The 56866-nt window shown below is 57.9% G+C and carries 55 protein-coding genes (1 of these 55 running past the window's edge); 29 read left to right on the top strand and 26 right to left on the bottom strand.

Annotated elements, in window-relative coordinates; genetic code table 11:
- The 16 genes from VJ956_RS09730 to glmS all read left to right on the top strand — a co-directional run.
- Positions 1-1165, top strand: the final stretch of a protein-coding gene (locus VJ956_RS09730) for an efflux RND transporter permease subunit (RefSeq protein ID WP_324084240.1). The gene continues 1985 nt to the left of window position 1, outside the view; only the last 1165 of its 3150 coding nucleotides appear in the window; its start codon lies beyond the left edge, outside the window; the stop codon is at positions 1163-1165.
- A 263-nt stretch (positions 1166-1428) separates the two neighbouring features.
- On the top strand, positions 1429-3360 hold the full coding sequence (gene mnmG, locus VJ956_RS09725) for a tRNA uridine-5-carboxymethylaminomethyl(34) synthesis enzyme MnmG (RefSeq protein WP_414674424.1): 1932 nt from the start codon (positions 1429-1431) through the stop codon (positions 3358-3360).
- 8 nt (positions 3361-3368) lie between these two features.
- The gene (rsmG, locus tag VJ956_RS09720) at positions 3369-4004 is read left to right on the top strand and encodes a 16S rRNA (guanine(527)-N(7))-methyltransferase RsmG (RefSeq protein ID WP_324084238.1); all 636 of its coding nucleotides are present in this window, start codon (positions 3369-3371) and stop codon (positions 4002-4004) included.
- Between the two features lie 28 nt (positions 4005-4032).
- Positions 4033-4827, top strand: coding sequence for an AAA family ATPase (locus tag VJ956_RS09715; protein ID WP_324084236.1), 795 nt, complete (start codon positions 4033-4035; stop codon positions 4825-4827).
- A 68-nt stretch (positions 4828-4895) separates the two neighbouring features.
- The gene (locus tag VJ956_RS09710; RefSeq protein WP_324084360.1) at positions 4896-5765 is read left to right on the top strand and encodes a ParB/RepB/Spo0J family partition protein; all 870 of its coding nucleotides are present in this window, start codon (positions 4896-4898) and stop codon (positions 5763-5765) included.
- Positions 5766-5917: 152 nt separating this feature from the next.
- On the top strand, positions 5918-6310 hold the full coding sequence (locus VJ956_RS09705; RefSeq protein WP_324084235.1) for an ATP synthase subunit I: 393 nt from the start codon (positions 5918-5920) through the stop codon (positions 6308-6310).
- Positions 6311-6325: 15 nt separating this feature from the next.
- A complete protein-coding gene (atpB, locus tag VJ956_RS09700) occupies positions 6326-7180 on the top strand; it encodes a F0F1 ATP synthase subunit A (protein WP_324084233.1) in 855 nt (284 codons plus the stop codon).
- Positions 7181-7234: 54 nt separating this feature from the next.
- The gene (gene atpE / locus VJ956_RS09695; protein WP_027830230.1) at positions 7235-7462 is read left to right on the top strand and encodes a F0F1 ATP synthase subunit C; all 228 of its coding nucleotides are present in this window, start codon (positions 7235-7237) and stop codon (positions 7460-7462) included.
- Positions 7463-7553: 91 nt separating this feature from the next.
- The gene (locus VJ956_RS09690) at positions 7554-8024 is read left to right on the top strand and encodes a F0F1 ATP synthase subunit B (RefSeq protein WP_324084229.1); all 471 of its coding nucleotides are present in this window, start codon (positions 7554-7556) and stop codon (positions 8022-8024) included.
- Between the two features lie 12 nt (positions 8025-8036).
- A complete protein-coding gene (locus tag VJ956_RS09685) occupies positions 8037-8573 on the top strand; it encodes a F0F1 ATP synthase subunit delta (RefSeq protein WP_324084228.1) in 537 nt (178 codons plus the stop codon).
- 28 nt (positions 8574-8601) lie between these two features.
- Positions 8602-10146, top strand: a complete 1545-nt coding sequence (gene atpA / locus VJ956_RS09680) for a F0F1 ATP synthase subunit alpha (protein WP_324084226.1) — start codon at positions 8602-8604, stop codon at positions 10144-10146.
- A 66-nt stretch (positions 10147-10212) separates the two neighbouring features.
- Entirely contained in the window at positions 10213-11073 is an 861-nt protein-coding gene (gene atpG, locus VJ956_RS09675) for a F0F1 ATP synthase subunit gamma (RefSeq protein ID WP_324084224.1), read from the top strand.
- A gap of 55 nt (positions 11074-11128) precedes the next feature.
- Positions 11129-12529 (top strand): F0F1 ATP synthase subunit beta, encoded by a 1401-nt coding sequence (atpD, locus tag VJ956_RS09670; RefSeq protein ID WP_324084222.1) that lies wholly within the window; start codon positions 11129-11131, stop codon positions 12527-12529.
- A 35-nt stretch (positions 12530-12564) separates the two neighbouring features.
- Positions 12565-12987: a F0F1 ATP synthase subunit epsilon gene (locus VJ956_RS09665; protein ID WP_324084220.1), complete on the top strand. Its 423-nt coding sequence runs from the start codon at positions 12565-12567 to the stop codon at positions 12985-12987.
- A 143-nt stretch (positions 12988-13130) separates the two neighbouring features.
- On the top strand, positions 13131-14498 hold the full coding sequence (gene glmU / locus VJ956_RS09660) for a bifunctional UDP-N-acetylglucosamine diphosphorylase/glucosamine-1-phosphate N-acetyltransferase GlmU (RefSeq protein WP_324084218.1): 1368 nt from the start codon (positions 13131-13133) through the stop codon (positions 14496-14498).
- 45 nt (positions 14499-14543) lie between these two features.
- A complete protein-coding gene (glmS, locus tag VJ956_RS09655; RefSeq protein ID WP_324084217.1) occupies positions 14544-16382 on the top strand; it encodes a glutamine--fructose-6-phosphate transaminase (isomerizing) in 1839 nt (612 codons plus the stop codon).
- An 88-nt stretch (positions 16383-16470) separates the two neighbouring features.
- Here glmS and VJ956_RS09650 read toward each other — a convergent pair whose 3' ends face one another.
- Positions 16471-16644 (bottom strand): hypothetical protein, encoded by a 174-nt coding sequence (locus VJ956_RS09650; RefSeq protein ID WP_324084214.1) that lies wholly within the window; start codon positions 16642-16644, stop codon positions 16471-16473.
- A gap of 126 nt (positions 16645-16770) precedes the next feature.
- Between VJ956_RS09650 and gcvA the strand changes: the two genes are divergently transcribed.
- The 3 genes from gcvA (at position 16771) to VJ956_RS09635 (ending at position 20481) form a co-directional block, all read left to right on the top strand.
- On the top strand, positions 16771-17685 hold the full coding sequence (gene gcvA / locus VJ956_RS09645; protein ID WP_324084212.1) for a transcriptional regulator GcvA: 915 nt from the start codon (positions 16771-16773) through the stop codon (positions 17683-17685).
- 157 nt (positions 17686-17842) lie between these two features.
- Positions 17843-19771 carry a monovalent cation:proton antiporter-2 (CPA2) family protein gene (locus VJ956_RS09640; protein WP_324084210.1) on the top strand — a complete coding sequence of 643 codons (1929 nt, stop codon included), beginning with the start codon at positions 17843-17845 and terminating at the stop codon, positions 19769-19771.
- Between the two features lie 71 nt (positions 19772-19842).
- Positions 19843-20481: an SDR family oxidoreductase gene (locus VJ956_RS09635; protein WP_324084208.1), complete on the top strand. Its 639-nt coding sequence runs from the start codon at positions 19843-19845 to the stop codon at positions 20479-20481.
- A 21-nt stretch (positions 20482-20502) separates the two neighbouring features.
- Here VJ956_RS09635 and VJ956_RS09630 read toward each other — a convergent pair whose 3' ends face one another.
- The 6 genes from VJ956_RS09630 to folE form a co-directional block, all read right to left on the bottom strand.
- Complete coding sequence (locus tag VJ956_RS09630) at positions 20503-20952, bottom strand: DUF411 domain-containing protein (RefSeq protein ID WP_324084206.1); 450 nt, start codon at positions 20950-20952, stop codon at positions 20503-20505.
- Positions 20953-21074: 122 nt separating this feature from the next.
- On the bottom strand, positions 21075-23657 hold the full coding sequence (locus VJ956_RS09625; protein WP_324084203.1) for a heavy metal translocating P-type ATPase: 2583 nt from the start codon (positions 23655-23657) through the stop codon (positions 21075-21077).
- Between the two features lie 13 nt (positions 23658-23670).
- A complete protein-coding gene (locus VJ956_RS09620; protein WP_324084201.1) occupies positions 23671-24096 on the bottom strand; it encodes a MerR family transcriptional regulator in 426 nt (141 codons plus the stop codon).
- 310 nt (positions 24097-24406) lie between these two features.
- A complete protein-coding gene (locus VJ956_RS09615) occupies positions 24407-24727 on the bottom strand; it encodes a hypothetical protein (protein WP_324084199.1) in 321 nt (106 codons plus the stop codon).
- Positions 24728-24805: 78 nt separating this feature from the next.
- Positions 24806-25198 carry a dihydroneopterin triphosphate 2'-epimerase gene (folX, locus tag VJ956_RS09610; protein ID WP_324084197.1) on the bottom strand — a complete coding sequence of 131 codons (393 nt, stop codon included), beginning with the start codon at positions 25196-25198 and terminating at the stop codon, positions 24806-24808.
- Between the two features lie 18 nt (positions 25199-25216).
- Positions 25217-25783, bottom strand: a complete 567-nt coding sequence (folE, locus tag VJ956_RS09605; protein ID WP_324084194.1) for a GTP cyclohydrolase I FolE — start codon at positions 25781-25783, stop codon at positions 25217-25219.
- A gap of 217 nt (positions 25784-26000) precedes the next feature.
- Here folE and VJ956_RS09600 point away from each other — a divergent pair, with 217 nt between their 5' ends.
- Positions 26001-26912 carry an alpha/beta fold hydrolase gene (locus tag VJ956_RS09600; RefSeq protein ID WP_324084193.1) on the top strand — a complete coding sequence of 304 codons (912 nt, stop codon included), beginning with the start codon at positions 26001-26003 and terminating at the stop codon, positions 26910-26912.
- On the opposite strand, the gene VJ956_RS09595 is transcribed toward VJ956_RS09600, so the two are convergent.
- The 12 genes from VJ956_RS09595 to pilG form a co-directional block, all read right to left on the bottom strand.
- A complete protein-coding gene (locus tag VJ956_RS09595) occupies positions 26906-27976 on the bottom strand; it encodes a GGDEF domain-containing protein (RefSeq protein ID WP_324084191.1) in 1071 nt (356 codons plus the stop codon). The genes VJ956_RS09600 and VJ956_RS09595 overlap by 7 nt on opposite strands.
- 126 nt (positions 27977-28102) lie before the next feature.
- On the bottom strand, positions 28103-28915 hold the full coding sequence (locus VJ956_RS09590) for a metal ABC transporter permease (RefSeq protein ID WP_324084189.1): 813 nt from the start codon (positions 28913-28915) through the stop codon (positions 28103-28105).
- On the bottom strand, positions 28902-29684 hold the full coding sequence (gene znuC, locus VJ956_RS09585) for a zinc ABC transporter ATP-binding protein ZnuC (protein WP_324084186.1): 783 nt from the start codon (positions 29682-29684) through the stop codon (positions 28902-28904). The genes VJ956_RS09590 and znuC overlap by 14 nt, the downstream gene beginning before the upstream one ends.
- Positions 29677-30165 (bottom strand): Fur family transcriptional regulator, encoded by a 489-nt coding sequence (locus tag VJ956_RS09580; RefSeq protein ID WP_324084184.1) that lies wholly within the window; start codon positions 30163-30165, stop codon positions 29677-29679. The genes znuC and VJ956_RS09580 overlap by 8 nt, the downstream gene beginning before the upstream one ends.
- Before the next feature lie 70 nt (positions 30166-30235).
- The gene (locus VJ956_RS09575; RefSeq protein WP_324084182.1) at positions 30236-30700 is read right to left on the bottom strand and encodes a chemotaxis protein CheW; all 465 of its coding nucleotides are present in this window, start codon (positions 30698-30700) and stop codon (positions 30236-30238) included.
- A gap of 11 nt (positions 30701-30711) precedes the next feature.
- Positions 30712-31764, bottom strand: a complete 1053-nt coding sequence (locus VJ956_RS09570; protein WP_324084180.1) for a chemotaxis protein CheB — start codon at positions 31762-31764, stop codon at positions 30712-30714.
- Positions 31764-39221, bottom strand: coding sequence for an Hpt domain-containing protein (locus VJ956_RS09565; protein ID WP_324084178.1), 7458 nt, complete (start codon positions 39219-39221; stop codon positions 31764-31766). Before VJ956_RS09565 ends, VJ956_RS09570 begins: the two co-directional genes overlap by 1 nt.
- A gap of 11 nt (positions 39222-39232) precedes the next feature.
- Positions 39233-40132, bottom strand: a complete 900-nt coding sequence (locus VJ956_RS09560; protein WP_324084176.1) for a CheR family methyltransferase — start codon at positions 40130-40132, stop codon at positions 39233-39235.
- A gap of 27 nt (positions 40133-40159) precedes the next feature.
- Positions 40160-42235, bottom strand: coding sequence for a methyl-accepting chemotaxis protein (locus VJ956_RS09555; protein ID WP_324084174.1), 2076 nt, complete (start codon positions 42233-42235; stop codon positions 40160-40162).
- A 94-nt stretch (positions 42236-42329) separates the two neighbouring features.
- Positions 42330-42875 (bottom strand): chemotaxis protein CheW, encoded by a 546-nt coding sequence (locus VJ956_RS09550; protein ID WP_324084172.1) that lies wholly within the window; start codon positions 42873-42875, stop codon positions 42330-42332.
- Between the two features lie 20 nt (positions 42876-42895).
- A complete protein-coding gene (gene pilH, locus VJ956_RS09545; protein WP_324084170.1) occupies positions 42896-43258 on the bottom strand; it encodes a twitching motility response regulator PilH in 363 nt (120 codons plus the stop codon).
- Between the two features lie 32 nt (positions 43259-43290).
- Entirely contained in the window at positions 43291-43683 is a 393-nt protein-coding gene (pilG, locus tag VJ956_RS09540) for a twitching motility response regulator PilG (protein ID WP_324084167.1), read from the bottom strand.
- Positions 43684-43929: 246 nt separating this feature from the next.
- Between pilG and gshB the strand changes: the two genes are divergently transcribed.
- Genes gshB through VJ956_RS09505 form a run of 7 tightly spaced genes read left to right on the top strand, consistent with a single transcriptional unit; the run spans position 43930 to position 49632 of the window.
- Positions 43930-44895 carry a glutathione synthase gene (gshB, locus tag VJ956_RS09535; protein WP_324084166.1) on the top strand — a complete coding sequence of 322 codons (966 nt, stop codon included), beginning with the start codon at positions 43930-43932 and terminating at the stop codon, positions 44893-44895.
- Positions 44895-45761 carry a TonB family protein gene (locus tag VJ956_RS09530; protein WP_324084164.1) on the top strand — a complete coding sequence of 289 codons (867 nt, stop codon included), beginning with the start codon at positions 44895-44897 and terminating at the stop codon, positions 45759-45761. Before gshB ends, VJ956_RS09530 begins: the two co-directional genes overlap by 1 nt.
- Entirely contained in the window at positions 45758-46324 is a 567-nt protein-coding gene (locus VJ956_RS09525) for a YqgE/AlgH family protein (RefSeq protein ID WP_324084161.1), read from the top strand. The genes VJ956_RS09530 and VJ956_RS09525 overlap by 4 nt, the downstream gene beginning before the upstream one ends.
- A 13-nt stretch (positions 46325-46337) precedes the next feature.
- A complete protein-coding gene (gene ruvX, locus VJ956_RS09520; RefSeq protein ID WP_324084159.1) occupies positions 46338-46790 on the top strand; it encodes a Holliday junction resolvase RuvX in 453 nt (150 codons plus the stop codon).
- Complete coding sequence (pyrR, locus tag VJ956_RS09515; protein WP_324084156.1) at positions 46787-47296, top strand: bifunctional pyr operon transcriptional regulator/uracil phosphoribosyltransferase PyrR; 510 nt, start codon at positions 46787-46789, stop codon at positions 47294-47296. Before ruvX ends, pyrR begins: the two co-directional genes overlap by 4 nt.
- A gap of 30 nt (positions 47297-47326) precedes the next feature.
- Entirely contained in the window at positions 47327-48340 is a 1014-nt protein-coding gene (locus tag VJ956_RS09510; RefSeq protein WP_324084154.1) for an aspartate carbamoyltransferase catalytic subunit, read from the top strand.
- Positions 48337-49632, top strand: coding sequence for a dihydroorotase (locus tag VJ956_RS09505; RefSeq protein WP_414674418.1), 1296 nt, complete (start codon positions 48337-48339; stop codon positions 49630-49632). Before VJ956_RS09510 ends, VJ956_RS09505 begins: the two co-directional genes overlap by 4 nt.
- Before the next feature lie 14 nt (positions 49633-49646).
- Here VJ956_RS09505 and VJ956_RS09500 read toward each other — a convergent pair whose 3' ends face one another.
- On the bottom strand, positions 49647-49919 hold the full coding sequence (locus tag VJ956_RS09500) for an HU family DNA-binding protein (RefSeq protein ID WP_324084152.1): 273 nt from the start codon (positions 49917-49919) through the stop codon (positions 49647-49649).
- Between the two features lie 264 nt (positions 49920-50183).
- On the opposite strand from VJ956_RS09500, the gene VJ956_RS09495 reads away from it, so the two are divergent.
- Positions 50184-50585 carry a PA2779 family protein gene (locus VJ956_RS09495; protein WP_414674417.1) on the top strand — a complete coding sequence of 134 codons (402 nt, stop codon included), beginning with the start codon at positions 50184-50186 and terminating at the stop codon, positions 50583-50585.
- Positions 50586-50604: 19 nt separating this feature from the next.
- Positions 50605-51576 (top strand): PA2778 family cysteine peptidase, encoded by a 972-nt coding sequence (locus VJ956_RS09490; protein WP_324084353.1) that lies wholly within the window; start codon positions 50605-50607, stop codon positions 51574-51576.
- Between the two features lie 74 nt (positions 51577-51650).
- On the opposite strand, the gene VJ956_RS09485 is transcribed toward VJ956_RS09490, so the two are convergent.
- The 6 genes from VJ956_RS09485 to mutM all read right to left on the bottom strand — a co-directional run bounded on the left by VJ956_RS09485 (position 51651) and on the right by mutM (position 56740).
- Positions 51651-53183 carry a phosphoenolpyruvate carboxykinase gene (locus tag VJ956_RS09485; protein ID WP_324084351.1) on the bottom strand — a complete coding sequence of 511 codons (1533 nt, stop codon included), beginning with the start codon at positions 53181-53183 and terminating at the stop codon, positions 51651-51653.
- Positions 53184-53318: 135 nt separating this feature from the next.
- A complete protein-coding gene (hslO, locus tag VJ956_RS09480; protein WP_324084149.1) occupies positions 53319-54173 on the bottom strand; it encodes an Hsp33 family molecular chaperone HslO in 855 nt (284 codons plus the stop codon).
- 42 nt (positions 54174-54215) lie between these two features.
- Complete coding sequence (gene hslR, locus VJ956_RS09475; RefSeq protein ID WP_324084147.1) at positions 54216-54623, bottom strand: ribosome-associated heat shock protein Hsp15; 408 nt, start codon at positions 54621-54623, stop codon at positions 54216-54218.
- 41 nt (positions 54624-54664) lie between these two features.
- Positions 54665-55354 (bottom strand): GMP/IMP nucleotidase, encoded by a 690-nt coding sequence (gene yrfG, locus VJ956_RS09470; RefSeq protein WP_324084145.1) that lies wholly within the window; start codon positions 55352-55354, stop codon positions 54665-54667.
- A gap of 77 nt (positions 55355-55431) precedes the next feature.
- Positions 55432-55767: a hypothetical protein gene (locus tag VJ956_RS09465; RefSeq protein WP_324084143.1), complete on the bottom strand. Its 336-nt coding sequence runs from the start codon at positions 55765-55767 to the stop codon at positions 55432-55434.
- Positions 55768-55915: 148 nt separating this feature from the next.
- Positions 55916-56740: a bifunctional DNA-formamidopyrimidine glycosylase/DNA-(apurinic or apyrimidinic site) lyase gene (gene mutM, locus VJ956_RS09460; protein ID WP_324084142.1), complete on the bottom strand. Its 825-nt coding sequence runs from the start codon at positions 56738-56740 to the stop codon at positions 55916-55918.
- Positions 56741-56866: the final 126 nt, after the last annotated feature.

Here is a 56866-nt window from a genome sequence, read left to right as displayed (position 1 = left end):
GCCCATCGAATTCGTGATTGGCGGGCCCGATTACCAGTCGGTCCAGGCCTGGAGTGAGGAAATTGTCGAACGGGCGAAAGCCAATCCGAATCTCCTGAGTCTGCAGACCGATTTCGAACTCACCCGACCGGAGCTGAACGTCAGTATTGACCGCGAACGCGCCGCGGATCTTGATATTACCGTACAGGATGTAGGCCTGACCCTGCAGACCATGCTGGCATCCCGTGAGGTAACCACCTATCTTGACCGGGGCCGGGAGTATGACGTGATCCTGCAGGCTGCCGAGCGGGACCGGTCAAGCCCCGGTGATCTGGGCCGGATATTCCTGCGGCCAAGGCAGGGCGGCCAGCTGATTCCGCTGGAAGCACTGGTATCGGTAAAGGAAGTGGGCGCGAACCCTGATTTGCGACGCATTGACCGGCTCCCGGCGGTGGTGATCAGCGGGTCACTGGCTGATGGTTATGACCTGGCATCGGCGCTGGATTATCTGAGCACACTGGCGCTGGATAATCTGCCACCGGAAGCCCGGATGAGTTATAAAGGACTGAGTCGTGAATTCCAGGATTCCTCAAACGCTATCTACCTGACCTTTGCCCTGGCTTTTGTCATTGTTTTCCTGGTGCTGGCCGCGCAGTTCGAGAGCTGGATACACCCGCTGATCATCATGCTGTCGGTTCCGCTGGCAGTCACAGGAGCCCTGTTCGCACTGCTGTTTTCAGGCATCACCCTGAATATATACAGTCAGATCGGCATCATAATGCTGCTGGGGCTGATGGCGAAAAACGGCATTCTGATTGTGGAATTCGCCAATCAGCTCCGGGACAAGGGTTACGAGGTTAAAGAGGCCATTCTGGAGGGCGCCGTGCTGCGGTTCCGGCCAGTGCTGATGACCACCATATCCACCGTGTTCGGGGCAGTGCCGCTGGTGCTGGCAACGGGGGCCGGCGCCGAAAGCCGGGCTTCCATAGGCATCGTGATTCTGGGCGGCCTGATCTTTGCCACCACGCTGACCCTGTTTATTATTCCGGTGCTCTATAACCTGCTGGCGCGCTTTGCCAGGTCCAGTAATGCCGTCGCGATCGAGCTGGACAGACAGGCCCGGGACACTGCCGGCAGCCGGGGCATAACCTCTGCGCCCCAGTCCCGGCATGAAGACCGGTTCTAGCAACGGAGGCCGGGCTCCCTGTGGATAAATTACTGCACAACCTTAGGATAAACCCGGGCCATTTCTGTTTGTAGCTATTAAAATCAATAACCTGGTCAAATATTTGAGGTCTGCGAAGCTATCGGCAACTGTGGATAACTTTTTGAAAGTTATCTGAACAGATTTCTTCAAGCCCCTGAAAATGGTCGGATTTCGGTAATTGCTGACAACAGCCTCTGGTTAAAATTTGCACATTCTGACTGCAATTTTCCGGATGAAGCGTTATACTCGCTGCCCCGTTTTCCGACCGGTTTGTTCGAGGTGATGTAGTGGAATATCCAACGCGTTTTGATGTCATTGTCATTGGCGGCGGCCATGCCGGTACCGAGGCGGCGCTGGCGGCCGCGCGTATGGGTTCACAGACACTGCTGCTGACTCACAACATCGAAACTCTCGGGCAGATGTCATGCAATCCCGCAATCGGTGGTATTGGGAAAAGCCATCTGGTGAAAGAGATCGATGCGCTTGGTGGCGCGATGGCAACAGCCACTGATCTGGCCGGCATCCAGTTCCGGGTGCTGAACAGTCGTAAGGGACCAGCCGTGCGGGCAACCCGCGCCCAGGCCGATCGTGTACTTTACAAGGCGGCGATCCGCGAGATTCTGGAAAACCAGCCGAACCTGACACTGTTCCAGCAGGCGGCGGATGATCTTATTGTCGAAGGCGAACGGGTGACGGGTGTCGTTACCCAGTCCGGCATTCGCTTCCGCGCGCCCACCGTGGTCCTGACCACTGGCACCTTCCTCGGTGGCGTGATTCATATCGGTATGGAAAAGCATGCGGGTGGCCGTGCCGGTGATGCCCCGGCGAATGCCCTGGCGCAGCGTTTGCGGGAACTGCCGTTCAACGTTGGCCGGCTGAAAACCGGGACGCCACCGCGGCTTGACGCGCGCAGCGTGGATTTTTCTGCCATGCAGCAGCAGTGGGGCGATGACCCGGCACCGGTGATGTCCTTTGTCGGCTCCCGGGACCAGCACCCGCAGCAGGTCTGCTGCTATGTCACCCGTACAACCGGGCAGACCCACGACATCATCCGCAGCGGATTTGAGCGCTCCCCCATGTTTGCAGGCAACATCGAAGGGATCGGGCCACGTTATTGTCCTTCCATCGAGGACAAGGTAAACCGGTTTGCCGACAAGGATTCGCACCAGATCTTTGTCGAGCCGGAAGGGCTGACGACCAATGAGCTGTATCCCAACGGTATCTCCACCAGTCTGCCGTTCGATATTCAGCTGGCCGCCGTGCGCAGTATTCCCGGCTTCGGGAATGCCCACATTACCCGTCCGGGCTATGCCATCGAATATGATTTCCTGAACCCGCAGGATCTGCGCCACACCCTGGAAACCAAATTTATCCGCGGTCTTTACTTTGCCGGTCAGATCAACGGCACCACCGGTTATGAAGAAGCCGGTGCCCAGGGTCTTCTGGCCGGTATCAACGCCGCCCTCCAGGCCCAGGAAAAAGATGCCTGGTATCCCCGTCGCGACGAAGCCTATCTGGGCGTTCTGGTGGACGATCTTATCACCATGGGCACGTCCGAGCCCTACCGGATGTTCACCAGCCGTGCCGAGTATCGCCTGATCCTGCGGGAAGACAATGCTGATCTTCGCCTTACCGAGACCGGTCGCAAGCTGGGTCTGGTGGACGACCATCGCTGGCAGGCGTTCAGTAGCAAACGCGAGGCAATAGCAGCGGAACGGATTCGCCTGGATTCTACCCGGGTTCATCCGGGCACCGCCGCTGGCGATACCGCAAACCGTTTTCTGCGGCAGCCGATGAGCCGCGATCAGTCACTGGCCGAGCTGCTGCGCCGGCCGGAAATCAGTTACCGCCATGTCGCTGAAATGGCCGAAGGCCAGGCCGAAGACCCCTGCGTCGCCGATCAGGTTGAGATCGAGATCAAATACGAAGGTTACATTTCCCGCCAGGCGGGTGAAATCGAACGCCTGCGCCGGAACGAAAATACTCCACTTCCGGACGATCTCGATTTCGACAGTATTGGCGGCCTTTCCAATGAAATCCGCCAGAAGCTGAAAGCGGTGCGGCCGGAAACGGTCGCCCAGGCGTCACGGATTCAGGGAGTGACGCCGGCGGCTATCTCGCAGGTTCTGGTACATCTCAAAAAGCGCGATCTGCTGCGTAAACAGTCCGCCTGAGTCTGCTCATGAGCGGAGCACTGTGGCAGAACCAGCTTTCCCGGGGCCTGGCGGATATGGGTCTGGCACTGGATGAATCGAGCCAGCAACAGCTGCTGGGATTTCTGGCGCTGCTGACCAAATGGAACCGCGCCTACAATCTCACTGCGGTCCGGGATCCGAACCGGGTGGTCTCGCGACAGCTTCTCGACAGCCTCAGTATTCTTCCGTTTGTCACCGCCGATCATCTGCTGGATGTCGGCGCCGGTGGTGGTCTGCCAGGAATTCCGCTGGCGATCGCGCGGCCGCAGTCCCGGTTTACGTTGCTGGATAGTAACAGCAAGAAAACCCGGTTTCTGACCCAGTGCCTGGTGGAGCTGGGTCTTGAGAATGTTGAGGTTATTCACGGCAGGGCCGAGCAGTACCAGCCGCCGCAGCCATTCCGGCAGATCAGCAGCCGTGCCTTTACTGCCCTCGACAATATGGTCCGCTGGTGTGGAGAATTGCTGGCAAATGACGGTGAGTTCCTTGCCATGAAAGGCCGGTTTCCGGATGATGAAGTGGCGTCATTGCCCGAACCCTGGTACGTGGCGGAGCAGCAGGTGTTATCCACTCCCGGCGCTGACGGCGACCGGCATCTGTTGATCGTTCGACGAAAACCGTAATCCGAGTTCCAAAAACAGGAGGCGAGTCATGGCACGCGTAATAGCGGTGACCAATCAAAAAGGCGGTGTCGGTAAAACGACCACCTGCGTCAATCTGGCTGCGTCCCTGGCTGCTACCAAGCGTCGTGTTCTGCTGGTGGATATGGATCCGCAGGGCAACGCGACCATGGGCAGTGGTGTCGACAAGAACTCGCTCAGACTCTCGGGTTACGACATGCTGACCAGGCGCAACACCGCCGCCGAGGTGATATTCCACATCGACGCGTCCGGTTTCGACATACTTCCGGCGAACGGCGATCTGACGGCAGCCGAGGTTGAACTGATGAACGAAATCGGTCGCGAACACCGCCTTCGGCTGGCGCTCAATTCTGTTCGTGAACATTACGATTATGTCCTGATTGACTGCCCACCCTCGCTCAACCTGCTGACAGTGAACGCGCTGTCGGCGGCCGATACCGTGCTGATTCCCATGCAATGTGAATATTATGCGCTGGAAGGCCTGGCAGCCTTGATGAACACGGTTGAACAGATTCAGGAAACCGTCAATCCGGAGCTTCAGATCGAAGGCATCCTGCGCACCATGTATGACCCGCGCAACAGCCTGACGCTGGACGTCTCGGGCCAGCTGAGCGAATTTTTCGGTGACCGGGTTTATGGCGCCGTTATTCCCCGTAACGTGCGGCTCGCCGAGGCGCCGAGCTATGGCATGCCGGCATTGCATTACGACCGGACCTCCAAGGGCGCGGTGGCCTACCTGGCACTGGCGGGCGAAATGGTGCGGCGCCATGGCATGAAAAAGACATCCGACCCGGTTGCCGTGTAGACTATGCGGCTCGCACTTGATCACAACCCACAAAGACAGCAGTCTTATCAGGACGAATGACAGACACCATGGCGGCGAAGAAACGAGGACTGGGTGAGCGTGGCTTAGGCGCACTGCTTCAGGGATCCAGGGTCAATCTCGATCAGGACGTGAAAGATCACGACGGCGAGTTGCGTGAAATACCGGTGGATCTTATCCAGCGTGGTCGGTTCCAGCCCCGTCGCGATATGGACCCCGCTACGCTCCAGGAACTGGCGGACTCCATCCGCCAACAGGGTGTCATGCAACCGGTGGTTGTTCGCCCGATTTCCGAAGGCCGGTTCGAACTGATTGCCGGTGAGCGCCGCTGGCGAGCCACCCAGTTGGCGGAACTGGACCGTATTCCGGCCATTATCCGTGACGTCCCGGATGACGCCGCCATTGCCATGGCGCTTATCGAAAATATCCAGCGCGAAAACCTCAATCCGATTGAAGAAGCTTTCGCTCTCCAGCGCCTGCAGAACGAGTTCGGCCTGACCCAGAACCAGGTTGCCGAAGCTGTTGGCAAATCCCGCACCACAATCACCAACCTGCTCAGACTGATCAGCCTGTCCGAGGATGTCCGGGTCATGCTGGAGCATGGCGATCTTGAAATGGGCCACGGGCGGGCTATGCTTACCCTGGAGCCGGAGCAGCAGATGCAGGTGGCGCGACAGGTTGTTGCCCGATCCCTGTCAGTACGTCAGACCGAGGCGCTGGTGCGTCAGGTGCAGGAGAAAAAACCGGATAACAAGCCAAAAGGCCAGATTGATCCCAACATCCGCGCTTTGCAGGATGACCTGGCGGAGCGGCTCGGGGCCAGGGTGTCCATTGCTCATGGTCAGCGCGGCAAGGGCAAGCTGGTCATCGAATACACGTCGCTGGACGAGTTGGATGGTATTCTGGGCCACATCAGGTAAGGCGCTGGTTATCCATTCATCAGATTTTCCGGCCGGTTCTATTGAACAGCCATCTTTAAACACATATAATTCTGCGCGCTTGCAGTAACTCCTGGGGTTTGCCGGCAGTAATACAGAGGTCGAGTATCGAGAACCCGTGTCAGGCTGTTGCAATGCCCAGAGTCAAGAAGCGGATTACCCGGTTGCCGTTTATCCAATGGTTGGCAGCCGAGCTTGGCCTGATCGGTCTGGTCAGTCTTTGCTGGAGTTTCGAGAGTCGTTTGGCTGGTTATTCCGCCCTGACGGGTGGTCTTATCTACATCATACCAAACGCGTATTTTGCTCACCGGATGTTCCGGTTTGAGGGCGCCCGGCAGGCGGCGCTGGTAGTGGGCAACATGTTCAGGGCCGAGTCGATCAAACTGGCGCTGACAGCCGTCTTTTTCGCGGCCGTTTTCATCTTAATGGAGCCAGTACACGTACCGGCTTTGTTATTCACTTTTGCTGTGATGGTTGCGATGAGCCCGCTTCTGCGCTGGTTTATCCGGCCCCGACCACAGCGATGACTGGACGAGAGCAGTATGGCAGCTGATACCCCAGTAGAATACATAAAGCACCACCTGACCAACTTGACATACGGCAAGTTGCCAGCAGGTTATGAGCGTGCCGACGGCACAGTGGTCGAAGAGGCAACCTGGACCATGGCCCGCACCGGCCAGGAAGCTCTGGACATGGGTTTCATGGCGATTCACGTGGATACCATGGGCTGGTCTGTTGCTGTTGGCCTGCTGTTCCTTGGCCTGTTCGGGTATGTGGGAAAAAGGGCGACGACGGATACACCCTCCGGCCTGCAGAACTTTGTCGAAATGACCATCGAGTTCATCCAGAACATCGTGCGCGATGTATTCCATGGCAGGAACCCGATCATCGCACCACTGGCCCTGACCATGTTCGTCTGGATCCTGATGATGAATACCCTGAAGCTGGTACCGGTGGACTATATACCGTCGATCGCCCATGCCATGGGGCTGGAATACTTCAAGATCGTGCCGACCACCGATCCCAACGGTACCTTCGGTATTGCCATTGGCATATTCTTCCTCATTCTTTTCTACAGCTTCAAAGTGAAAGGGCCGGGCGGCTTTGCCAAGGAGCTTTCATTTACACCCTTTAATCACTGGTCGCTGGTGCCATTCAATCTGGTGCTTGAGCTGCTCGCGCTGATCATCAAGCCGCTGAGCCTGGCACTGCGTCTGTTTGGTAACATGTACGCCGGTGAGGTCATATTCATCCTGATTGCGTTGTTACCATTCTGGATCCAGTGGACCCTGAACGTTCCCTGGGCCATATTCCACCTTCTGGTAATAACGCTGCAGGCTTTTATCTTTACAACACTGGCTGTGGTTTACCTCAGCGCCGCACACGAAGATCACTGATAACCGATATAAAAAGCGAACCCTTAACTATCTGAGAAAACTGAGGAGTCTTCAATGGAAATGGTATTTATTGCAGCTGCACTGATCATCGGACTGGGCGCCCTGGGCGCTGGCATCGGTTTCGGTCTGCTTGGTGGCAAGCTGCTTGAGTCTACTGCACGTCAGCCAGAGCTTGGCAACCAGCTTCAGACCAAAGCCTTCATTATGGCCGGTCTGCTCGACGCCGTTCCCATGATTGGTGTTGGTATCGCGATGTACCTGATCTTCGTTGTTGCTGGTTAATCACCCGAAAGCTCCGGGTGCTGCTCTGCAATAAAGCAGCGCCCTGCTCTACGGACACCGGGACGCAACGAATAGCAAGAGGTACACCGCCGTGAATATAAACCTTACGTTAATAGGGCAAACGATTGCCTTCGCTATTTTCGTCTGGTTCTGCGTCAAATATGTATGGCCTCCGATTACCGAAGCCATGGCAGCGCGCCAGAAGAAAATTGCCGACGGCCTTTCTGCGGCAGATCGGGCATCCCTCGATCTTGAACTCGCGCAGGAAAAAGCCTCCAAGGAACTGCACAAAGCCAAAGAAGAATCGGCAGCCCTGATTGATCAGGCGAACAAGCGTGCCGCCCAGATCGTAGAAGCCTCCAAGGATGACGCTCGCAAGGAAGGCGAGAAGATTATCGAGCAGGCCAAGGCGGAAATTCAACAGGAGCGCGTTCAGGCTCGCGAGGCACTCAGGGCAGAGGTTGCGACCATTGCCATTGCCGGTGCTGAAAAGATTCTGGAAAGCTCTGTCGACGCCAAAGCTCACAGCAAGATGCTGGACAAGCTGGCGGCAGAACTCTAAGCGAGGGTCATCATGGCAGAACTGATTACGTTAGCCCGACCCTACGCGAAAGCCGTTTTTGATGCTGCGCAGGACCAGAAAGCCATCGATCTGTGGGATCAGGCACTGGCCTTTGTTGCGGCGGTCGCGGCTGACAAAGAGGTAAAGACGATTCTGGCCAAACCGGGCCTGTCTGAGCAGCGCAAGGCGGAGCTTTTCATCGATTGTTTCGAAGAGCCACTGCCGGAAGCACTCAGAAATTTCCTGTCGATTCTCGCTGAAAACAAACGGCTGGCGCTTTTGCCTGCGGTTTCCGAGTTGTTCAGCCTTTATCGTGCCGATCTTGAGCGCACGGTAAACCTGCAGGTCAGCACCGCATTCGAGCTGACCGAAGAACAGCAACAGAAACTGATTGACGCATTGTCCGGGAAACTGGAGCGCAAGGTAGAGCTTGAAACCTCGGTTGATCAGTCATTGATCGGTGGGGTGGTAGTACGCTCAGGCGACCTGGTTATCGACGCTTCAGTTCGTGGCAAACTGGCCAGAATGGCCAGCGCTATGGGCTCCTGATTTCAGCATAAGGTTTGAGGACAAAGGCATGCAGCAACTGAATCCATCCGAGATCAGTGACATCATCAAGAAGAGAATCGAAAAGCTCGATATCTCTTCGGAAGCAAAAAACGAAGGTACGATTCTTTCCGTCTCTGACGGTATCGTACGAATTCACGGACTCGCCGACGTTATGTATGGCGAAATGATTGAATTCGCCAACGGTGCCTTCGGCATGGCACTTAACCTGGAGCGGGACTCCGTAGGTGCCGTGGTACTGGGTGAATACGAAGATCTGGCAGAGGGCCAGAAAGTCCGTTGTACCGGCCGGATTCTTGAAGTCCCGGTTGGCCCGGAACTGCTGGGCCGGGTAGTTGACGGTCTGGGTAACACCATCGATGGCAAGGGTGATCTGGGCAACACCCAGACTGCCCCGGTTGAGAAGGTTGCGCCGGGGGTTATTGCACGTCAGTCGGTTGACGAGCCTGTCCAGACCGGCCTCAAAGCGATCGACACCATGGTGCCGGTTGGCCGTGGCCAGCGCGAGCTGATCATCGGTGACCGCCAGATCGGTAAGACCGCTGTCGCGATCGACGCAATCATCAACCAGAAGCATACCGGCATCAAGTGTATCTATGTTGCCGTCGGCCAGAAGCAGTCCTCGATTGCCGCGGTTGTCCGCAAGCTGGAAGAGCACGGCGCCATGGACCACACCATTGTGGTTGCCGCCGGTGCTGCCGACCCGGCTGCCATGCAGTTCCTGGCGCCATACTCCGGCACCTCCATGGGCGAATATTTCCGCGACCGTGGTGAGGATGCACTGATTGTTTATGATGACCTGTCCAAGCAGGCCGTTGCCTACCGTCAGATTTCTCTGCTGCTTCGGCGCCCGCCGGGCCGTGAAGCATACCCGGGTGACGTATTCTATCTGCACTCCCGTCTGCTGGAGCGTGCTTCGCGAATTAACGCCGACGAAGTTGAAAAGCTCACCAACGGTGAAGTGAAGGGCAAGACCGGTTCCCTGACTGCGCTGCCAATTATCGAGACCCAGGCCGGTGACGTTTCCGCGTTCGTACCGACCAACGTGATCTCGATTACCGACGGTCAGATCTTCCTCGAAACAAACCTGTTCAACTCTGGCATCCGCCCGGCCATGAACGCCGGTATCTCGGTTTCCCGGGTAGGTGGTTCAGCCCAGACCAAGATCATGAAAAAGCTGGGGGGTAACATCCGCCTGGCGCTGGCCCAGTACCGTGAACTGGCGGCTTTCGCCCAGTTCGCCTCGGATCTGGACGAAGCCACGCGCAAGCAGCTTGAGCACGGTCAGCGGGTAACGGAACTGATGAAACAGAACCAGTACAGCCCGATGTCCGTTGCTGAAATGGGTACCGTACTGTATGCAGCAAACGAAGGTTTCCTCGATGATGTCGAGGTTGACAACGTCGTCAAGTTCGAAGCCCAGCTTCTGGACTGGATGCACGCCGAGCAGAAAGACCTGCTCGACAAGATCGGCGCCGAAGGCAAGTACGACGATGACATCGTATCTGGCCTTAAAGCTGCTCTGGAGAAATTCAAGACCACTCAAAGCTGGTAACACGAAGGCCCGCCGCGGCGGGCTCTCTGGCCCACCTGAGTGTCTAACTTGAAAAGGCAGTGACTTATGGCCGCAGGCAAAGAAATACGCAACCAGATCGGCAGCATCAAGAGCACGCAGAAGATCACCAGCGCCATGGAAATGGTGGCTGCGAGCAAAATGCGCAAGGCTCAGGAACGCATGAAGGCAACTCGCCCCTATGCGGACAAGATGCGCCAGGTAATTGGACATATTGCGAAGTCCAACAAGGATTATGTGCATCCCTTCATGCGTGAGCGTGAGGTAAACCGTGTGGGTTACATCGTGATCTCCTCTGACCGGGGACTCTGCGGTGGCCTGAACGGTAACGCCTTCAAGCTGCTTGTACGGGAAATGAAGCAATGGAAAAAAGATGGTGTGGAGACCGATCTCTGCGCTATCGGGCAAAAAGGCGCTTCGTTTTTCCGCAATTATGGCGGCAACGTGGTTGCAGCTCTGACCCATCTGGGCGACAACCCCAGCGCAGAGAAGCTCATCGGTAATGTAAAGGTCATGCTCGACGCCTTCGAAGAAGGCAAGATTGACCGTCTTTTCATGATTTACAACGAGTTTGTAAACACCATGACCCAGGCACCAAAATCCGCGCAGCTTCTGCCCTTGCCTGAAGGTCCGGAGGAAGAAGTCGGTCACCAGTGGGATTACATCTACGAGCCTGATTCACGGCCCATTCTGGACGGGCTGCTGCCGCGTTATATCGAATCCCAGGTATATCAGGGCGTGGTAGAGAATCTGGCCTGCGAACAGGCAGCGCGGATGATTGCCATGAAGAGCGCGACAGACAACGCAGGCGACATCATTGACGAGCTTCAGCTGGTTTACAACAAGGCCCGTCAGGCAGCTATCACGCAAGAAATTTCAGAGATTGTGAGCGGCGCGGCTTCGGTATGATCCCGTCCGCAATCCTACTGGTTTTATTGACTATCAAGATAACGAGGAACCGAGCATGAGTAGCGGACACATCGTTCAGATCATAGGCGCGGTTATCGACGTGGAATTTCCACGTGACTCCGTTCCGGGCATTTACGACGCACTGCTGCTTGAAGGTGGTGATACAACTCTGGAAGTTCAGCAGCAGCTGGGCGACGGCATTGTTCGTACCATTGCCATGGGCAGCACCGAAGGCCTCAAGCGTGGCCTGAAAGCCGACAATACCGGCAAGCCAATTTCCGTCCCGGTTGGCACCAAGACCCTGGGTCGCATCATGGACGTTCTGGGTCGCCCCATCGACGAGCAGGGCGAGATCGGCGAAGAAGACCGCTGGGCTATCCACCGTAAGGCGCCGAGCTATGCCGATCAGGCCGCATCGGCTGACCTGCTGGAAACCGGCATCAAGGTCATCGACCTGATCTGCCCGTTTGCCAAGGGCGGTAAAGTCGGCCTGTTTGGCGGCGCCGGCGTTGGCAAGACCGTAAACATGATGGAACTGATCAACAACATCGCCAAAGAGCACTCCGGTCTCTCGGTATTCGCCGGCGTAGGTGAGCGTACCCGGGAGGGTAACGACTTCTACTACGAGATGAAGGAGTCCAATGTTCTGGACAAGGTCGCGATGGTATACGGACAGATGAACGAGCCTCCCGGAAACCGTCTGCGGGTGGCGCTGACCGGCCTGACCATGGCCGAGAAGTTCCGTGACGAAGGCCGTGACGTATTGCTGTTCGTTGACAACATCTACCGTTATACCCTCGCGGGTACCGAAGTGTCTGCACTTCTCGGACGCATGCCTTCCGCGGTAGGTTATCAGCCGACTCTGGCCCAGGAAATGGGTGAACTGCAGGAGCGTATTACCTCCACCAAGGATGGTTCCATCACCTCCATCCAGGCGGTTTACGTACCAGCAGACGACCTGACCGACCCGTCACCGGCGACCACCTTCTCGCACCTGGACGCCACTGTGGTACTGAGTCGTGATATCGCATCAAAAGGTATCTACCCGGCGATCGATCCGCTTGACTCCACCTCGCGCCAGCTTGATCCGCTGACGATCGGGCAGCAGCATTATGACGTTGCCCGGGGTGTTCAGAACGTACTTCAGCGTTATAAAGAGCTGAAAGACATCATTGCGATTCTGGGTATGGATGAGTTGTCGGAAGAAGACAAGCTGACCGTATCCCGGGCCCGTAAAATCGAGCGGTTCCTGTCACAGCCGTTCCACGTTGCTGAGGTATTCACCGGCTCTCCCGGTAAGTACGTGTCGCTGAAAGAGACTATTTCCAGCTTCGAAGGCATTCTGAACGGTGACTACGACGATATGCCGGAGCAGGCGTTTTACATGTGTGGCGGTATCGAAGAAGTGACCGAGAAAGCGAAGGCTATGAAAGAGAAGGAAGGAAAGAAGCAGTAAATCGTCTTTCCTTTCAGACTCAAGAGGCTTGAGATATGGCTATGACCGTTCATTGTGACGTCGTAAGTGCCGAAGAAAAGATTTACTCCGGGCTGGTCGAAATTTTGACAGCGACCGGCACCGAGGGTGAGATGGGTATCCAGTTCGGGCATGCGCCCCTGCTGACTGCGTTGAAACCAGGTGCCGTCAGGATCGTCAAGCAGGATGGTAAAGAGGAAATTCTGTACGTGTCCGGAGGTTATCTGGAAGTGCAGCCAAACCTTATTACCCTGATGGCCGATACCGCTGTCCGCGCCAAGGATGTGGACGAGGCAGCGGCGCTGGAAGCCCAGAACGAGGCAGAAAAGGCACTGGCAAATAAAACAGGTGAATTTGAATATTCGCGGGCTGCAACGGAGCTTGCCGAGGCTGCTGCGCAACTGCGAACCATTCAGAAGCTGCGCAACAGGGTCCGTTAAACCGGCTATCCGACTGTTCGCCGCCTGCACCGAATGAAGCCGCATCCATAAGGGATGGCGCGCCGGAAACCCTTCCGTCACGCTGTTCACCAAGGAGCGGCTTTTTTTTTGATATGGCAAAAGGTCCGTCCGGAGCGCGATTTATGAAGCCGCTACACGTTGTTATCCTGGCCGCGGGCCAGGGCTCCCGCATGAAATCCAGCCTTCCCAAGGTACTGCACCGGATCGCAGGAAAGCCCATGCTCCACCATGTCATGGATACCGCCCGAAAGCTCGGCGCCGAACGCATTCATGGTGTTATTGGTCACGGTGCCGATCAGGTCAAGGCGATTACCCAGGCAGAGGACGTGCAATGGGCCATGCAGGAACAGCAGCTGGGCACCGGACACGCTGTGGCCCAGGCGCTTGCCAACCTTCCGGATAACGGCTGCGTGCTTATTCTCTATGGCGATGTGCCGCTGACCCGGGCATCAACGCTGCAACAACTGGTGTCCAGAGTCACTGACCAGACCATCGGACTGTTAACGGTCACCCTTGACGACCCCACTGGCTATGGCCGGATCCTGCGGGATGATCAGGGCGCCGTAATCAGGATCGTTGAGCACAAAGACGCGACTCCGGACCAGAGGGCGATTACCGAGGTAAATACCGGCATACTGGCAGTGTCCGCCAGGCATCTGAAAACCTGGATACCCGAGCTGTCGAACGCCAATGCCCAGGGCGAATACTACCTGACGGATATTATCGCCATGGCCTCGAAGGCCGGTGTGGGGATCGAAGTGACCCAGCCGGATATCGGGTTCGAGGTTCAGGGTGTCAACAACCGCCTGCAGCTGGCAGGCCTTGAACGCTGGTATCAGCAACAGCAGGCCGAACGGTTGATGAGCGAGGGCGCCACCCTTGCCGATCCCGCCCGGGTCGATGTCCGTGGCGATCTGACCGTGGGCCAGGACGTGTTGATTGATATCAACGTCGTGTTTGAAGGCAAAGTAGCACTGGATTCCGGCGTCAGTGTCGGGCCGAACTGTGTGTTGCGTAACTGTCATATCGGCGCGGACAGCAGCATCGATGCCTGTTCAGTGATTGATGGCGCGACGGTGGGGCAACACGCCCGGATCGGTCCTTTCGCCCGGCTCAGGCCCGGCACCGAACTGGCAGATCACACCAGAGTCGGCAACTTCGTTGAAACCAAAAAGACGGTGGTGGGCGAGGGTAGCAAGATCAGTCATCTCAGTTACGTCGGTGATGCGTTACTGGGCAAAAATGTCAATGTGGGTGCCGGGACGATCACCTGCAATTATGACGGCGTCAATAAATACCGGACCAGTATTGGTGATGGGGTCTTTGTTGGCTCGAACACATCACTTGTCGCCCCGGTGTCATTGTCGGAGAATGCTACCATCGGAGCAGGTTCAACCATTACCCGCGATGTGGCTGAAGCCGAGCTTGCGGTTGCCAGAGGCAAGCAGCGCAATATTGCCGGTTGGCAGCGACCGGCAAAGCAGAAGTAAAGATCCGGCCAGCAGCCGGGGTAAACCACCACAGGTGCTAGTGTTATGTGCGGAATTGTAGGGGCAGTGTCGGAAAGGGACGTTCAGGGGATTTTGCTGGAGGGCCTGCGCCGGCTTGAATATCGCGGCTATGATTCTGCGGGTATGGCCGTGATCGACAGCCACAGCGCGCTTAACCGGGCCCGGGAAGTGGGCAAGGTCGCTGCCCTGGCGGAAACAGTCGGGGAATCCCCGCTGAGCGGTCATACCGGAATTGCCCATACCCGCTGGGCCACACATGGCGAACCATCCCGGATCAATGCCCACCCGCACATGTCCGGTGAGCGTCTGGCAATCGTCCACAATGGCATCATCGAGAACTATCAGGAATTGCGGGAAGAGCTGAAAGCCGACGGTTTTGAATTCACCTCGCAGACCGATACCGAGGTCATTGCCCACCTGATTGAGCAGCAGTACCGAAAGCCGGGGATCAGCAGTCTGTACGATGCGATGAAAGCGGCCATTGTTCATCTGCGTGGTGCCTTTGCCCTTGCGGTTGTCCATGCTGACGAACCGGATCACCTGGTCGTCTGCCGGGAGGGAAGCCCCCTGGTGGTCGGCATCGGCATTGGCGAAAACTTCATTGCCTCTGATCAGCTGGCGCTTTTGCCGGTGACTGACCGGTTCATGTTCCTCGAGGAAGGGGACATAGCCGATATCCGCCGGGACGGGATAAAGATCCAGGACCGTGATGGCAATGCGGCTGACCGGCCCATCAGCCGTTTTGAACACAGCACTGATGCTGCCGAGAAAGGCGAGTACCGGCACTTCATGCTCAAGGAAATCCATGAGCAGCCGCGGGTCATTCAGGCCACTACAGAAGGCCGTATCACCCAGAGCCGCGTGCTTGAGCAGGCGCTCGGCACCCAGGCGGGCAACCTCCTCGATAACGTCCGGCATGTCCAGATTATTGCCTGCGGCACCAGCTATCATGCCGGCATGGTGGCACGCTACTGGATTGAGGACCTGGCGGGCGTACCCTGTTCTGTGGAGGTCGCTTCCGAGTTCCGTTATCGCAAGCATGTCATCCAGCAGAACACCCTGTTCCTCTGTATTTCCCAGTCCGGGGAAACCGCGGATACTCTGGCGGCACTGCGCCAGGCCAAAAAAGCCGGTTTCCGTGCGGCCATGGCCATCTGCAATGTGCCGGGCAGCTCGCTGGTGCGGGAATCGGACCTGGTGATCATGACCCAGGCCGGCCCGGAAATCGGGGTGGCATCGACAAAGGCGTTCACGACACAGCTGACGGCCCTGCTGATCTTCACCCTGGCACTGGCCCGTCACAATGGTCTGGAAGAGGAGCGGGAAGCCGAGATCGTTCAGGCCATACGGCTGCTTCCGGGTCAGGTTGAGCAGATGCTGGCGCTGGACAGCCAGATCGCGGAAATGTCCCAGTCCTTCATCGACAAATACCACAGCCTGTTCCTGGGGCGGGGCGCCATGTTCCCGGTGGCACTGGAAGGAGCGCTGAAGCTGAAGGAAATATCCTACATCCACGCTGAAGCCTATCCGGCAGGAGAATTGAAGCACGGGCCGCTGGCACTGGTTGACAGTGAAATGCCGGTGGTAACGGTAGCGCCAAACAACGATCTTCTGGAAAAGCTGAAATCAAATCTGGAGGAAGTCCGTGCCCGCGGGGGACAGCTGTTCGTGTTCGCCGACAAGGCTGCCGGTGTTCGCGGCGAAGAAGGTCTGAGTGTCCTGGAAGTGCCTGCTGTTCACCCGATCACGGCACCTATCGTCTACACCGTGCCTTTGCAGTTGCTGTCCTATCATGTGGCTGTGCTCAAAGGCACGGATGTGGATCAGCCCCGCAACCTGGCGAAAAGCGTTACCGTCGAATAAGAGTTACAGACAGTAAGGCAAGATTGCTCAACACTAGAGGGGCCACCTGCACCCGGCAACGTCGCGAGCCACGGCCCCCACCCAGGGATCAATGGCTGGTGGACGGCTTCGACAACGTCACCTGGAACAAGGATTTGATTCTGGTTTTCAGGGACGCCGCCTTTAGCGCGATGTATTCGCTATGCTGCTGACGACCAATCCTTGTGTAGTAATCAACGTCGATAATGCCACGTTCGTTCAGTTTAATTGTCTGGTTAGTCATGGTGCTGTGCTCTCGTTCTGGAGGTGAAAATCTTCTACAGGGCCCATAATAATCAGTGGGGCGCTGTTGAAAAAGCGATCCTTTTTCAGCAGAATGATGAGAAAAACTCATCTATCGAGCAACGTCATGCGCCACCTGCCACCGCTCAATGCGCTTCGGGTTTTTGAGTCAGCCGCCAGACACCGTAGCTTTGCCGAAGCTGGCAAGGAACTATTCGTGACGTCTTCCGCGGTCAGTCATCAGGTCAAGACCCTTGAAGAATATTTGGGCCTTTCACTCTTTGACCGAAGCCGGCGAACGGTGACGTTGACGCCGGCAGGCGAGCAATACCTGACATCTGTCAGGCACGCGTTCGATGAGATTGAGATGGCCACCCAACGACTCACCGCGAACCAGGAATCCAATGTGGTGAAAATCAGTGTGGCACCCAATTTCCTGACCCGCTGGCTGATGCCTCGCATGGCTCGTTTCCAGGCCCTTTACCCGGATATTGAACTGGAGATTAACGCCTCCATGGGGCTGCTGGATTTCGACCGCACCAGCAGCGATATGGCGGTCTATTTCGGGAGTGGCGAATGGGACGACATCGAAGTGCATTTCCTGCGCAAGGTTATGCTGGTGCCGGTGTGTAGCCCGCGGCTATTGGACGCAGAGTTGCCGCTGGAAAAACCTGAAGACCTGGCGAAACACACGCTGATTTATGTCAGTAAACGCAAGTGGGAATGGGAAAACTGGCTGCAGCAGGCAGGTGTGGATTTCATATCTGCCCGGGGCAGCCTCCAGATGTCAAGCGGGCAACTGGCCACGGCGGCGGCCCAGGAGGGCCTCGGAGTCGCGCTGGCTGATAGCACTCTGACGTCCCGTGAAATTAAATCGGGCAAGTTGGTGGTGCCTTTCGACATTCAGCTGGATACGCATCGGGCCTTCTATCTGGTTTACCGCAAGCAGCGTCCCCTGACCATAGGAATGAAAGCCTTCAAGGAATGGCTGATGAGCGAGATGCGGGGTAACGAAAGCGGTGAAATTCCGGAGGCTTCCTGAGCCAGGCATTGCGGTCGTGCAGGCTCGCTGGATAAGCTAGACCGACTTTTGCCAGAAGCTGATATCTTCGAATATCCGGGAGCATTACCGGACTCTCGATGAATCGATCTTCCCGGATTTATGCTACATACGGCCAAATTCTTCGAGCTCTGATCATATGACAGCTTATTTTATTCAGGCTTTCATCTACCTTTTAGCTGCCGTAATCGTAGTGCCTTTGGCAAAACGTCTGGGCCTGGGTTCGGTACTGGGTTACCTGGTTGCCGGGGTTGTGATCGGCCCGGTTACCGGTCTGGTGGGGCAGGAAGCCAGCACCATTCAGCATTTTGCGGAATTTGGTGTGGTCATGATGCTGTTCCTGGTCGGGATGGAGCTCGACCCCAGGGCGCTCTGGGCAATGAGGATGCGGCTTGTCGGCCTTGGCGGTCTTCAGGTGACACTGACGGCGGCGGCCGGGACGGCGGTGGCCTGGTGGCTCGGACTGCAATGGCAGACAGCGCTGACGGTTGGCCTCATTTTCACACTGTCATCCACTGCCATTGTGCTGCAAACCCTGAATGAAAAGGGGTTGACGAAAACAGAGGGCGGACGCAGTACCTTTGCCGTCCTGCTGTTTCAGGACATCGCGGTTATCCCGATGCTGGCCCTGATTCCGCTGCTGGCGTTGCCGGAGTTGATGGCGGAGTCACGTCCGGCCGGCGGTCATGGCCCGGGTCTGAGTCTGGTTGCCGGTCTGCCCGCCTGGGGTCATGCTCTGGCAGTCGTGGGCGCCATTGCCGTCGTTATTGTTGGCGGTTATTACCTGGGCCCTCCGCTGTTCCGTTATGTGGTCCGGTCAAGGCTGCGGGAGGTGTTCACGGCCACGGCGCTGATGCTGGTGATCGGCATTGCGGCACTGATGAGCCTGGTTAATCTCTCACCAGCCCTGGGGGCGTTTCTGGCAGGGGTGGTGTTGGCCAACAGTGAGTTCCGCCACGAGCTTGAAGCCAATATCGAGCCTTTCAAGGGCCTGTTACTGGGCCTGTTCTTTATTACTGTGGGCGCCGGTATCAACGTCGAGGTATTGTTGGCAGAGTGGGACACCATCGTCGCTCTGGCGGCGGCCGTTATTATGGTCAAGGGGCTGATCCTGCTTGCCCTTGCAATGATGTTCGGCGTTCATGGCAGCAACGGCTGGCTGTTCACCCTGGGGCTGGCGCAAGCGGGTGAGTTCGGTTTTGTGCTGCTGACCTACAGCGTCCAGAACAACGTGATTCCGACCCAGACCTCACAGATTCTCTCGCTGGTTGTTGCCCTGTCCATGTTCCTGACGCCTCTGCTGTTTATCGTCTACGACCGCATTGTGCTGCCGCGTTACCGACGCGCCAAGAACGAGGAGCCGGAAGCGGATACCATTGACAAGCAGGCGCCCGTCATTGTGGCCGGTGCGGGGCGGTTCGGACAGATTGTCTGCCGGTTGCTGCGGGCCAACGACATTCCCATTGTGGTGCTCGATCATGAGCTCGAGCAGATCGAAAACGTTCGCCAGATCAATATCAGGAGCTTCTTTGGCGATGCCAGCCGCCATGATCTGCTGGAGAAGGCGGGTATTGAACAGGCCCGCATGCTGGTAGTGGCGATTGATGACAGGGACCGCGCGCTGCTGATGGTGCAGTACGTGAAAAAGTACTTCCCGGGTGTCTGGGTACTGGCACGGGCATTTGACCGCGGCAATGGCTATCAGCTTCGGCAAGCGGGCGCGGACGGCGTGGTCAGTGAGACCTACCACTCTGCTCTGGAGTTGGGCGGTCATGCCCTTACGGCCATGGGCGTACATCCGATGCGGGCGCGGCAAATGACCTGGGCTTTTATCGAAAACGAGGCGGCCCACGACGACCAGTTGTTCGAGGCCTGGAAGGAAATCGACGGGGGCATGAGCTTCAGTCCTCGCTATGGCGAGCTGTTCATGAAGCTCGAAGAGGGGTTAAGCAGCGTTATGGAGGGGGAATGGGACGAGCCCAGACGTGAGGACGTGCCGCTCTGGAGCCCGCCGGGCGATCATGAGGGTGAAGGCCCGGGCAGAAATACCGGGACGCTGTCAAAATAACTTGAGTTGTGCGGGTAGTGCACGCAACGATAGATCATGTTCACGCCAAACCATTAACCAGGAGATCCATCATGCATGTGTTCATTGCAGGGGCTAACGGGCAAATCGGGCAGCTATTGTTACGGGCAATGGCCGATAGCGATCATGAGGCCCGGGCCCTGATCCGGCATCCGGAACAGGGCCCGGACCTGCAGCAGCTGGGCGCAACGGAAACCGTGCTGGGCGATCTCGAGCATGACTGCAGCGAGGCCATGAAGGGGTGCGATGCGGTCATTTTCGCCGCCGGCTCAGGCCCCCATACCGGGCCGGATAAAACCATCGATGTGGATCACAATGGTGCTGTCCAGCTGATCGACACGGCCAGGGCCATGGGTATCAAGCATTTTATCATGGTGAGCAGCATGGGTGCCGGGGCACCGGAAAGCGGGCCGGAGAAGCTCCGTTCCTACCTCAGAGCCAAACACGGCGCTGATGAACACCTGAAGCGTAGCGGGCTGACTTACACCATTGTTCGCCCGGGTCGGCTGACCAATGACGAAGGTACCGGCAAGGTGGCGGTGAGTGAGAAACTGGAAGGGGTCGGCAAGATTCCCCGGGCGGATGTTGCCAGCGTCCTGCTGGCGGTTCTGGATTCGGCAACGACCGCCAACCGCGTCTTCGAGGTTGTGTCAGGACCAACGCCGGTGGGCGAGTCGCTGGCACAACTGTAAAGGTAGTGTCCCGACGGGACACTAGTTATGCTCGGAAAAGACTTGGGTCTGGCCGCTCTCGTTAAACATCAGCACCTGATAGTTGTCTTTGCGATCGCCCATTTCCATGCCCGGTGAGCCAACCGGCATGCCGGGGACCGCCAGGCCTCTTGCTGCTGGTGCCTCGGAGATCAGCCGGCGAATGTCGTCGGCTGGCACGTGGCCTTCAATCACATAGTCACCAATAAAGGCGGTGTGGCAACTGGCCAGAGAAGGGGTCAGGCCGGCGTCAATCTTGACGGGGTTCAGGTTGTTGGTTTCCGTCACTTCCACCCGGAAACCGTTTTCCTTGAGGTGGTCTACCCAGTCGGTGCAACAGCCGCAGGTCGGCGATTTGTAGACATGAATATCAAGGAGCTCGTCATCGGCCTGCAACTGACCGTTGATACCAATAGCAGCGACAAGGCCCAACGCCAGCGTATATTTTTTCATGACACTACCTCAGTGATGATTATGATCTTGGTCGGATTGACCGTCGTCTGAGGGAGACAGCCAGAACCACCAGACAATGGCGGCCATTAGCACCAGTCCTCCTGCATTGACCAGGAATGTGCTCATTTGTTCCCCTCCCTGCTGGCGCTGCTGCTGGTTTTGAACAGCCGCAGCCTGTTGGCATTGGTGACCACCGTAACCGAGGAGGCCGACATGGCGGCACCCGCCAGTATCGGGCTCATCAGTATGCCCCAGAAAGGATATAACAGCCCTGCAGCCACCGGTATACCCAGGGAGTTGTAGATAAAAGCACCAAACAGGTTCTGGTGAATATTGCGAACGGTGGCCCGGGATATCTCGATGGCGTCGGCCACGCCATGCAGCGAACCCCGCATAAGGGTGATGCCAGCGCTTTCAATCGCCACGTCGGTTCCGGTGCCGATGGCAAAGCCGACATCAGAAGCGGCCAGAGCCGGAGCGTCATTAATGCCGTCGCCGACCATGGCGACCGTGTAACCCTTGCCACGCATTTCACTGACGATGGTGGCCTTGTCTTCCGGCAATACCTCGGCGCGATAGTCATCGATACCGGTTTTGCGGGCGATCGCCCTGGCCGTTGCATCCACGTCGCCGGTGACCATCATGACCCGAATACCGGCATCGTGCAGGCGGCGGATGGCGGCTTCAGAATCCTGTTTGACGGCATCGGCAACACCGATCACGCCCAGGGCCGTGTTACCCAGGGCCAGGAACAGCGGTGTTCCGGCCTCGGCAGTAATGGTGTCGGCTTCTTTCCCGAGTGCTGCCAGATCCACGCCCTGCTGTTCCAGCCAGCGGCGGTTGCCAAGGCGCAGGGGCTCGCCATCAAGCTCGCCGCTGACGCCTTTGCCATTAAGGGCCTCAAAGCCCGAGACCTTCACCGGGCTGACATTCTCTGCCTTGGCTTTTGCCATAATGGCCTCGGCCAGCGGGTGTTCCGAATGCTGCTCAAGGCCAGCGGCCAGGGCCAGTAGTCTGCCGGTGTCGTCATCTGTAGCCTGGCAACGGGTAACGGCCGGGTGCCCCCCGGTAATGGTACCGGTCTTGTCCAGTATGACCAGATCAAGCTTGCCAGCGGTCTGCAGGGCATCGCCCTGACGGATCAGTGCGCCGTATTCAGCAGCCTTGCCCACACCCACCATCACCGACATGGGTGTCGCCAGGCCCAGAGCACAGGGGCAGGCAATGATCAGCACGGTAGTGGCCGCTACCATCATGTGAACCACGGCGGGTTCCGGTCCGACGTTGTACCAGACCAGCGCCGCCACCACGGCAATCAGCATCACGGTCGGCACAAACACCGCAGAAATCCTGTCCGCCAGGCGCCCGATAGCGGGCTTGGAGCCCTGGGCCTTCTTCACTAGACGGATAATCTGGGCAAGGGCGGTATCGCTGCCTACCCGGGTTGCCTGGTAGATAATCGACCCGCTGGTATTCAGGGTGCCGGCAGAGACCTCATCGCCTTCGCCCTTGCTGACCGGCATGGGTTCACCGGTGAGCATGCTTTCATCAATACGGGTACTGCCCTCGGTGATTTCCCCGTCCACCGGCACGCTTTCACCGGGACGCACACGGATATGATCGCCGGCTTTTACCTGCTCGACCGGCAGATCCTGTTCTTCCCCGTCACGGATAACCCGCGCGGTTTTTGCCCGCAGATCCAGCAACCGTCTCACCGCTTCCGAGGTTTTGCCCTTGGCGCGGAGCTCCAGCGCCTGCCCCAGGTTGATCAGGCCGATAATCATCGCGGACGCTTCAAAATACACATGCCGGGCCATTTCCGGCAGCGCGTCGGGAACGCTGGCGACGACAATGGAATAGACCCAGGCAGTTCCGGTACCCAGGGCGATCAGCGTATCCATATTGGCATTATGATGGCGGAACGCCTTCCAGGCGCCGGTGTAGAAATGGCCGCCGGTGGCAATCATCACGCCCAGGGTAAGGATGCCCAGGGTAATCCAGGTTATCTGGTTGTCTGCGGTCACCCTCATGGTGTTAAAACCCATACCCCAGATCATCAGGCCCAGACCCAGGCTCAGGCTGATGGCCATCTTCACCAGCAGGGTTCGGTAATGCTTGCGGTCCTGTTCCTGCTTGTTTTCATCGGCCTCGTCCGGGTCCTCGATCACGCTGGCACCGTAGCCGGAGCTTTCAACGGCCTTGATAAGAGTCTGCGGATCGGCATGCCCGGTGGCCGTTGCGGTATTGTCCGCCAGATTCATATGGGCACCGGTAATTCCCTCCACTGAGGTAAGCGCCTTTTCGATGGTATTCACGCAGGAAGCACAGGTGGCGCCGGTTACTGCCAGATGGATCTGGTCGTCATCGGTGGCGGCACTTTCGGCTTTTTTCAGTTCCGGTTTGTGCCCGGCATCCGCGTCGGGTTGGGTTTTTTCAGCGTGGCAATGATCGTTCTCCGGTGGCTGGTGAGTGTCGGAGGAAGTAGCCATCGGAGATGCGGGGTAACCGGCATCCGTGACGGCACGGGCGGCTTCGCTGGTATCAATGCCGTCAGGCAGGGACACCGTCTGGTTCTCGAGATTCACCTCCACCCTGTCAGCATCCCCGGTCAAAGGCTCCAGCGCACTGCGAATCTTGCGAGCGCAGCCCTGACAGGAAGCGCCGGAGATCGACAGCAGCGGGTGTAATTCGGTGTTCTTGCTCATCGGGTATCCGTCCTCATTCACCTGTTTCCGGGACTACTTCGTCCCAGTGTTCAATTAGCCGGCAAATTGTATGCCCGTCCGGCGTACCATCCGGCATATCCTGCCAGGCCGCCAAAGCAGAGGTCATCCGGTTACGCAACTGCTGCAACTGGGCAATCTCGGCTTCCACCTGCGCCAGCCGCTCTTCGAAAACATCCCGGACCATGGGGCAGGGTGAATGGTGATCATCGGCCTGCTCCAGAATCTGCCGGATTTCCGGAAGCGAAAACCCCAGTTGCCGTGCCTTGCGGGCAAACCGCAGCCGTCGTAAATCTTCCGCATCATATTGCTGGTAGTTGTTATCCGGATTCCGGGTAGGCCTTAGCAACCCTTCCCGGGTATAGAACCGGACGGTGTCGGGATTAACCCCGGCTTCAACAGCTAGTTCTTTGACTTTCATTATCCAGGCAGCCACCCCAATGTTGATCAAGTGGTTGGGCTGGGCCTTCTTCCAAAACTGTACGGAGCCATGGGTGGAGAGCGTCAGCTCTTCACGGGCTGGCCAAGGATGGCCTGCCCTGGACCCTCAGCGCGACGCAGGAGCGATAAGCGTTGAGGGGCGGAGTCCAAGCGCCACATGGATGTGCCGAAGGAGCGGGTTTTGGAAGAAGGCCCAGCCCAACCACGAACGACACCCAAAATGAATGCCACGTGGTATCAAATTAAGAATAGCTTAAAACCTGTGAGCAACTCACAGGTCAAAGGTTTTTTCAGGAAGAGGAGCTTTTGGAGCGCAGGAAGGTGCCACAGGCCTTGCACTGGTCCGGGGCCATCAACTTGGCCTGCCAGCCGATTTTCTGCCCACAGGCGGGGCAGGCCAGCTGCATCTGCAGAATGATAATGGGGGTAACCAGGGCCGCAATCAGCAGGCCGAGAGGACCCCAGCTATCGTCACTGGAAAGCCCGAGCTGGCTACTGAAAACCAGAATGATGGTCAGTGCGAAAAATGCAAAAATGAAATAACGCTTATTCCAGAATTCCCAGCGCCTTAACCGCTCATTCTGTTCTTGAGTCAGATAATTTGAACTCATAAATCGGTACCTCGAAAACTGATACGGTAATCGTGGTGATTAAAGAGCGCAGTTTCAATCAACTGCCCCCCGGAAGGCTCAGGCAATCCTGTCCGCTGGTCGGCTCGCCTCAAGGCTTACAGATACAGAATCCGAATATCTCAGCGCATGGGGCTTGTCGATTTCAACCCTTGCCCAGGTAACTGCCTGATGTTCCATGATAATAGTGAGAACTTCATGGGTCAGCCGTTCAAGGAGGGCGAAGCGGTTGCCATCCACATGGGCAATGATCTGTTTGGTGATAGTGCGGTAGTTCAGGGCCGCGCCGATTTCGTTACGGTTAATGGCTGCGGTGGCGTCATAGGTCAGGCGCACATTGATCAGTACATCCTGCTGGTTGCTGATTTCGTCGTCTTTTATCCCAATGTAGGGACGAAGCAACAGATCCTTGATGCGAACGGTAGCTTCATGAGTTGCACGGGCATTGGTCATTGTTCAGGCTCCTGAATTTCAGCGGTCACGGATGAGGGTCAGGAATTCCGAACGGGTGGCCTGGGATTTACGGAACTGTCCCAGCATCACCGACGTCTTCATGCTGGAATTCTGCTTCTCGACGCCGCGCATCATCATGCACATATGTTTGGCCTCGATGACGACCGCGACGCCTTTGGCCCCGGTAACCGACTCGATGGCCTCGGCAATCTGGCGGGTCAGATTCTCCTGAATCTGGAAGCGTCGGGCATACATATCAACAATCCGCGCAAATTTCGACAGGCCCAGCACCTTGCCCTGGGGCAGATAAGCGATGTGGCATTTACCAATGAAAGGCAACAGGTGGTGTTCACACATGCTGTAGAGCTCAATGTCTTTCACCACCACCATTTCATCCATCGCGGATTCGAAAACCGCATTGTTCACCAGGGTTTCAAGGGTCTGTTGGTAGCCATGGGTCAGAAACTGCATGGCCTTGGCTGCCCTCATGGGGGTTTGCTGCAGTCCCTCTCTCTCGGGATCTTCGCCAACGCCGGCAATGATCTGCTGGTAGTTATTGGCAAGGTCGGCAAGCTTGTTGGTCATATTGGTGTCCGGTGTTGTGACATCATTTTCTCTTTCATGAGAACTCGGGTTGATTATGACAGCCCTGTCGTTGGAAATCTTTACGTAACCTCAAGGGGATAAGACCACCAGCCGGTCATTTCGTGGCGACCGGAGCTGCAATTTAACCCGCTCATTCTGGCAGCCGCGGCCGCTTTCCTTTAGAGTTTGTGGTCAAGACTGATTTCGGGACTGACACATGGAACAGGTAATGTCGGGGGCATCAGGGGACACTGTGCAGGGCTTGGGCAGTCTGGAACAGTGGCAGCGGGCCGGCAAATGGTTTTCCTACGGTGGCCATGCCATTTTCAGCCGGATGGCAGGAGAGGGTGAGCCCGTGGTATTTCTACATGGTTTTCCCACCGCCAGCTGGGACTGGAATCGGCTCTGGCCCTTGCTGGCGCAGCACCATCAGGTTCTGACTCTGGACATGCTGGGGTTTGGTTTTTCTGACAAGCCCCCGCTTTACGATTACAGCATCGAGGATCAGGCTGACCTTTTTGAGGGTTGGATTACCGGCCTGGGACTTAAGTCTGTAAGTCTTTTTGCCCACGACTATGGTTGTAGCGTGGCCCAGGAATTGCTGGCTCGGGAGCAGGAAGGCGTTCTGTCCTTTCACATCCGGCAGGTTGGCTTCCTTAATGGCGCCCTGTTTCCGGAAGTTCACAGCCCGCTGCTGATTCAGAAATTGCTGAGCAGCCCTGTCGGAGGGTTGCTCAGCCTGGGGTTGGGTCGGCGCACGTTCGAGCGCAATCTCACTCGTCTGTTCGCACCGGGCAACCCGCCCTCGGCTCAAGACCTGGAAGACTTCTGGCACCTGCTGAACTACAACAACGGCCGTGGCGTTGTCCATCGGCTGATACGTTTTATGGAGGAGCGTCGTTGTCATCGTGATCGCTGGGTGGGCGCCCTGCAGAATGCGACGCAGCCTTTACGGCTGATTTCCGGCGTCGCGGATCCTGTATCCGGTGCTGCCATGGCGCGTCGTTTTCAGGAGCTTGTTCCGGATCCTGACGTGGTAACCCTCAGAGGCGTCGGGCACTATCCGCACTTCGAGAGTTCCAACATCGTTTATCTGGTCTGGCGTGATTTCTGGAAGGAGCATCACTGAGCCCTGAGTGATTCATCCGTGATTTCCGGTGCCGGCTCCTGCGCATCTTCCAATATTTGCGCACTGACCACCTGATTGCGGCCACGCTCCTTGCACTGGTAAAGCGCAATGTCGGCCCGGTTCAGCCAGACTGACCAGGTTTCGCCTTTGCCGAGCTCTGCCACGCTGGCGCTTGCGGTTGCCTTGATGCCTTCACCGAACGGCGTTGCGCTTATACTTGTGAGCAATTCCCGGGCTAACTGATAGGCATCTTTCTGTCGGGTCCCGGGCAGGACCAGTACAAACTCCTCGCCACCGGAGCGAAATATTTTGTCGCTTTCTCTCAGCCGCCTGAGAATCCGTTTCGGCACTTCCTGTAACACGCGGTCGCCTGCCAGATGACCCCAACGATCATTAACCAGCCTGAAATAGTCCAGATCGATCAGGATGATGCTGCATACCCTTTCATAACGCTCACGCATCTGGATCTGGGAGTTCAGTTCATCTGCCAGTTGCGACCTGTTCTGGCACCCGGTAAGCGGATCCTTGGTGGCGAGGCGCATCAACTCCATCTGCAGGCGACCAACAAGCCAGGCAAATAGCATGACAAAGAGGCAGGTCAGACCCAGTGAGAAGGTGATTCGCCAGAACTCGGTTTCCGGAAACTTGAGGAATGACACCACCGACATGCCAACCAGAAATATGACATTGAACGCGGTGGCCTCCCGCAGGGGAAGCAGGAAAAACAGTGCAGCTGCTGCAGGATAGGCCCAGTAAAGACCGGTATGCCCGTTAATAGCAGTTGAATAGATGGCGCATATCAGCGCAAGAATGGGAAACAGCCGGCCTTTCAGAAAGTAATGGCCGCGGAATCTGAGAAAAACAATCACCACAACCGCATTGAGGCAGAACAGGATCAGCAGAGACGCCAGTAACAGATGACCCTGGCGCCACTGCAACAAGACCAGGGGGGCAACGGCCAGAAACGACCAGAAATGGAGGTGGTAAACGAGCTGATGCTTGAACCCCAGCACTGTCAGCGTCGGGTTTGTATCGGGTTTTCCAGCAGCGCCAGGAGAATTCACAACTTAGTCCCGCTTTTCAGTAGTTGCCCGCTTACCTGACGGGACTTTCTTCGAGTCTAGCATGGTCGCCGGCAGATGATAGAGTGAGTTCGAGTGCCCGGTCTCCCTGCTCCGGGATGGCCGGTTTCAGGCCGGGGCGCGTCTGGCGCTGCCATAAACCAGAACAAATACACAGAAGGCGGTTACCACCACGGACGGGCCGGCGGGCGTGTCCAGAAACCAGGACATGGACAGACCGCCGGTGATGGCCAGGCATCCGAAACCGACAGCCATACCGACCATATGTTCAGGATTGCCCGCCAGTCTGCGGGCGGTAGCCGCAGGGATAATCAGCAGCGCGGTAATCAGCAGGACGCCGACAATTTTCATGGCCACGGCAATCACAATGGAAAACATCAGCATCAGTATCAGCCTTAGTCTTTCGACCTGCACTCCCTCCACCTTCGCCAGCTCTGCGTGGATGGTGCTCATCAGCAGACCCCGCCAGAACAGTGCCAGCAGGGTCAGGATTACGCCGGCACCACCATAGATCCATAGCAGATCGGTGCGGCTCATGGCCAGCAGATCGCCGAATAACAGGCCGGTCAGATCGAAGCGGATGTCAGGCATGAAGCTCAGGGCGACCAGGCCAATCGCCAGCGCACTGTGGGCGAGAATGCCCAACAGGGTATCGGTCGCCAGCACACGGCTGCGCTGAAACAATACCAGCACAATGGACAGCAGCACGCAGGTGACAATCACGCCAAGGTTCATCGGAACACTGATCAGAAAACTCAGGGCAATACCCAGCAGGGCAGAGTGAGCGAGGGTATCCCCGAAATAGGCCATGCGGCGCCAGACCACAAAGCAGCCCAGCGGGCCCGCCACCAGGGCAACGCCAAGGCCGCCAAGCAACGCCCGCCAGAAGAAATCATTCAACAGCGCATCAATGATGGGCATGGCCGCAGCTTCCTTGGTCAGAGTGGCCCTGGCTTTTGTTGATCACATCACCGTGGAGATCGTGGCTGTGGTTATGGTTATGGTGGTAGACCGCCAGGCTCTCGGCAACGGGTCGACCGAAGGTTTCGATAAACGCCGGATCATGGGAAATGTCTGCCGGATACCCGCTGCAACAAATATGCTGGTTCAGGCAGATCACCTTGTCCGTGGCGGCCATCACCAGGTGCAGGTCGTGGGAAACCATCAGCACCCCGCAGTTGAGTTGGTCCCGGAGGTCGCGGATCAGGTCATAAAGCGCCGCCTGACCATTGATATCGACGCCCTGGGCCGGTTCATCCAGAACCAGGAGGTCGGGTTTTCTCGCCAATGCCCGGGCCAGCAGCAGCCTCTGCTTTTCACCGCCGGAAAGATGATGCACGGAGGCGTCTATCAGATGCTCCACGCCGGTTTTGCCCAGGGAATCAATACAGCCAGCGAGTGGTTGCCCGCTGAGTAGCATGAACCGACGGACACTCAGTGGCAGGGTTGGCTCAAGCGTCAGATGCTGCGGCACGTAACCAATGGTCAGTCCGGTTTGCAATATCAGGGAACCCTGCTGGTGTTTCTGGATACCGAGAATCGCCTTGATCAGGGTGGTTTTACCGGCGCCATTGGGGCCGATTACGGTAATAATGTCGCCCCGGTAAATGGCCAGGTCAACGCGATCGACAATGGCGCGTCCATCAAACGCTACGGTCAGTTGCTGCAGGGTTGCGAGGGCTTCACTCATGGGCTGCATCCGCACAGGCCGGACAGAGACCGGACACTTCCACCGTAACATTATCGGGCCGGAAGCGGACGTCGGAGGCGGCGTCGTCAATGACTTCGGAAACCGCCGGGGCCGCAAGTTCCAGCACGTTACTGCAGCGATGACAGATCAGGAACATGCCCTGGTGGCGGATGCCAGCGTGGGAACAGCCGACAAAGGCGTTCAGGGACGCAATGCGATGGACCAGTCCATACTGCTGGAGGAAATCCAGAGCCCGATAGACCGTTGGTGGTGCTGCGTTATGCCCGTCCCTGGCCAGCATTGCCAGTACATCGTAGGCGCCCAGCGGGCGGTGGGATTGCCAGATCAGTTCCAGTACCCGCTCCCGCGCTGCAGTCAGCCGGGCGTTATGGCGCTGGCAGATGGACTTTGCGTCCGCCAGGGCGTCGGCAATGCAGGCGTCGTGATTATGCTGGCGGTAGGGAAGTGCGCTGGCTGACATTGGCGGGTTCCTGGCAAATGTAGAACATTATAACATTCACCCTCACCAGTGCCCACGACGGGGCCATGGGTTATTTTTGTGGGGCTTCTGCAGCGAGGGATTCCAGGAAAGCCAGGTCCGGTATAAAAGCGGTTTCGCCGTCTGCCTGGACTCTCATCAGGTCGGCTGAACCGGTCTCCCCCTCAATCTGCCTGATCTGACTCGCGCCAAGCCGGGTCTGACTCGGAATGCCCTGAGTTACCAGCGCCATAAACGGAACCCTGCTGTGATGGTCACCAATGGTATTCAGGATAACGATCCGGCCACGACTGCCAGCAGGTAAGGTGACCTTGCCGCCGTTGGCCCCGTCGTAGGAGATTATAGGCAGGCTCAGGCCGCGCCAGTTAAGCGTTCCTGCCAGCCAGCCGGGGGCGTTGGCTGGCGCCGGGGTACCGGCGTAATCCACTACCTCGGCGATGGAAACGTTCGGCAGCAACAACTGTCGGTCGTTCATCGGGATCATGACGCAGGAGAGAGTCTCGGTATCGTCTTTCATTACATCGTTCCTCAGGCGGAATCCGGTTGCTCGCGGCTTTTCAGCAAGCAGGATTTTTCAATGGTGTTGACCAGTTCCCGGGCAAGTTGCTCTGGTGTTCCGCAGAATCCGGCGCATCCGGTAGCGGCGACAGAGTCGGGCATGGAACTGTTGTCGCAACTGGTGCTTTCCTGAACCCAGACCCGGCCGCCATAGGCCTTCAATAACGGGGCGGCAATGGCGCCATCATTTCCCATTCCCGAGAAAAAAATGGCGTTGCACCTGTCGCTATAGTGGTCACCCAGATTCAGCAGAACCTGGTCGATGGAAGGTCCGTAGGGTCCCGGCCAGGGCTTGTCCCGCTGCTCCAGTGCGCCGTCGCTGTCGAGCGTCCACTCATGCTCGACTGGCATAAGCACCACGTCGCCATTGCGGATACGGTAGCCGGATTCGGCTGTTTTTAGCTGATAATGGGCATGGCGGCCCAGAACCCGGGTCAGAACCCGGGTAAAATTGCCATCAATGTGCTGAGCATAGACAAATCCCACTGGCAGATCCGCCGGCAGGTTGTCGAGGAAGGTCTTGACGGCTGCGGGCCCTCCAAGCGACGCTCCCAGGATCCAGATCTCGTCGGCAATGGAACTGGGTGCGGCCGGGGGGATCCAGCAGGGTAAGGCTGGTGCACCGGTTGTTCGGGCAGACTCCTCGGCCAGTTTCTCGATGGTAGCGGCGGAATCCAGCTTTTCCAGATGACCCAGCGATTGCTCCAGTTTGTCCAGCAATCGCCGTTCCCAGCGAAAATAGTCGGTGGAGCCGGCACTGGGTGCGGTATCAAGTCCGAACAGAACCGGCGCTTCGGTATTTTCCAGAATGTGGTCGAAAAGTTGGGGGTGATCCGCCTCATCTTCCAGCGTAATCAGCCAGAGGCTGGCATCCGGAAAGTCCGGGTATGCCATCAGCTTCGCCGGATCACCGGAAAAACAGATCTCCAGGCCGAACCGGTTCGTGGCGTCCTGGAGACGATGACGTTGCAGGATAATGTCAGAAACAATTCCCACCTGTGGTCGTTCTGACGCGCTGGCCATTACTGGTTACCGGTCAGCCGCTTGATGGTTTGGAGCAGCTCCGATTCCTGGAAGGGTTTGCCAAGGTATTCATTAACACCAATGGACAGTGCCCGTTCCCGGTGTTTTTCACCGGTACGGGAGGTAATCATGCATATGGGTGTTTCCCTCAGAGCGTCATCATGTCTGACGAAGCTTGCGACTTCAAAACCGTCCATCCGGGGCATTTCGATGTCCAGAAGAATGATGTCCGGCCGGTTGCCCTGCAGCTGGGCAACCGCATCCAGGCCGTCTTTGGCGGTCACCACCTCCATTCCATTGCGCTCAAGCAGACGCGAAGTCACTTTGCGTACGGTTACCGAGTCGTCCACAACCATGACGGTCGTAACCTGCCCTGCCTTGCGGCTGGCTTCTTTGGCATCTTCCAGGCTGGCCAGGCGCTGACGCTCGGACAGGATATCGGAGCGGATCATCGCTGGCAGGTCAAGGATCACCACCACGTTGCCGTCACCCAGAATAGTGGCGCCGGACACGCCCCGGACGGTAGCGAACTGCGGGCCCAGGGATTTGACCACGATTTCGCGACTGCCCATCAGGCTGTCTACCTGGAGGGCCATCGGCTGCTCTGCACCACGAACCAGTATTACCGGCAGTGGCAGGGCCTGACCCTGAAGTTTCGGGTGATTGTCACTGTTAAGCAGGCTGCCGAGATACTGCAGCCGGTAATTCTGACCTGCGTATTCGTAAAGCGGGGCTTCAGGCTTGTAATACTCTTCCAGCTCATAGCTGCTGACCCGCACGATACCTTCGATGGTGTTCAGCGGGATGGCGTAGAAATCCTCGCCGGTAGAGACCATCAGTGCCCGGTTGACCGATACCGTGAATGGCAGGCGAACGGTAAAGACAGTGCCCTTGCCGACGGTGGAGTCAATATCCAGGCTGCCGCCCAGTTGCTTGATCTCACTGGCAACGACATCCATGCCGACACCGCGGCCGGAAATCTGGGTGACCTGCTGGGCGGTAGAGAAGCCGGGCTGCAGTATAAACTGCAGGATTTCCCGCTCGCTCAGTTCCTCGTTCTGATCCAGCATGCCCTGGCGGATAGCCTTGTCGCGGATGACGTTGGCGGGAATACCGGCGCCGTCATCAATCATCCGCAGCACCACGTCGCCACCCTCACGGTTCAGCGACAGCGTCACCTCGCCGGTTTCAGGTTTACCGGATTTTCTGCGATCTGCAGGTTTCTCGATGCCATGGTCGAGGGCATTTCGCAGCATGTGCTCAAGCGGCGCCACCATGCGCTCGAGAATGTTGCGATCCATTTCACCTTCGGGGTTGCGAACGTCGAACTCGACCTTTTTCTCCAGTTCACCGCTGATCTGACGCACAATCCGGCGCAGTCTTGGCACCATGGAGGCAAATGGAATCATCCGGGTCTTCATCAGACCTTCCTGCAGTTCGGTATTGATCCGTGACTGCTGCACCAACAGGGTTTCGGTGTCTCTTACCCGGTCAGACAGGGTTTCCCTGAGGTCGGCCAGGTCAGACGTTGACTCGGTCAGGGCCCGGGATAGCTGTTGAATGGCCGAATAGCGGTCCATCTCCAGTGGATCAAAGTCGTCGCCGTAATCCGGCCCGTGTTCTTTCTCGGCACGGAACAGAATCTGGGTTTCGGTCTCGATCTCCATGCGGCGCAGCTGCTCACGAACCCGCTCGATGGTGGCGGTCATTTCGTCAAGGTTGTGACTGAAATCGCTGGTTTGCTGCTCAAGGCGGGCACGGGTAATACTGGTTTCACCGGCCAGGTTAACCATTTCGTCGAGCAGCGGAGCGGATACCCGGATGGTTTCCTGAGGCGTGCGCTGGGCTCCAGCCCGAGCCCGGGTCCGTTCCGCGGGCGCCTTCTTTGATGATGGTTTGGGGGCCGGGGCCGCTGCTTTATCGGCCTGGTGTGCTGGTGCGCTGGCAGCGGGTGTTTTCGCCTCAGGCCCGGGAACGGGCGCGGCAGAAGCCGGGGCGGCCTCCGCATCGGCTATGGGTGGCACCGTGCCGGTACTCTCGAAACGCTGACGGATGTCGTTGACCAGGGCGGTTATACCCTCATGGTCGGCCTGGATGGATCTCCAGCTGTCCTCATCCGGCTTGTTCCCGCCCAGATCAATCAGCCGGGTTTCCATCTCATGGGCCTTGTCACCCAGGGCAAACAACTGCGACAGGCGTGCGCCCCCTTTCAGCGTATGCAGGGCACGCTGGGCTTCCAGATTGAAATGGCTGTTCGACAGATCCTTATACCAGTCGCTGAGCAGCTGCTCGAGCTGTTCGAGAATCTCGTCCGCTTCCTCGAGGAAGATTTCCAGCACTTCCGCATCAACGGCTTCACTCTCGGCCGTCTGTTCCAGCCCCGGGGAGTCGACGGCCTCAGCCGTTCTGTGAGAGCTTTCAAAGGCCCTGGTCAGCTCCACATTGCTCACCGGTTTGTTGCCTTCTTCAATGCTGGTGAGCATGTGACGGAGTGTGGTCTGGGCCTGTTCGCTCAGTTGCAGCAGGTCGTTCTGGTTGCCGACACCTGCGATCAGCGGGTCCAGTGCGTCGGCCCAGACCCCGGCCAGTTCAGCAACCGGGTCCAGGTCCGACAGCCGGGCACCGCCTCTGAGCGTACGCAGTTCCTGCTGGAGCTGGGTGACGCCCTGCAGTTCGTGAGGGTCATCGCGCCACTGGGCCAGACATTCACCAATGGCCTCATGAATTTCCAGTCCTTCGTCAAGGAAGATACCGACCAGGTCATTGGCGGAGGGATCCGGCATGGCTCCTGCCAGTGTGGGAGTCTGTTCCGGTCCTTCCGCATCAACGGATTGCCCCGCCAGAATGGCCTTTATCCTGTGCACCAGTTCGTGGGCTGGCGGGCAGGGCCTGCCAGTGGCCACTTCCTCTACCATCTGTGCCAGCCGGTCGTGACAGGCAAACAACAGGTTATTCATGCCCGCACTGGCGTCCAGCTGGCCCTGAGCCACTTTTTCGAACAGGTCTTCGAGCACATGGGTCAGATCACCAATGGCGTTAATTCCCGCCATTCGCGCACCGCCCTTGAGGGTGTGAACATCCCGCTGCAATTCAGCTGCGACATTCCGGTCGGACGGGTTTTCGGTCCAGGTCTGAAGCAAGCTGCCGGTTGAATTGATCAGCTCGTAAGCTTCTTCGAGGAAAATCTCTACCAGTTCCGGGTCCAGGTGGGACAGGTCCGCGGCTTTCAGTTCGTCCCGGTCTGGTTCTGCCGGTGATTCTGACTGTGCTGGATCGTGATAGTCCGGTTCCGGCGCGGTCTCTCCGCTATCGGGTATGGGCAGTTGCTGGTCGTCTGAAACACCATACTGAGTGCTGACACCGGTGACTGGCCCGGCTCCGGTTACGCTGTCCATGTAGGCGCGGATGTCACTGATCAGATCCGGTGCCGGGCGGGGAGCCTCCTGCTGTTCAAGAGCTTCCACCATACCCGCGAGACGATCGTGGCAGCGGAAAAGCAGATCCGACAGTGAGCTGGTCACCGGCAGGCGGTTTTCGGTGAGGCCTTCGAACAGGCTTTCCAGCTCATGGGAGAGGTCGCCAACAGGGGAGATATCGGCCAGCCGGGCGCCGCCTTTCAGGGTGTGCAGGTTCCGTTGCAAAAGCTGCAAAAGTTCGGTGTTGCCGGTGTGTTCACTCCAGCTTTGCAGGGAATCAGCCGTACTGTCGATCAGCTCACGGGCTTCCTCAAGGAATATGGCGGCGAGTTCGTCATCCATTTCCTCATCTGTTTCAGGCAATGGCGGTACTTTGCTGTCTGCTGCAACGCTATCTCCGGGCAGCCCGACCTCGCTAGCGGGGCTGTGGTCAGTCGCCCCGGGGGCATCGCTGGACTCCGGATCGAGCTTATTGGCAGGTTCCGGCGCAGCCGGCTGCCCCGTTGCCAGGGAGTCCAGGTCTTCAATCAGGGGTTTGCTGAACTCTGTTGCCAGCCCGGCAGCGACCTGATCCATCATGTTGATCAGGTGCTCATGGGCCGCCCGGACAATGAAGAAATAGTCTTCATCGGGCTGCAATGCGCTTGATGCGGTGCGCTCATAGGCCCGGAGAATTGTCTCGGAAAGCTCTGCCACATCGGGTAGCTGGGCTTTTCGGGCGCCGTCGGTGAGCCGGCTCAGTTCTTCTCTGAGAATGTCGCGGGGCCTGGTCCTGTCAGGTTGGGCTGCCCATTCATCCAGAATGCGATCGGCGTCGAGCAGGATATCCAGCCCTTCGTTCAGAAACAGCTGAACCAGCTGCGGACTGGTGCGGGGCCGGGCCTCATCGTGCTCCGATGTGGCGCTTTGCAGCGTGGCATTGGCCACCGCTTCGAGCTTGTGCAGGAATGCATCGGTTCCGGGAAGTTCCGACTGAGGATTTTCGGCGATCTGACCGAGTCCCTCGGTGATAAAGCTGCAGGCCTGTTCAATCAGCTTGATGACGTCACGGTCGGCCCTGTGGTTCTGGGCCCGGGCCTCCTTGACAAACCGTTCCAGCGGCGTAATGACCCTGGCAATCGGACCAATGCCCGCGGTCTGGGCGCTACCCTTCAGGGTATGCAGTGCCCGGGACAGATCATCGGTATAGGCAACACTGGACTTGTCACCGGTAGCCTCGAGAAAGTCTTTGAGGGTCTGTAAATGGGCTTCGGTCTCGCTCTCGAAAATCTCCAGCAGTACCGGATCAATCGGTTCCGCCGTTTCAGCCGCCGGCTCTGGTCTGCCACTCGTGCTATCCGCCACCGGCGTGGCCTGGTCCGGTCCGGATTCCGGCATCGCACTGGTATCGGGGATATCTCCGCTCGCCAGGGCATGGGCTCTTGCCTCCAGAGCCGCTGTGTCGGTGGATGGCGGCCGCTGTTTTTCGAAATCCTCAACCAGCCCGGGCAGCTCGGCCGAGACCTCGTCCAGCACGGCGGCAATGTCGTCGTTCATGAACAGGGTGCCGTCGATCACGTGGTTGAGCATATTTTCAACCGACCAGGAAAGCTCACCAACAACAAGCGCGCCCACCATGCGGCCACTGCCCTTCAGGGTGTGAAATGCCCGCCGCAGTTCGGACAGGGCAGTGCGGTCTTCATGATTCCTTAACAGGGCCGGCAGGTATTGCCGGATAGTTTCCAGGACCTCGCCGGCTTCTTCGTTGAAAATCTCCAGGATTTCATCATCAATCAGCTCGTCTTCACTGTCGCTGTCCGGTTCCCGGGCGTCATCGGCAGCAGGTTGTACCGCCGCGCCTTCACTGTCTGTTTTGCGTGTGGTCGAGAGGGCTTCGGCGCGTTCGATCAGGGCCTGGACATCGCCAGTCGACTCGCCGTTGCGGAATTCCTGAATCAGCGACGGAATGCGGGAGTGAACCTGGTCGATCAGTCTGAACATGTCATCGGTAGGCTTGAGCGTCTGGTCAATTACCCGGTTCAGCAGGTTTTCAACGGACCAGGCCAGTTCGCCAATGCTGGAGGCTCCCACCAGGCGACCACTGCCTTTGAGAGTATGGAATGCGCGTCTGACCTCTGTCAGCGCCTCGCGGTCATCCGGGCTCTGGCGCAGGCGCGGGTAGAATTCATCAATGGTTTCAAGTACCTCCTCGGCTTCCTCTATAAATATGCCGAGAATTTCATCATCCAGCAATTCGGTATCGGAGGCTTTGGCCGAGCCATTTCCGGCTTCGACGGGCGCCTCCGGGCTGATGGTAGGCAGGTCTGCGATATCTGACGGATGTTCCCATGTGGGCTCCTCACCGACCGGGAAGCCCAGTTCCCGCAAGCTGGACTCGGCCAGTCTGAGCACGCTTTCGTTGTCACCAATACCATCCGCCACACGTTCAAGATAATACTCAATGCTGGTTATGGCATCAGCCAGAGTGTCGAGCTGTTTCCAGTCGGGGATCTGTTTCCCGCCCAGCAGCACATCCGTCACATAGCGCTCGGCGGAGGCAAGCATGTCAGCAACACGGTCCAGCGGGATCAGCGCCAGGCCGCCGCGGATGCTGTGTAAAAGGCCGGGAACATGTTCAATTTCGCGGGCTTCCCATTGCGAGGCGATGAAATTGATGACGGCGGATTTCACCTGCTCCAGGGTGTTACGGGATTCGCGCAGCAGAGCACTGCTGGCTTGCCCCAGCTCGCGGGAGGCAGGATTGACAGGATCCGAGTCTTTGCCGGCCTGGCCGCTATCCGGTTTGCGGTCGCTGTCGAGGCCGGCCAGACTGGCTTCGATATAAAGCAGCGCGCCGGCAATGTCCATCATGGTGCCATCGTCGACCACATCCTGCTGGCTGGAAAGTTTTTCCACCAGTTCGATCTGCTCGGTAACCACCTTGCGCGGAATGCCAAGACCCAGTACCGCCAGGGTGTTGGCAATCTGACGCAGGCCGGGCAGCAGTTCGTCCAGTTCCTCGTTCTGTCGGCTACTGGACCGGACAAACAGGTCGAGCTGGTCCTTGAGCCTGGCCAGTTCTTCATTCAGTGCATTGACCACGGAATGAATAGCATCCCGACCGGGACCCGAAGCGCGCTCCTGGGCAATGTTGACATCGTCGTCCGATGGCAGCGCATGGGACAGGCCATAGGCCTCGCGTAGCGCTTTTACCCGGCTGGTATCAAGCTCCCTGGCGCGGGCAACATAATAGAGCAGGTGTTTCAGCAGGGCTTCTGGCGCGGCCTGCCGGAGAATATCATTGCGGTCATCGGTCAGGTTGCGGATATCCGCATCCAGCTCACGCAAGAGTGATTTCACAGCTGCATTGACCGGATTGACCCGCTCCTGAAGGGTCTCGACAAACCCGCCTGCCGCCTTCCAGAGTTCGCCGCGGGGCGTGTTCCTGCAGAGCCGGATCAGCCGGTCGATAACCTTCTGCATGTAATCGAAATGCGCATCCAGATCGGCCTCGCGTACCACGCCCGCAAGCGCAAACTGGAACATCTGCCGCAGCTTGCGGAGGTGGCCCCGAACCTTGGGGTCCTGAAGACGTTGGGATACATTGGCCGGAGCACCCTTTTGGGCCGGGGAAAGATCCGGCTTGAACACCGATGTATCTGACAGCAGTGGCTCACCACGAACGGCCCTGAGGTCATTCAGCAACGGTAGCAGAATGAGCGGGAAATCGTCCTCGCTGCTGGTCAGATGCTCAAGGTACTGGGGAAGCTGCAGGATTGCCTGCATCAATACTTCCACCGCATCGTCGGTGTTGGTCAGGTTGTTGTTGAGGATCGCCTGGGTCAGCTTCTCCATTTCCTCGGTCAGCAGAGCTGCGCCATAAAGCTCAACCATCTGCAGGGTGCCGTGAACCTGGTGAAGATAGTTCAGGCAGAAGCGCAACCGTGCCTTATCGTCCCTGTTGTCGACGAACGTTTCCAGGGCCTGCTGGCTCTGGGTCAGCGTGTCCTGTATTTCGCCGCGAACCCAGTCCAGGGCGATGCTGTCATGGTGATTGCCCATAACCACTCCGGTTATTCTTCGTCAGGCTGGCGTTTGATCCACGCCAGCACATGTTCCGAGGGCACCCTCTGCAAGCCAGGGGGATGCCAGTCGGTCAGTTCCCCTTGCCCCAGCACCAGCAGCCCCCCGGGCGCCAGTCTTTCTGCAAGCCGTTTTACAATCTCTCTGCGGCGCCAGCGCCGAAAGTAAATCAGCAGATTCTGGCAGAAAATAATGTTCACTCCGTGCATCGGCGCGTGCTTGAGGTCCAGCACGTTCAGATGGGTAAAACACACCCGATCCCGGATGCTTGCAACAATCTCGACAGTATTCCGTTGTGCCGGGCGGAAATACCGGTTTTTCATGGTCTTGTCTATGCTGGTCAGCTTTCTGGCGCTGAACAGCCCCGACCTGGCCTTGGTGATGGCCGGTTTGCTGATGTCGGACCCGGTGACGCCAAACAGAGGTTTCAGCGCCAGAGCTTCCATGCATTGATTCAGGATCATGGCCAGGGTGTAGGCCTCCTCTCCCGTCGAGCAACCCACGCTCCACGCCTCCAGCGGACGTTTCCTGAGCGTTTCCCGGGGCCGGGTCATCACGTAATCCGATACCAGCCGGAACGCATCCTCGTCCCGGAAGAAGCGCGTCTCCTGAACAGTCAACCTGTCAACCAGCGTGGCCCACTCAACGATGGCGTCGGGACCAGAAACAATCTGTTCGTAATAGGCCTGGTAACTGTTGCAGCCTATTTCCCGCATGCGTATCCCGAGATTGGTTTCGAGAAACGACTTGCGGCTCTCGGTCAGCGCCATGCCGGTCCGGTGCTCCAGCAGAGTCTGCCACTGGCTGAACTGCGCCTCGTCCATCTCCGGGAGTCGGCGCAGGGACCAGATACCGTCAGCGGTCGACAGGTCGTCGCGGGTCTCAGCCATAAACTGCCAGCGGCCTCGGGTTCAATGTCAGCTAACCACCGGAACGTCGTCGTCTTCCTCTTCTTCCTGATCAGTCGTGTCCGCGTCCGGCAGCGTGAAACCGGCAACCGAGGACCGCAGCTCGGAAGCCATCTCGGCGAGATTACCGATAGACTTCGCCGTAGCGTTGGTACCGGAGGACGTCTGCGAGGTGATTTCCTGGATGACGTTCATGGTGTTGGAAATATGAGCCGCAGAAGACGACTGCTGACGCGCGGCGTTGGAGATGTTCTGGATCAGTTCCGCCAGCGACATGGATACGTTCTCGATTTCCTCGAGCGCGATACCGGCGTCCTGCGCCAGGCGGGCACCACGGACAACCTCGGCAGTGGTGTGTTCCATGGAGATAACGGCTTCGTTGGTGTCCGACTGGATGGTTTTAACCAGCGCTTCAATCTGCTTGGTGGCGGCCGAGGAACGTTCCGCAAGGCGCTGTACCTCGTCCGCAACCACCGCGAAGCCCCGGCCGGCGTCACCGGCCATGGAGGCCTGGATTGCCGCGTTCAGGGACAGGATGTTGGTCTGGTCGGCAATGTCGTTGATCAGCGATACAATGTCGCCGATTTCCTGGGAGGATTCACCCAGACGCTTGATCCGTTTGGAGGTTTCCTGGATCTGCTCGCGGATGTTGTCCATGCCGCGGATGGTATTCTGCACCACTTCCGCGCCTTTCTTGGCAATCGCAACGGACCTTTCGGCAACCGCGGAGGATTCAGCGGCGTTGGAAGACACCTGGTCGATGGATACCGCCATTTCGTTAACCGCCGCAGAAGCGCCGGCAATTTCCTGGGCCTGGTGTTCGGAAGCGTCGGCGAGGTGCTTGGCTGTGGCCTGGGTCTCCTGGGCAGCTGATGCCACCCGCACGGCAGTACCACGGATCGCCTGCACCAGTCCGCGCATCTGGTCGATCGCGTAGTTGATGGAATCGGCGATGGCACCGGTAAAGTCCTCGGTAACCGTGGCCTCCGTTGTCAGGTCACCATCAGCCAGGTCGGCCAGCTCGTCCAGCAGGCGCAGAATCGCATTCTGGTTCTGTTCGTTCTGTTCCTGGGTCTTGGCCAGGCGTTCCTGGGCTTCGCGGTAGAGCACGACACCGATTATCGCAACAATGCCGATCATTGCTGCCAGAATAAAGAAAGCAAGGGTCGGATTGATGAAGCGGGAACCGACCTGGCCGGTAAACCTGTCGGCAAGCACTGACAGCTCGTCCAGCAGAACCTGCGAGTCCTGGAAGATATCGCTGGCGGCAGTACGCACCCTGAACAGGTCGGGAGAGGCTTCAAGAATGGCGTCCACGTTCTGGGACACGAACTCGAACAGTTCCCCAACGGCTTCCAGGCCGTAGCGGGCGTCGTCGTCAGTAACCCGGGAAATGCCCATTGCCGGATCGCCGTTCACCTGGCCATTGAATACCCGGCCGAAAAGGTTGGCGTCGCGACCGAAACGGTCAGCGGCAATCACCGCGTCTTCGTCACCGGACAATACATTGTTGACTGAACGCACGATCCGCTCTGCCAGCAGGGACTGGCGCTGTGCCAGGGCAATCTGTTCGGCGGGTGCGTTATTCTCCAGAAGAATCTGGACGATGTCGTCGTATTCCACCTGAAGCTGGGGAATGGTTTCGTTCAGCGTCTGCGCCACGTCGTGAAGGCCGAGCACCGTGTCGCGAGTTGACAGGATGCTGTCGGCATTGTCACGGACTGTCTCCCAGGTCTGCTGGACGTCGCTGTTCTGGGCGAGCTCGCTCGGTGGCAGGTCGGTGTCCGGGTTGCCGTTAATCAGGTAGCCCCAGAGCCGACCAAACTCGTCCCTTGAGCGCCTGAGTGCGTCGAAGGCAGAGGCAGTACCGTCGGCGGCCTCCGTCGCGTTCTTTGCGATTTCCTGGGATAGCACCCGCAGTTCTGCCGTATGAGCGATGTATTGCTGATCGTGCTGACTGTCCCGGTTAAGGATGAACAGTACTGCAACGAGCAGGGCGGTCAATGCAATCAGTGTGACGATCAGGAAGGCAACAAGCTTGTTGCCTCCCTGCCCCATACCGAGTTTTCCGGCTCTATTTTTCATTGTCTGGCTCCCGGCCTTTTCTTCATCTTGATAGTCGTAAGTCGGTTCCTGCGGGCGCTCGGCAGAAAGCTGGGGGTAGCTGCTGTCATTCCCCCTACCATTGCGCTACATTCAGAAAGCGTTGGTCGTCGAGCAGATCGGCGGCGGAAAACACTTTCCAGACTTCTTCGTTACGTTCATAGCCGCCGTTGACAAACGGCTGTACGCTTGCCGGAACACCCTGTGGCGATGCCACATGGCTGTCGACGGCGAAATACTGCATCCCGGATACACTGTCCACCACCAGGCCGCTGAACACGTCTCCCTGTTCCACAACCAGTACCCGGCGATCACGATAGTTGCGTGATGAGCTGGGCACCTCAAAAAAACCGGCGAGATCAATCAGGGGAAGCAGTCGGCCGCGAACGTTGGCGGCACCCAGCATGAAAGAACGGACCCCCGGTATGTGGGTATAGCGGGGGACATGGAGGATTTCGATGACTTCGCCCATGGGCGCAGCATAGAGTTCACCGCCAAGGACAAAGCCGATTCCGTTCCAGAGTTCAACGGCTTGCTGCTGCTCCGGCAGACCGGCAGCGATTGCACGGCTGCGCCGGGCGATATCGGTCAGAATGGCAAAAGGGGCGGCCTCGGCAGACATGCTCACTCCACGTCTGGGAATCAGCCATTAAGGCTGTTAATGGTTTTTATCAGGTCATCTTCGTTAACAGGCTTTACCAGGTATCCCTTGGCGCCTTGACGAGTGCCCCATACACGATCCGTTTCCTGATCCTTGGTAGTGACAATCACCACCGGGATTGAGGCCGTTTCCGGAGCCCGGGTCAGTTGCCGGGTAGCCTGAAAGCCATTCAGGCCGGGCATCACCACATCCATCAGTACCAGATCCGGTGTTTCAGCCCGCGCTTTTGCAACGCCGTCGGCTCCGTTATCTGCTGTCAGCACCTCATGCTTGTGTTTTTCCAGAATGGTCGAGATTTTCTTAACCTCAGTCGGAGAATCATCAACAATCAGAATGCGGGCCATGGTGTCCTCAATAGGTCAGTGCTGGATCTGGGTTACTGTTCCGCGGTGGGAACATACTGGCGAATAGTGTTAAGCAGCTCATCTTTGCTGAAGGGCTTGGTCAGGTACTGGTCCGACCCGACAATGCGTCCTTTCGCCTTGTCAAAAAGACCATCCTTGCTGGACAGCATGATCACGGGGGTCTTTCTGAAGGAGGAGTTGTTCTTGATCAGCGCGCAGGTCTGATAGCCGTCCAGCCTGGGCATCATGATATCAACGAATATGATGTTGGGCTGGGAGTCCGCTATCTTGGCCAGGGCATCAAAGCCATCGGTTGCGGTAATCACTTCGCAACCAACTTTTTTCAACAGGGTTTCGGCAGTTCGACGAATGGTTTTGCTGTCGTCGATCACCATGATCTTCAGATTTTCGAAGTTATCATCCATTGTCCAACAGCCTTGCGCTCTGCGTATCGTTATTTTCAGACCGGGCTTTTTAACACAATCGTGAACGTTGTCCTATAAGCCACGCTTATTTATAGAGTATTAGTGCCAGTATAAATAGTAGAACTTTGTGACCAAATGTACTTGCGCGGGTACAATACCAGCGGTGACCACAGCATAGCACTTATTGTGAGGGGAGCTCTGCATAGCGGTTCCGGTTTTTTTTACCTTTATATCAGACGAGGCACTATGAAAGTCCGGCTTGGCATCGTGATGGACCCCATCGAGAAAATCCACTTCAAAAAGGACAGCTCTCTGGCCATGCTTGTGGCCGCCCAGGAACGGGGCTGGTCCATCGAGTACATGGAGATTTCCGATCTTTACCTCAAAGGCGCACAGGCGCGGGCGCGGACCCGGGATCTGACGGTACATATGGATCCGTTAAGGTGGTTTGAATACGGGGAATCGCGGGATTGCGCTCTGGGTGATCTGGACGTCATTCTGATGCGCCAGGATCCGCCGGTAGACCGCGAATTCCTGATGGCCACATACATTCTGGAGGCTGCCGAGCAGCAGGGTGCTCTGGTTGTGAATCCGGCCGCGACCCTGAGGGACTGCAACGAAAAGCTCTTTGCCACCCAGTTTGACGACCTCACGCCGCCGCTGATAGTGACGCGTTCGTCCCAGCGCCTGCGCGAGTTCTATGCCGAGCACAAAGACGTGATCATGAAGCCGGTTGATGGCATGGGTGGCAGTTCGATCTTCCGAATCAAGGAAAACGATGCCAATCTGGGCGTGATCATAGAGACGCTGACCAATAACGGCGCGCATCAGGCCATGGCCCAGAGGTATGTGCCGGAAATTCGGCAGGGTGACAAACGAATCCTGCTGATTGACGGTGAGCCAGTGCCTTACGCCCTTGCCCGTATTCCCTCTGATGGCGAGAATCGCGGTAACCTGGCGGTCGGTGGACGCGGTGAAGGCCGCGAGCTGACGGCAAGAGATCGCGAGATCTGCGAACGGGTAGCGCCGGTGATAAAGCAGAAGGGACTTATCCTGGTGGGTCTCGATGTGATCGGTGATTTCCTGACGGAAATTAACGTCACCAGTCCCACCTGCATCCGGGAACTGGATCTGGCGTTTGGAATCAATATCTCGGATCTGCTGATGGATGCCATTGAACGGCATCTTGGAAAAAGGGGTAACAGGCAGTAATGGCAGTTCAGGTCAGCGACTTCGATCGGTTTTCATTCACGCTTTTTATCGCGCTGGCACTTCACGCGATCATCGTGCTGGGCATTACTTTCGCCCCTGAGCCGCCCCGATCTTCAGCGCAGACCATGGAAATTACCCTGTCCCAGGCTGATGATGAGACCGATCCGGAACAAGCTGATTTTCTGGCGCAGACCAGTCAGAAGGGCAGTGGCACGGAAGCAGAGCCGATGGAGATGACGTCGCCGCAGGCATCGGATGTCAGCCGCAATGAGATTGAGCCAGTCCAGCCGCAGCCGCCTGCCCGGACCGAGCCTGTTGCCCGTCAGGAGTCGTCGGTAGTGGCCACGCAAGCCAGTGCCCGACGCAGTGCTGCAGAGCCCGAGACGGCCGAAGCGGAGATTGAAGAACCGCTCCCGGTGCGGGAAAAACAGACTCTGATGGAGCGCAGCCTGGAAATTGCCAGCCTGGAAGCGAGATTTGACCAGCAGCGCCAGGCTTATGCCCGGAAGCCGCGGGTGATGCGCGTGACTGCAGCGTCTACACTGAGATCAACCAACGCCGCCTATGTGCGCAACTGGGTCGATAAAGTGGTGCGGGTGGGTAATATCAATTATCCATCGGAAGCCCGGCAATCGAATCTTTACGGGAATGCGCGGATTCTGGTTTCGCTGCGAAAAGACGGCACAGTGAAGGAACTGGCGATTCTGGAATCTTCCGGCAGTACCGTGCTGGACGATGCCGCCATCCGGATTGTCAGAATGGCCGCGCCGTTTGCGCCGTTCCCGGATTCACTGAGGGAGAATGTCGATGAACTTGAAATTATCCGTACCTGGGTATTCGGTCAACAGGGGTTGAGTTCGGGATGACGGCTTCAAAGGAATCGCCCAACAGTCTGCGCAATCACTTTCTGGTGGCGTCGCCCTATCTTCAGGATCCCCGGTTTCACCGGGCGGTGATCTATATCTGTGAGCACTCCGGAGAAGGGGCTTTGGGTCTGATGGTCAATCAGCCGCTGGATATCCATCTGGGTGAAATACTGGAACAGCTGGATATGGAGGGCGGCGAACTTAATGTACCGGTATACGGCGGCGGACCAGTCCAGCAGGAGCGCGGTTTTGTTCTGCACACACCCGACAGGAGCTGGCAGAACACCGCCGAAGTCACTCCGGGTATCTGGTTGACCACTTCCCGCGATGTGCTGGCGGATATCGGTTATGGCCTGGGCCCGGAGCATTACCTGGTATGCCTGGGTTATGCTGGCTGGAGTGAAGGCCAGCTGGAAGAAGAATTATCCAGCAGTGCCTGGCTTAACTGCCAGGCCTCTGCTGATATTCTCTTCAATACATCGCCGGCCGACAGATATCAGGCGGTGCTCAGGACCATCGGGATCGATATCAATCAGCTCAGTGATTCGGTGGGTCATGCCTGAGGGCGGGCAACCGGTGCCGCAAGGGCAAAGGCGGGTGCTGGCGTTTGATTTCGGAACCCGCCGGATCGGGGTGGCCAGTGGCCAGGAAATGCTCGGTACCGGCCAGGCCTTAGCCATGCTGCCGGCCAGCGACGGTTTGCCGGACTGGCAGCAGATCGGAACGCTGTTGCAGGAGTGGCAGCCGGATCTGGTAGTGGTGGGGCTACCGCTTAATATGGATGGCACTGAAAATGATATGTGCGCGCGGGCCCGCAAGTTTGGCAAGCGCCTTCACGGCCGCTTTCATGTAGCGGTGGAGATGGTGGACGAGCGCCTGACCAGCTTTGCAGCGAAGGGCGACGTGATGGCAGCAGGCGGCAGTCGGAACTACGGTAAACACGGAGTCGACGACCGGGCCGCCGTACTGATTCTTGAAACCTGGTTCAACCAGCAATCGCAGGACACCCGACCGGGAGCAATTCAATGACCCAATTGCCTGATGTAGATCAGCTTCTGGAACGGATGGAAGCCGGCCTTCGCGAAGTGCTGGAGCATCGGGGAGTCGTCGCGCCGGTCATGATCGGTATCCGTACCGGCGGTGTCTGGCTGGCGGAACAGCTAAATGAGCGCCTGGGCTTGCCGGCACTGCTCGGCGAGCTGGATATCTCGTTCTACCGGGATGATTTCAGTCGCGTCGGCCTGAACCCGAAAGTCATGCCATCCAGCCTGCCATTCGATACCGAGGGTCGCGATATCGTTCTGATCGACGATGTGCTGATGAGCGGACGCACGATTCGGGCGGCGATGAATGAAATTTTCGATTACGGTCGTCCATCCAGTATCATTCTGGCGACTCTGGTTGACCTTGGCGCGCGCGAACTGCCGGTCCAGCCCGACGTCACCGGTCAGGTACTGGCCCTGGCGCCGAACCAGCGGGTCAAGCTGCGTGGCCCGGAGCCGTTATATCTCGAACTCAGGGAAACCGGTGAATAAACCAGAAACAATGACACCAGCGGGCACTCAATGACGGCACAGGATCCTCCGATCACATCACTGCAACTGACCGAGGACGGTCAGTTACGCCATTTTCTGACGCTGGATGGCCTTGACCGGGCGCTGCTCACTGACATCCTTGATACCGCAGACTCTTTTATCGAAGTGGGCGAGCGCAGCATCAAGAAAGTCCCGCTGCTGCGTGGACGCACGGTCGTCAACCTGTTCTTTGAATCCAGTACCCGTACCCGCAGCACCTTTGAGCTTGCCGCCAAACGGCTGTCAGCCGACGTGCTCAACCTCGATATCAATACCTCGGCAACGTCAAAAGGCGAGTCGCTGTCAGACACACTGCTGAATCTCGAGGCCATGGCCAGTGACATGTTCGTGGTTCGCCATTCCCAGAGCGGCGCACCACACTTCATTGCCGAGAGCGTGACCCCCGGCGTAGCCATTATCAATGCCGGTGATGGCCGGCACGCGCATCCGACCCAGGCGATGCTGGATATGCAGACGATACGTCAGCATAAAGGCAGCTTTGAGGGCCTTAAAGTGGCGATCGTCGGCGACGTTCTGCATTCCCGGGTGGCGCGCTCCCAGATCGGGGCGTTGCGGGTGCTGGGCGCTGCCGAGGTCCGGGTGATTGCGCCAGCCACCCTGTTGCCCACGGATGTTGAAAGTCTTGGCTGCACTGTCGAGTACGATATGGCGAGAGGCATTAGGGGTGTTGATGTGGTGATCATGCTGCGGTTGCAGAAGGAGCGCATGGAAGGGGCGCTGTTGCCCAGCGAGCGCGAGTTCTATCGGCTTTATGGTCTGGGCCGGGAAAAGCTGGCACTGGCTCATCCGGAATGCATCGTTATGCACCCGGGCCCGATAAACCGTGGCGTGGAAATTGAATCTGCGGTGGCCGACGGCCCGCAGTCGGTGATCCTCGACCAGGTCACCAACGGCATAGCGATTCGAATGGCGGTGATGTCCATGGCCATGGGTGGCCAGATGGCCGACCGCAACCGCCAGGCGGCCCAGAGGAGAGTGCCGTGAGGACTACCACCGGGGACCCATCCTCCAGCCTGGCGCTGGTTGGCGGTCGTCTTGCGACGACTGATGAACCGGCGACACTGGTTATCCGTGACGGACGGATTGAGTCGGTAACCGACCCGGATTCCGGATCCAGCGCTGATCGGTTCATCGATGTCAGCGGCTGCCTTATCAGCCCGGGTTTCGTCGACCTCTGTTGCAATCTGAGAGAGCCGGGTAATGGCCAGAAGGGCAATATTGCCAGCGAAAGCCGGGCTGCGGCCCACGGTGGGTTCACCACACTGTGCGCCTCGCCTGAAACCTCGCCGGTAAATGATTCCGGGGCCGTGACCAATCTGATCCTTGATGTAGCCGGCAAGCGGTCAGCGGTCCGCATACTGCCGGTAGGTGCGATCACCCGGGGGCTGGAGGGTGAGCTTCTCAGTGATATGGCAGGCCTGTCGGCGGCGGGCTGTGTGGCGATGGGCAACGGTAGTCGCACGGTGAGCAATGCCCGGGTGCTGAGACGCTGTATGGCCTACGCGCAAACGTTCGGGTTAACCGTGATGTTCAGCCCCGAGAACCGGGCGCTGGCTGCGGACGGCTATGCCCATGACGGACCGGTGGCGTCCCGGCTCGGGCTTATAGGTATTCCTGAAGTCGCGGAAACGACAGCAGTGATGGAAATGCTGTTGCTGGCTGAGGAAACGGGGGTGCGCCTGCATCTCAGTCAGTTGTCCTGTGCCCGTAGCGTTGAAATGCTGATGGAAGCCCGCCGTCGCGGCATTGCCGTAACCGCTGACGTGGCCATGCATCAGCTTGTGTTCACCGATAAGGCGCTCTCGGGTTTTGACAGCCGTTACTACGTTCGGCCGCCCCTCAGAGGTGAGACCGATCGCCAGGCGCTGGTTGCCGGTGTGCGCGACGGGGTGATTGACGCCATAACCAGTCAGCACCAGCCCCATGATTCTGCTGCCAAACAGGCGCCCGTGGCAGCCACCGAGCCCGGCCTGTCCACGATTGAAACCACGCTGTCCATGGGGTTGTTGTTGGTGCAACGTGGTGAACTGACCCGGCAGCAATTGCTGAAAGCGCTGACCGAGGGGCCTGCCTCGGTGATCGGGCGCAGCGCAGCGATCACGCCGGGGGCCGCTGCCGATCTTTGCGCATTCGACACCGGCATGGCCTGGACCCCATCGGCCAGCAATCTTTGCTCGGCCGGCCTCCATCACCCCTTTCCCGCAGAGTCATTGCCCGGAAGGGTTCGCCTTACCCTTTGCGGCGGAGAGACGGCCTGGTCCTCTGAACCGGGGTGAAATCCCCGTCAGCCTCAACGGACAGCAGCTTTCAGCGCCTTGCCTGGCTTGAAACCGACCGTCTTGCTTGCAGGAATGCGAATGCTTGCACCAGTCTGCGGATTACGGCCCTCTCTGGGCTCCCGCTGACGAATGCTGAAGGTGCCGAAACCAGTCAGTGTGACGTCTTCGCCACGGGCCGCAGCCGCCGAGATCTCATCAGTGAATATGGTGATTACTTCGCTGGCCTTGTCGCGGGTCAATCCGGTCTGGTCGGCCACAGCAGCGGCCAGTTCGGGTTTGCGCATAGCTATCTCTCCGGGTGGCTAAGGGTGAGGGCGCGTTAGAGGCGCCGGCACCGGAAAGCTATAGCGGGTCGCGGTCAAATGCGCAAACCCCGACCCCAAGTGAATTCAGCGAGGTGAGCGATAATGTTTGCAGATCAGCAAAAGGTTGGCAGTTGGCAGGCTTGCCTCTCCTGCAAGTAACAGATTCCGAGCGGCTTCTCTGATAATCTGACGGGAGGGTGAAGAATCATTCCGTCAAACAGTCCGATCCAGGAGGTAGTGTCAATGCAGTCGATCAGAGTTTACCTGCGTCAGATTTCCCTGTTCATGATCCTCGCCATGGCTCTTGCCACGACCTGGTCGAGCACGACGGTTGCGGGTGTCGTTGGCACGGGTGAGGTGCTGAGCGAACAAAGGGCCGAAGTGGATCGCCAGTCACTGATGTCCATGCTGGAACGTCAGGATGTGAAGGAAGCGCTCAGCACCATGGGTGTGGATCAGTCAGAGCTGGAAAACCGCATCCAGAGCCTGACGCCGTCGGAGCTGGCGGATTTCAATAATCAGCTGGCGGAGGCGCCGGTTGGTCAGGACGTGGTGGGTGTCATCGTGCTTTTCCTGCTGGTATTTATTATCACGGACATGCTCTGCGCCACCAATATCTTCAGCTTCGTCAACTGTATTCGCTAGCCAGGCTTTGACCGTGTCAATGAGGGCGCTGACCGGCGCCCTGGTTCTGCTGATGGCCGGCTGCGCCAGCATTCCGCCCTGGCCGGACAGGACCGGTGGTGCCGATAATGAGGGCGGCGAGGCACCGGTTCGGCTGGCTGTTCCTTTCTTTCCCCAACAGCGTTATCAGTGCGGCCCGGCCGCCCTTGCCTCAATGCTCACCAGCCAGGACGTTGCGGTAACACCGGAACAGCTGGTGCCCCGGGTTTATCTGCCGGAACGGCAAGGCAGCCTCAAGGTTGAACTGGTCGCTGCTGCCCGCCAATACGGTCTGCTGGTGTATCCGCTGGCAGCCGATCTTGCTGCTATTCTGGCCGAAATCGACGCTGGTCATCCGGTTCTGGTAATGCAGAATCTCGGATTTGACTGGTTTCCCCAGTGGCATTTTGCGGTCGTGATCGGCTACGACCCGGCAGCAGAAGAGCTGGTACTGCACACCGACACCCGTCGGGCCAACCGCCAGTCCGTGAATGTGTTCTACCGCACCTGGGATCGAGCGGGGCAATGGTCTGCCGTTATTCTGCCTCCGGGTGACTTCCCCGCTACCGCACAGCCCCTGCCCTATCTGGAAGCCGCTCATGATCTGGAACTGACCAGCCAGAGCGCAGCGGCCTTTGCTGCCTACCAGGCCGCCGCAGAGCAATGGCCGGAGGAGCCTGCTGCCCGCCTCGGCATGGGTAATATTGCTTTTGCCAAGCAGGAATGGGTTGAGGCTGTCGGGTATTATGCGGATACCGTGAGAAAATTCCCCGGGCTGGCGTCCGGCTGGAATAATCTGGCTCATGCGCTGGCCCGGGCCGGTTGTGGACCTCAGGCCGGGGTTGCGCTCGCCTGTGCCAATCAGGTTGGTCTGAGAAGCTATCCCGATGATCTGCCGGTTTCCGGGAGCTCTCAGGAGACTCCGTCAGAGGGATTTTCCTGCCCCCTTATCCAGTGTCCTGTGGCCGACTGATGCTGCAGGCCGGAAAAAAGCGCCGTGCCGATGAAGACAGGGCGCTTTTCCAGGCTTTGGCTGATGCTTACAGATCAGCCTTTCGGGCCCGCCTTCACAATGGCATCGGAGACATCAAATTTGCGGAAATTTTCGACGAACTGGCCGATCAACTCCGCCGCTTTGGCATCGTAGTCGGCTTCGCTGGCCCAGGTATTGCGCGGATTCAGCAGCTTGCTGTCGACCCCCTCCACGGATTTGGGGACATCCAGGTTCAGTGTCGGCAGGTGCTCGGTTTCGGCGTCGTCAAGATCGCCATCCTGGATAGCGGCAATGACCGCACGGGTGGTGGGAATGCTGAAGCGTTCGCCAGTGCCGTGGGGACCACCGGTCCAGCCAGTGTTGACCAGGAATACCTTGCTGCCGAACTCGTCCATGCGCTTCATCAGCAGCTCGGCGTAAACGCCCGCCGGGCGGGGAAAGAAAGGCGCGCCAAAACACGTCGAGAAAGTAGCCTTCAGCTTGGACGATGATCCCATTTCGGTTGAGCCTACCAGTGCCGTGTAGCCGCTGAGGAAATGATAGGCTGCGGCTTCCTTGCTCAGAATGGATACCGGAGGCAGTACACCGGTCATGTCACAGGTCAGGAAGACAATGTGAGATGGCTCTCCGGCGCGGTTTTCCGGAACACGCTTTTCTACGTGCTCCAGCGGGTAGGCGACGCGGGAATTTTCAGTGAGGCTGACGTTGGTGTAATCCGGTTCGCGGGTTTTGGGATCCACCATTACGTTTTCGACGATGGCGCCAAAACGGATGGCATCCCAGATAATGGGCTCGTTTTTCTGGCTCAGATCGATGCACTTGGCGTAGCAACCGCCTTCGATATTGAACACTGTGCCAGGGCCCCAGCCGTGCTCGTCGTCACCGATCAGGAAGCGGGCAGGGTCGGCCGAGAGCGTGGTTTTGCCGGTGCCGGACAGGCCAAAGAACAGGCAGGTTTCGCCGTCTTCGCCGACATTGGCGGAGCAGTGCATCGGCAGCACGTCTTTCTCCGGCAGCAGGAAATTCTGCACCGAGAACATGGCCTTTTTCATTTCGCCGGCGTAGCGCATGCCTGCCAGCAGCACCTTGCGTTTGGCGAAGTTGATAATCACGCAGCCCTCACTGTTGGTGCCATCCCGCTCCGGTTTGCACTCGAAGTTGGCGGCATTGAGAATCTGCCATTCCTGCTTGTCGGCCGGGTTATAGCTGTCAGGCACAATAAAAAGATTGCGACCAAACAGGTTCTGCCAGGCGGTCTCGGTGGTCATTTTGACCGGCAGGTAATGCTCGGGGTCCGAGCCGACATGCACACAGGAGACAAAACTGTCCTGCTCGGCAATGTACGCCTCGACCCGCTCCCAGAGTGCATCGAATTTTTCCGCATCGAACGGGCGGTTGATCGGGCCCCAATGAATATCGTCAGAGGTACTGGGCTCTTTGACAATGAAGCGGTCCATGGGCGAGCGACCGGTACGTGCGCCGGTTTCAACAACCAGTGAGCCGTTCGCCGCCAGCTTTCCTTCACCTCTTGCAAGTGCCAGCTCAACCAGTGGTGCTGCACTCAGATCATGATAGCTATTTTTCACTTCAACCTCGCCCTCGGGGGTGTACGCGTGATCGTTCAGGCGCGACATTATGCCAGAGTCGCCGGTAAAAAACGAATGCGCTGAAAGCCGCTCTGCGACCGGGTTTTGAGCTTTTCAGACCAGTTTTAACAAGGCTCAGTGTAACGTATGCCCGGTGAAAAGGTGATCAATGTCGTTTCTATCGAAGCGATAGTGAGCATGACAGAACTGACAGTCCATTTCGATCGAGCCCTGTTCCTGCAGAATGTCATAGCATTCATCCTTGCCAATCGCTTCCAGGGCAGCAAGGGTCCGGTCCCGCGAGCAGCTGCAGCGGAAGGCGACGGGCTCGGCGTCATAAAGCCGAACCGTTTCCTCGTGGAACAGCCGGTGAAGCAGGGTCTGGCTGTCGAGAGTGAGCATTTCCCCGGGCTGGACAGTGCTGGCCAGATGGTTGAGGCGGTCCCAGAGGTCTCTGTCCTCTCCACTGGTGCCCGGCAGCTTCTGCAGCATCAGGCCAGCGCTGCCGTGTTCATCGGCAAACAGGAAAAAGCTGGTGGGAATCTGCTCCGAGCGTTCAAAGTAGTCCTTCAGACAACCCGCGAGATCGGGCTCTTCCCGCGGCACCACACCCTGATAGCGTTGTCCCTTTTCCGGTGAAATGGTAATGGCCATGGTGCCTTCGCCCAGCATTGCCTGGAAGTTTTCATCACTGACGGCATGCTCGTCAAAACGGGCAATGCCACGGATGAAGCGGTCATGGCTGCACTCCGCCATCAGGGTGCTGACCGGGCCTTCGCCCTTTGCCTGGAGTGACAGCGTACCCTCGAATTTCAGCGTGCTGCTCATCAATACGCTGGCGGCCAGGGATTCCCCCAGAACCCGTCGGACGGACTCCGGATAGGGGGCCTGGGCGCCAATCTGGGCATAGCTTTCGTCAAGCCTGACCCAGGCACCCCGCACCTGGCTGTGTTCGAACAGAAATCGCTGGAACTGGTCCCCGGATGCCATGGTTTTTTCTCCTTACTAATGAGTAGGAAAGTAGGCGGACAGTCAGAGTCCGTTCTGTTCACGGAAACGCTGGATGTCCCGGCGATCCTTCTTCGATGGCCGACGGGCAGGGGGTAATTGGGCCGCCTGCATGGTTTTTCGTTGCCAGGCAAGGTCTTCGCGGCGTTCCACGCTGTCCTGGGTTTCGTGATAGAGCGTCTGTGCCTCGGGGGCACTCCGGCGCCGGTCACTGATGTCATCGACAACGATGATGCGCTCCTGCCAGCCAAGCCGAAGCGTCACTCTGGCACCGGGTTCTACCAGTTTTCCCGGCTTGGTCCGCTGGCTGTTGTAGTGGACCTTGCCACCTTCAATAGCCTGTTTGGCCAGGTTCCGGGTTTTGTAGAACCTGGCGGCCCAGAGCCATTTGTCCAGCCGTACCCGGTTGTCGTCATTGGTTGTGGCCGTCATTTCTCCTCACCTGATGAAGGTCTGATCACAGTATAACGGTCTCAGGCTCCTGATGGCAGAGGGGTGCGTTGCATCAGTGCCGGTGTGATTTCATCAAAATGATGAATGCAGGGAATCTCCGGATGTTGCTGATTCGCGGGCTGCTGGCTGTCCGGAGCCAGTATGGCCAGGCACTGGCCAATACCGGCACGGCGGGCACTTTCCAGCACCGGGAAGCTGTCGTCCACCATCAGGGTGGCATTTGGCCGGTAAGGCTCGAATTCGGCCAGATCGCGCCAGAAGGTGGGATCTTCTTTGGGTTTGCCGAGTTCATGGCTGGAGATGATGCCATCAACGCGTTGGGCCAGACCGGTACGTTCCAGCTTCAGATGCAACGGGTCGGGGTGGCAGTTGGTAACAATGACCGAGCGCAGGCCGGAATTGCGCAGGGCGTCGAGAAATCCGGTGACATGGGGCCGATAGCCGATGCGTTCGCCAATTTCAGCTTTCAGACCGGTAATATCCAGTGACAGCCGGTTGCTCCAGTAATCGGTGCAGTACCAGTTGAGCGAGCCGCGCTCTGACATGATCATCGGAATAATGAATTCGCGGGCCTGCTGGGGGCTCAGGTTATTATGTTCGGCGTATCGCCGGGGCAGGTGTTCGAGCCAGAAATGATTATCGAAATGCAGGTCCAGCAGGGTTCCGTCCATATCGAGGAACACCGTTTGAAGCGAGTGCCAGTTCACCATAAACACGGGCAGCCTGAAGCGAATGAACCGTCAGGCTGCCGCAGAACAGGCCGGATGGCAACCGGAAAACTTGCGGATCAGTTGTCGGAATACTGCTCAACTGTTTCCTGTTTCCGACCAACGCGGGTGCAGCCCAGACAGCGAACGAACGTGGCTTTTGCCGGACCCAGCACCAGGGTTTCACCTGCTTCCGCGGCATTACCACCAAGCAGCGAAAACGGCAGTGACACAACATAAACCACGCTGCCAACCACAGTGGTTGCCAGCAGAAGCGGGCGGGCAAACAGGGCGTCCCCTGTCATGGCAAGCGCGGTAGGCTTTTCGTCGATGGCCTGAGCATGCCCGGCCGAGGAAAAGCTCAGCAGGCAGACCGCCAGGGCTGTAATTACGATGTGGGAAATCTTACCGTTCATTGCTAGTTTCTCCTGAACATGTTGGCCGGAGTGACAACAGCACAACAGCCATTGTGTCAACTATGAATCATATTTACGTATTTTCAAACGATTTTTCTGTTGCATTATTTGTCCGGTGTCAGGTCTGGCTGATCTGCCCGGCAGGAAATTAGCGCTGACACTGACCGCAGTAAACGGTGGTCCGCTGGTTCATCCGGATCTCTTTCAGGGTCATGCCGCATTCCTGGCAGGCCTCTCCGCCATGTCCATAAACTAGCAGGGACTGGGCAAAATAACCGGGCTTGCCGTCACTGTTTACGAAATCCCTGAGCGTAGTGCCACCCATCAGAATGGCCATTGAAAGCGTTTCCCGGATTTCAGTCGCCAGCCGGTGATAGCGGCTCAGACTGATTCGACCGGCCGCGCGCTTTGGGTGTATCCCGGCCTTGAAGAGAGCTTCATTGGCGTAAATGTTGCCCACCCCGACCACAATGTGGTTGTCCATAATGAAAGACTTGACCGGTGTCTGCTTGCCGCGGGACTGGCGGTAAAGCAGCGGACCGTTGAACTCCGGTGCCAGTGGCTCGGGGCCCAGGCTGGCCAGGAGCCGGTGGGAGTCGGGTGTTTCTGACCACAGCCAGCAGCCAAACCGCCGCGGATCGTTAAAGCGGAGTTTGACGCCGGACAGCAATGTCAGTTCGATATGATCGTGGCGCAAGGGTTCGCTGGTGTCAGTGATGACCCGCAGGCTCCCGGACATCCCCAGGTGCACGATCAGGGTGCCGCTGACCGCCGTACCGGAGACCCGGATCAAAAGGTATTTTGCGCGCCGGTCCACCTCTGTGATGATGCCACCCTCCAGCAGCTCCGGGAGGTTATCCGGCACCGGCCAGCGCAACCGGCCATCCCGCACAGCAATGCCGGTAATGGTCTGGCCCTCGCAGAAAGGGGCGATGCCACGGCGGGTGGTTTCTACTTCTGGTAACTCGGGCAAGGCATTGGCTCCAACGCTATCAATGAACACAGGTTTGGGTAAGCAGCCAAAAAAACCGTCCCCTGACGCTGTTGTTATAGTGAACAACTGTACGCTAAAGTGGTTGGAGTATGGCCTGCCCTGGTG

The sequence above is a fragment of the Marinobacter sp. genome, from assembly GCF_035268745.1.
Classification (GTDB): domain Bacteria; phylum Pseudomonadota; class Gammaproteobacteria; order Pseudomonadales; family Oleiphilaceae; genus Marinobacter.
The sequence above is the reverse complement of the archived record's forward strand: the minus strand, read 5'-3'. Positions and strand labels throughout refer to the sequence as shown.

What these genes read in the sequence shown, in the direction of transcription:
- VJ956_RS09465 (WP_324084143.1), bottom strand. Translation starts at nt 55,767, where the DNA reads ATGAACGGTAAGATTTCCCACATCGTAATTACAGCCCTGGCGGTCTGC.
- VJ956_RS09495 (WP_414674417.1), top strand. Translation starts at nt 50,184, where the DNA reads ATGCAGTCGATCAGAGTTTACCTGCGTCAGATTTCCCTGTTCATGATC.
- VJ956_RS09710 (WP_324084360.1), top strand. Translation starts at nt 4,896, where the DNA reads ATGGCGGCGAAGAAACGAGGACTGGGTGAGCGTGGCTTAGGCGCACTG.
- VJ956_RS09580 (WP_324084184.1), bottom strand. Translation starts at nt 30,165, where the DNA reads ATGTCAGCCAGCGCACTTCCCTACCGCCAGCATAATCACGACGCCTGC.
- folE (WP_324084194.1), bottom strand. Translation starts at nt 25,783, where the DNA reads ATGACCAACAAGCTTGCCGACCTTGCCAATAACTACCAGCAGATCATT.
- VJ956_RS09565 (WP_324084178.1), bottom strand. Translation starts at nt 39,221, where the DNA reads ATGGGCAATCACCATGACAGCATCGCCCTGGACTGGGTTCGCGGCGAA.
- gcvA (WP_324084212.1), top strand. Translation starts at nt 16,771, where the DNA reads ATGCGCCACCTGCCACCGCTCAATGCGCTTCGGGTTTTTGAGTCAGCC.
- atpD (WP_324084222.1), top strand. Translation starts at nt 11,129, where the DNA reads ATGAGTAGCGGACACATCGTTCAGATCATAGGCGCGGTTATCGACGTG.
- VJ956_RS09615 (WP_324084199.1), bottom strand. Translation starts at nt 24,727, where the DNA reads ATGAGTTCAAATTATCTGACTCAAGAACAGAATGAGCGGTTAAGGCGC.
- atpA (WP_324084226.1), top strand. Translation starts at nt 8,602, where the DNA reads ATGCAGCAACTGAATCCATCCGAGATCAGTGACATCATCAAGAAGAGA.
- VJ956_RS09550 (WP_324084172.1), bottom strand. Translation starts at nt 42,875, where the DNA reads ATGTCTGCCGAGGCCGCCCCTTTTGCCATTCTGACCGATATCGCCCGG.
- VJ956_RS09630 (WP_324084206.1), bottom strand. Translation starts at nt 20,952, where the DNA reads ATGAAAAAATATACGCTGGCGTTGGGCCTTGTCGCTGCTATTGGTATC.
- atpG (WP_324084224.1), top strand. Translation starts at nt 10,213, where the DNA reads ATGGCCGCAGGCAAAGAAATACGCAACCAGATCGGCAGCATCAAGAGC.
- znuC (WP_324084186.1), bottom strand. Translation starts at nt 29,684, where the DNA reads ATGAGTGAAGCCCTCGCAACCCTGCAGCAACTGACCGTAGCGTTTGAT.
- VJ956_RS09620 (WP_324084201.1), bottom strand. Translation starts at nt 24,096, where the DNA reads ATGAAAGTCAAAGAACTAGCTGTTGAAGCCGGGGTTAATCCCGACACC.
- glmU (WP_324084218.1), top strand. Translation starts at nt 13,131, where the DNA reads ATGAAGCCGCTACACGTTGTTATCCTGGCCGCGGGCCAGGGCTCCCGC.
- hslR (WP_324084147.1), bottom strand. Translation starts at nt 54,623, where the DNA reads ATGACGGCCACAACCAATGACGACAACCGGGTACGGCTGGACAAATGG.
- glmS (WP_324084217.1), top strand. Translation starts at nt 14,544, where the DNA reads ATGTGCGGAATTGTAGGGGCAGTGTCGGAAAGGGACGTTCAGGGGATT.
- VJ956_RS09650 (WP_324084214.1), bottom strand. Translation starts at nt 16,644, where the DNA reads ATGACTAACCAGACAATTAAACTGAACGAACGTGGCATTATCGACGTT.
- VJ956_RS09560 (WP_324084176.1), bottom strand. Translation starts at nt 40,132, where the DNA reads ATGGCTGAGACCCGCGACGACCTGTCGACCGCTGACGGTATCTGGTCC.
- VJ956_RS09570 (WP_324084180.1), bottom strand. Translation starts at nt 31,764, where the DNA reads ATGGCCAGCGCGTCAGAACGACCACAGGTGGGAATTGTTTCTGACATT.
- pyrR (WP_324084156.1), top strand. Translation starts at nt 46,787, where the DNA reads ATGACCCAATTGCCTGATGTAGATCAGCTTCTGGAACGGATGGAAGCC.
- pilH (WP_324084170.1), bottom strand. Translation starts at nt 43,258, where the DNA reads ATGGCCCGCATTCTGATTGTTGATGATTCTCCGACTGAGGTTAAGAAA.
- VJ956_RS09525 (WP_324084161.1), top strand. Translation starts at nt 45,758, where the DNA reads ATGACGGCTTCAAAGGAATCGCCCAACAGTCTGCGCAATCACTTTCTG.
- VJ956_RS09530 (WP_324084164.1), top strand. Translation starts at nt 44,895, where the DNA reads ATGGCAGTTCAGGTCAGCGACTTCGATCGGTTTTCATTCACGCTTTTT.
- VJ956_RS09590 (WP_324084189.1), bottom strand. Translation starts at nt 28,915, where the DNA reads ATGCCCATCATTGATGCGCTGTTGAATGATTTCTTCTGGCGGGCGTTG.
- VJ956_RS09635 (WP_324084208.1), top strand. Translation starts at nt 19,843, where the DNA reads ATGCATGTGTTCATTGCAGGGGCTAACGGGCAAATCGGGCAGCTATTG.
- atpE (WP_027830230.1), top strand. Translation starts at nt 7,235, where the DNA reads ATGGAAATGGTATTTATTGCAGCTGCACTGATCATCGGACTGGGCGCC.
- VJ956_RS09490 (WP_324084353.1), top strand. Translation starts at nt 50,605, where the DNA reads ATGAGGGCGCTGACCGGCGCCCTGGTTCTGCTGATGGCCGGCTGCGCC.
- VJ956_RS09600 (WP_324084193.1), top strand. Translation starts at nt 26,001, where the DNA reads ATGGAACAGGTAATGTCGGGGGCATCAGGGGACACTGTGCAGGGCTTG.
- atpB (WP_324084233.1), top strand. Translation starts at nt 6,326, where the DNA reads ATGGCAGCTGATACCCCAGTAGAATACATAAAGCACCACCTGACCAAC.
- gshB (WP_324084166.1), top strand. Translation starts at nt 43,930, where the DNA reads ATGAAAGTCCGGCTTGGCATCGTGATGGACCCCATCGAGAAAATCCAC.
- VJ956_RS09705 (WP_324084235.1), top strand. Translation starts at nt 5,918, where the DNA reads ATGCCCAGAGTCAAGAAGCGGATTACCCGGTTGCCGTTTATCCAATGG.
- pilG (WP_324084167.1), bottom strand. Translation starts at nt 43,683, where the DNA reads ATGGATGATAACTTCGAAAATCTGAAGATCATGGTGATCGACGACAGC.
- VJ956_RS09575 (WP_324084182.1), bottom strand. Translation starts at nt 30,700, where the DNA reads ATGAAAGACGATACCGAGACTCTCTCCTGCGTCATGATCCCGATGAAC.
- folX (WP_324084197.1), bottom strand. Translation starts at nt 25,198, where the DNA reads ATGACCAATGCCCGTGCAACTCATGAAGCTACCGTTCGCATCAAGGAT.
- VJ956_RS09640 (WP_324084210.1), top strand. Translation starts at nt 17,843, where the DNA reads ATGACAGCTTATTTTATTCAGGCTTTCATCTACCTTTTAGCTGCCGTA.
- VJ956_RS09555 (WP_324084174.1), bottom strand. Translation starts at nt 42,235, where the DNA reads ATGAAAAATAGAGCCGGAAAACTCGGTATGGGGCAGGGAGGCAACAAG.
- VJ956_RS09625 (WP_324084203.1), bottom strand. Translation starts at nt 23,657, where the DNA reads ATGAGCAAGAACACCGAATTACACCCGCTGCTGTCGATCTCCGGCGCT.
- yrfG (WP_324084145.1), bottom strand. Translation starts at nt 55,354, where the DNA reads ATGGTGAACTGGCACTCGCTTCAAACGGTGTTCCTCGATATGGACGGA.
- VJ956_RS09510 (WP_324084154.1), top strand. Translation starts at nt 47,327, where the DNA reads ATGACGGCACAGGATCCTCCGATCACATCACTGCAACTGACCGAGGAC.
- rsmG (WP_324084238.1), top strand. Translation starts at nt 3,369, where the DNA reads ATGAGCGGAGCACTGTGGCAGAACCAGCTTTCCCGGGGCCTGGCGGAT.
- VJ956_RS09685 (WP_324084228.1), top strand. Translation starts at nt 8,037, where the DNA reads ATGGCAGAACTGATTACGTTAGCCCGACCCTACGCGAAAGCCGTTTTT.
- VJ956_RS09500 (WP_324084152.1), bottom strand. Translation starts at nt 49,919, where the DNA reads ATGCGCAAACCCGAACTGGCCGCTGCTGTGGCCGACCAGACCGGATTG.
- VJ956_RS09715 (WP_324084236.1), top strand. Translation starts at nt 4,033, where the DNA reads ATGGCACGCGTAATAGCGGTGACCAATCAAAAAGGCGGTGTCGGTAAA.
- VJ956_RS09665 (WP_324084220.1), top strand. Translation starts at nt 12,565, where the DNA reads ATGGCTATGACCGTTCATTGTGACGTCGTAAGTGCCGAAGAAAAGATT.
- hslO (WP_324084149.1), bottom strand. Translation starts at nt 54,173, where the DNA reads ATGGCATCCGGGGACCAGTTCCAGCGATTTCTGTTCGAACACAGCCAG.